Consider the following 51,120-nt stretch of genomic DNA (forward strand, 5'->3'; position numbering starts at 1 on the left):
GGGCCGTCCGGTGCCACCTGCGACCAGACGCGCGCCCTCATCAATGCCTTGCTGGATCAGGTCCTGAATTTTAGTCCATTGCACTTCGTTCACTACAGGACCGATATGGCGGCCTTCCTCAAGCGCGGGACCAACGGTGACTTTGTTGGCTACCTCTGCCGCAATCTCCACCGCCTGATCATAGATCGGGCGCTGGACCAGCATGCGGCTGGGCGCGTTGCAGCTTTGGCCGGTGTTGTTCATCATGTGCAGCACACCGCGTTTAACGGCCTTTTCATCGGCATCGGCAAAGATCACGTTCGCGCCTTTGCCGCCCAGTTCCAGATGCACTTTCTTCAGCGTTTCGGCCGCAGCCTTGGAAATCGCGGTTCCGGCACGGGTCGATCCGGTAAAGCTGACCATATCCACATCTGGGTGTGCCGAAAGTTGCGAGCCGACGCCCACCCCATCGCCATTCACCAGATTGAACACGCCGGGCGGAAAGCCTGCGGCGTCCATCATCTCGGCAAAGATCATCGCGTTCAGTGGGCTTTGCTCGGATGGCTTCAGCACCATTGTGCAACCCGCAATCGCCGCAGCACCGACTTTGAGCGTGATCTGGTTCATCGGCCAGTTCCACGGTGTGATCAGGGCCGCAACGCCGACGGCCTCGTGAATGATGCGGTCATTGGGGGCATGATCGCCCAACGGGCGTTCGAACGGGAATTCCTTTGCGGCGCGGATGAAGTTCTTGAGGTGATAGATGCCCGCACCCGCTTGCGAACTGCGTGACATATCCAGCGGCGCGCCCATCTCAAGCGACATAGCCTGCGCCAGATCTTCCGAGCGGGATTGATAGACCTCGACAAGTTTTTCAACCAGCGCGATCCGTTCCGCAACCGGAGTGGCCATCCAGCTGGGCAGAGCCGCCTTGGCCGCAGCGACGGCGGCATCCGTATCGGCCTGCGCGCCCAACGAGATCACCGCGCAGGGTTCCTCTGACGAGGGGTTGATCACGTGAAAGTCATTGGCCGCCGAGGGGGCGACCCACTGACCGTTGATATAGAAATCGCGTTTTTCGATCATGGCGCATCCTCCTGTGCCAACAGCCCGAAGTCGGGAATCGCGGCCACTCTGTCACCGGGGCAAGGGCACGGCAAGGAAAAATTTGATCAAATTATTTGACGCCCTTATGTGGTTTAACAATCGCGCAAAGTGTTTAGGTTTACGGCAACCGACTCGGGTTTTTCACAATAAAGGAGATTCGCCATGGGTTTGCGCATCAATGATACGGTTCCGAACTTCACTGCAGAGACGGATCAGGGCACCATTCAGTTCCATGATTGGATCGGTGACAGCTGGGCGATCCTGTTTTCGCACCCCAAAGATTTTACTCCTGTTTGCACCACCGAGTTTTCGGCTGTGGCGCAGCTGAATGACGAATGGGCGGCTCGCAATACCAAGGTTCTGGGCGTGTCGGTCGACGGGGTCGAGGATCACAAGAAGTGGAAAAAAGACATCGAGGCTTACGGCAACGCCAACCCCGGCTTTCCGATCATCGCCGATGACGGGCTGGCGGTGTCCAAGGCGTTCGACATGCTGCCAGCCGAGGCGTATCTGCCCGACGGTCGCACGCCTGCAGACAGCGCCACGGTGCGCTCGGCCTTTATAATCGGGCCGGACAAGCAGCTGAAACTTTCGATGACCTATCCGATGACCGTGGGCCGGAACTTTGCCGAGATTCTGCGCGCGCTGGACGGATTGCAGATGTCGGCCAAGGGCGTTGCGACGCCTGCCAACTGGGTGCCGGGTGAAGACGTGATCATCCCGCCTTCCGTGTCCAACGACGAAGCGAAAGAAAAGTTCGGCGAGTTCGAAACGATCTTTCCCTATCTGCGCAAGACCAAGGCACCGTCGTAAGGCGGCACCGGGTCCGGGGGGCTGTCTGCCCCCCTCGCGCCTAACGGCGTACTTCCCCCGAAGGTATCTTCAGCCAGATGAAGTACGTGGGCGCTGCGGGTGCAGGTGCAGCTTTGCCCGATAAGCTGCGCGTTTGAATTCGCGGGTCAGTTTATCCGACAGTGGCGGTTTGGTTTGGATGGTCGACCCACCGATTTCGCGCGCCACCTCTTGATTGCCACTGCCCAGCAGGGCGTGGATGGGTTGGCCGGTCAGCCAGTGCATTTGCATGAAGGTATCTACCGGGCGGTCAATCTGTTCGGTGGCGGCAAGCAATCGTTTGGCCGCGTGTCGACCCACCATCTGACAGACGCATTGCAACCCGATCACCTTGGGCAGGATCAGCCGAAGTCCGTTCTGTTCGGCCAGAGTCTGAACCGGGACCTCGCGCTGCTTTACCGGAATGCGGATATAATGGTCGGGTGTGGCGATCGGGGCCAGAACCTTGAGCGTCTCGGCCATGCGGGCGGGGTCGATACGCAGGTCATCTTCGGTGATGATGGCCAGATCAATTTCTTCATCGACCAGCTTGCGCCAGATGCGGCGATGGCTTTCGAACACGCCGATTTCAGCCGGACGGAGGGGAAAGGGGTAATGCGGGCGGTGCAGATTGCCGGGATGAAGCTGAACACCGGCGATCTGTTCAGGATCACGGCCATTCACGGCCTCGAACAGTTCGGCATTTGGCAGATCGGCGCACAGCTTGTCGGCATTGGGTCGCCGGGCGGTGCTAGAGGACATATGGATGATAAAAGATCGCATGATCCCGTGCATAGAACACGGGACCATGCGGGGGAAGAGGAACCGGATAGAAACTCTGCCCCCGTGCGCACTCAGAACCCGTAGCGCAGGCCGACATTGACGCTGAACGTGTCGATATCGTCCTCGACAGAGCCGGTAGAGGCTCCGTTGGGTGCCACGCGGTTGGTTGAGACGTCGAAGGCACGAGAATAGCGGGTATCGAGGGTTAATGCAGTGGTTTCGTTGACCTCATAAGCCACGCCGGCGATGACTTGGGCTGCAAAGTTCGTCTCACTGTCGTCCAGCCGCACGCCCGGCCCGTAAGAGATGTCGATATCGGAATAGGTTACGCCAAGACCCAGACCCACATAGGGTGTGAAAGCGCTGTTTTGCTTGATGTCGAATAGCACATTGCCAAACAGCGAGGTCTGCGTGATATCGCCCGATGTATTCCCCTCATTTCCGGGGCCGTTGCCCGAGAAGTTGACGCCGTCCACGTCGTTGTCGCGGTAGGACAATTCCAGTTCGACCCGGGTGCCGATGCGGTCATTAGACCATTGTGGAATTTCCTTGCCAACGGCGATACCCAACCCATAGCCCGCGTCAAAATCGGTGTCCACGGATTGTGGCGATCCGTGGACCGTGCCGCCGAAGTCGCTGTCTTGCAATTGGCTGTAGCCTGCGAAGCCCTGAATATAAAGGCCATCAGTCAGGCTTTGGGCAGCCAGTGCCGACGCGCCGACCGTCAGGGCCGCCGAGGCGAGAATGAGACGAGAAACCATAACCATGTCCTTTGTTCCGAATTGGGTACAAGGCACATGTGGGCAATTGAGACGCGAAAAGAAGGCGCGGGAGCTTCACGTTGAGTCACAGGTTATTTGCACGGAGTGAGTGAATAAATCCGCCTTGAATTTCAGATTTGATCTTTTCTGGGCTTGGGCGCTTTGGGCTCGTTCATCAGCGGAGCGGTCAAAAGCTCTTCGACAAAGAAACTGAGCAGTTGAAGCCGCCCCGTGACATCTGCCTTACGATAAATCGCTGCGCTTTGTGCCTTGATCGTCCCTTCTTTGGTCTGCCTGAGTTCAGCGATTTCTGCGATGGACAGCCCTTTGATGGACAGCAGCGCGACATCACGTTCAGCGTCGCTGAGTTGCCATTCGCTGAACTGGTTGTCGATGATTTGGGCAAAGGCACCCTGCGCCACACCAAGCTGACGCTGCATTTCGCGCACGCGTCGATTTTGCGTGCGTATCAGGGTAATGGTTGCGGCCAGTCCCCCCATCAGCGCCAGCGACAGAACCAGTTCAAACCCGTGCAGATGGCGGAACCCGGCACTTTCGCCTCCGGTCCAATCCAGGATCGCGTCGGTCAAGAAAAAGGCGGCGCAGAGGGCCTGCACCACCAGAAGAAGCCAGAGTAAAGACGTCTGTGAGAGCTTCATGGCGCTCCTTTGATTTCGCGCGGTCAGTCGTCGTCTTTTTCGATTTCGATGGCGGTCACCTCGCCATTCGTCTCGGTCAGGACCAGTTCAGTTTCCACGCCATCCTTGCTGAGTTCAACCTCGATCTCACCATCTTCGAACTCGATCTCCTCGATCTGGTATCCCTGCGCCTCTAGAGTCGCCCGGATTTCGGCCTCGCTGGTTCCCAGTTTGTCGCCAAGCCCTACGTTGGCCAGAGCCAGGGCCGGGGCAGTTACGATCAGGCCGGTCAGTGTCAGCATCTTGAAGGTTTCCATATCGCATCTCCTTTTGTGCATTGCGTCGATGCGATCGAACTGGGGATGGCCCCCGGCTGCTGCGATTGGATTTTGGTTGAAACTGGCGGGTTTAAACCAAGGTTTACGCCGCAATTTCAACGAAACAGGGGCATTTAGGCCTTACGGTTCTGAACGCAACCAATTTGTGGTAGGGTGTTGTCGGGGGAATAATCTACAGGCATGCGACCAACGACGTCGGGATTTTCAGACTGTGCATAACAGGAGAAGACGATGGGTTTTACTGATTGGTACATTGAAGGCGATGCTTTTGGGAACTGCAACTGCGGGTATGCATGCCCTTGCCAGTTCGAAGAATTGCCAACCCATGGCCATTGCCGCGGGTTTGAAGTGTTGGAAGTTTCAAAGGGGCATTTTGGCGACACGGATCTAAGTGGTACGAAGGCTGCTCTTATCTATGCCTGGCCGGGTCCCATTTTCGAGGGCGGCGGTGAGATGCAGGTGATCATCGATCCAAGTGCCTCGGACGCCCAACGCGCCGCATTGGAAAAGGTCTTTCACGGCGAAGAGACCGAGGAAATGGCGACCCACTGGCATGTTTTCCGTACGATGTGCGACAACGTTCATGAGACTCTGTATGTGCCGATTGATTTTGAGATGGACATGGACGGGCGTACGGCCCAGGTCACCATCGGGGATGTGCTGAAATCTACCGGCGAACCGATTCAGGCACCGCATGGCGGTGGCCCGCATCGCGTACGGATCGATATCCCCGGCGGTATCGAATTCACCCTGGCCGAGATCGGCAGCGCGTCGACCAAGGCAGACGCGGCGATCAAACTGGACCTGAACGACAGCTACGGCCAATGGCATATCATGAAGCACGGGCCGTCAGGGGTGGCGCACTGATTGTTGAGCAGCGCCGCATTTGTCCAAAACCCGAATTGCGGCGCAGTTCCCACTACATATCGAGTGTTCGAGCGCCTTTGAATGTCTCGAACCCGTTGGTTGTCTCGGTCAGTTCTGCCTCGTAATGGGCAATCATTGACATTGCGATGGGCTCGATCTGCTCGTGCCAGACTGGCCCTTCGTAGAAGTCATTCTTTAACCGCTCTCTTGCTTCCAAAGAGGGGAAAGCGCGCATCCAGTGTACTTTGTTGGCATCCTCCAGATCGCGGAGTGGCCCAAAAACAAGCATGCCTGCATCGCGCAGAGCAGAGCGGTTATGCTTTTCAAAAAACGCAATAAATTCCTCCCGGAGGCCGGGTTTCAGCGTGTAATGACGAATTTCCAGGATCATTGCATTGCCTCACAGAAGAACTCTTTAACTGTCGCCATGGTTCGAGGACGTTTCAAGGGCAGCCCAAACAAAAAAAGACCCCGGCTGAAACCGGGGTCTTTCCTGTTCGAAATAGAAAGGCAGATTACTCTGCGCTTTCCTCTTTCTTTTCTTTCTTCTCGGGAACGATCTCTTCACCGGTTTCCTGATCGACCACTTTCATCGACAGGCGCACCTTGCCGCGATCGTCAAAGCCCAGCAGCTTGACTTTCACTTCCTGACCTTCCTTCAGAACATCTGACGGATGGTTCAGGCGGCGGTTTTCGATTTGGGACACGTGGACCAGACCGTCGCGCTTGCCAAAGAAATTCACAAAGGCACCGAAGTCGACGATCTTGACCACTTTACCGGTATAGATCTGGCCCTCTTCGGGTTCTGCGACGATCGAGTGGATCATCTCATAGGCCTTCTTGATCGATTCACCGTCGGGCGAGGCGATCTTGATCACGCCGTCGTCGTTGATGTCGACCTTAGCACCCGACACTTCGACGATTTCGCGGATGACCTTACCGCCCGAGCCGATCACTTCACGGATCTTGTCGGTCGGGATGTTCATGGTCTCGATGCGCGGTGCGTGGACCGAGAATTCGTTGGTTTCGGACAGGGCTTTGCCCATCTCGCCCAGGATGTGCATCCGGCCGTCCTTGGCTTGCGCCAGGGCTTTTTCCATGATCTCGGGTGTGATGCCCGCAACCTTGATGTCCATCTGCAGCGAGGTGATGCCGTTTTCGGTACCCGCCACTTTGAAGTCCATGTCGCCCAGGTGGTCTTCGTCACCCAGAATGTCCGACAGGATGGCATAGTTGCCGTCATCTTCCAGGATCAGACCCATGGCCACACCGGCAACCGGTGCTTTCAGCGGAACGCCCGCATCCATCATCGACAGCGAGCCGCCGCAGACCGACGCCATCGAGCTGGAGCCGTTGGATTCGGTGATCTCCGACACGATGCGGATCGTGTAGGGGAAGTCGGTCGCCGCAGGCAGAACCGCCTGCAAAGCGCGCCATGCCAGCTTGCCGTGGCCAATCTCACGACGGCCGGGGCCACCAACGCGGCCAACTTCACCTACCGAATACGGAGGAAAGTTGTAGTGCAGCAGGAAGTTCGATTTGAAGTTGCCGTGCAGCGCGTCGATGAACTGTTCGTCGTCGCCGGTGCCCAGTGTGGTCACGGCCAGCGCCTGTGTTTCACCACGGGTGAACAGCGCGGAACCGTGCGTACGCGGCAGCATCGAGGTTTCTGCAACGATCGAGCGGATATCGGTGGTCGAGCGACCATCGATCCGCTTGCCGCCTTTGACGACGTCGCCGCGCAGAATACCTGCTTCCAGCTTTTTCATTGCCGAACCGAGGTTGCCGTCTTCCAACTGCTCTTCGGTCAACGCTTCCTTGATCGCTTCACGGGCAGCGGCAACAGCGGCGGTGCGCTCCTGCTTGTCGGTGATTGCGAAGGCGGCGCGCATCTGCTCTTCACCGGCGGCCTTAACGGCAGCTGACAGTTCGGAGTAATCCGGCGCCTGGAAATCGAACGGCTCTTTCGCGGCTTCTTCGGCCAGCGAGATGATCAGGTCGATGACCGGCTGAATCTGCTCATGCGCAAAGTTGACCGCGCCCAGCATTTCCGCCTCGGACAGCTCGTAGGCTTCCGATTCCACCATCATCACGGCGTCTTTGGTGCCAGCAACAACCAGATCCAGACGCTGTTCGGGGTTCAGGCGCAGGTCCTGCATATCGTCGACGGTCGGGTTCAGGACGTATTCGCCATCCTCAAACCCAACACGGGCACCGGCGATCGGGCCACGGAACGGCGCACCGGAAATGGTCAACGCAGCCGACGCAGCGATCATCGCGACGATGTCGGGGTCGTTGACGAGATCGTGGCTGAGGACGGTACACATCACCAGAACTTCGTTCTTGAAGCCGTCAACGAACAGCGGGCGGATCGGACGGTCGATCAGACGCGCGGTCAGCGTCTCTTTCTCGGTCGGGCGCGCCTCGCGCTTGAAGAAGCCACCCGGAACCTTACCGGCGGCATAGTATTTTTCCTGATAATGCACGGTCAGCGGGAAAAAGTCCTGACCGGGTTTTTGTGCCCGCGCAAAGGTCACGTTTGCCATGACGCTGGTTTCGCCCAGCGTGGCAATCACGCTGCCGTCCGCCTGACGGGCAACTTTGCCGGTTTCCAGTGTCAGCGTCTCTTCGCCCCACTGCATAGATTTCTTTGTTACATCAAACATATGCGTATCCTAGATGGGAGCGCTCCCGGCCCTCCGGGTCTCCCGTTTGCATGGCGGCCCCATTGCCGCCGACCCCATTTTAACTTTCGTCTGAGTGCCAGGGTCAGGGCACAACGTCTCAGATATCGCGCGCATACATGAGATTGCGCCCAAAGGAAAGCGAAACCGAACCGGGTTGGCGGTCTGCCGCCCTGCTGAATTCGTGATGATGCCGGCATGGACCTGGGGTGGTACAGGCCGCTAAGGTACGGGGGCATTTCGGGTTTCGGGCGGAGAATGCAGATGACGGCCTGGCTAAGGATTATACCGCTGGCATTGCTGGGTTTCATCGGCCCGGTTTCGGCCGCGCCAGGTGCTGCGTTAGATTGGGCCGCGCTGCCGGACCCGTCGGTCCAGACCTATGACGACCCTTTTCGCGCGCTTACCCCCGAGCAATTTGATGATCTGTTATTCGCGGTCCGCCTGCGCAGCAGATTGCAGCAAGACGTCGGCAGCGCGGAAGACCGCCAGAAATGGCAATCACTTCTGATGGAAACCGAAGATGCCCTTGCCGCCGACCAGATTGACGTCGACTGGCTGCTGTCCCAGCGCGAATACGTGTCCGAGCGCCGAAACAGGGCCAACACAAGCGGCAATCCCGGTCTTGACGGTCAGACGGTGACCCTGATGGGTTATGCCATTCCTGCGCCATCGGATGAAGATGGCCAATCGGTGGCTTATCTGGTGCCTATGCCCGGCATGTGCAGTCACCTGCCACCACCCGCGCCGAACCAGATGATCCGGTTGCAATTGCGCAACGGCTGGACACCGGCCTATACGCATGAGCCGGTGCGCCTGACTGGGCAACTGTTAATCGATCCTTCGGACCATGAGATGAACGTCGTTGACGGGCTAATGCCGATGCGTGCCACATTCCGAATGGATGTCGACCTTGTCGAGACGCTGGAAAATCAAGAGGGTCAATCCACCTGGACGCCATCCCTAAGGGACCGGTTGCGCGCGGCGGGCAGTCGTAAAACCCGTGGGGCGCCGTTACAGGATTAATTACCCGTTTTTCCGTTTTTGGCAGTAAAACCCCGAAAATTGCGCGGATTTTGCGAAATTTTGATGATCGTGTAAGCTCTTACCAGAAGACTCGCGGTCGACATGACGGGAAACGCGCCAAGGGAAAACCAGAAAACTTGCCGTCCACCGACCGAAGACCTTGGCGTTTGCACGCAGCAAACTGAGGGAAAGTCGAATGGCACAAACCAAGAAAATGCTGGATCCAGATCCACGGATCTATGATTTTGAGACCGAATATGAGCTGGGCCAGGATAATGTCAGGCCTTTCGGGCTGGATATCCACAACCCGGTCTTTCTGATCTCTAGTATCCTGATCTTTGCCTTTGTTCTGATCGCCTTAGCCAACCAAGAGGCCGCAGCGACGTTCTTTGGCTGGCTCCGGCCCTGGCTGACAAGCACGTTTGATTGGTTCCTGGTCCTGTCCGTGGATGCGATCACGCTGTTCTGCCTGGTGCTGATCATCCTGCCCGTGGGCAAGGTTCGGATTGGCGGCAAAGACGCCAAGCCCGATTATTCCTATGCAGGCTGGATCGCGATGATGTTCGCCGCCGGCATCGGCATCGGTCTGCTGTTCTTTGGAGTGATGGAGCCGGTCTATTACAACTTTGCCGAGGACGGTAATGCCGTGCCACTAGGCATTGATATCGCAGTGCCGGGCAACGAATATGCCGGTATCGTCGGCACCATCCACCACTGGGGCCTTGAAGGTTGGGCGGTGTACGCCGCGGTTGGCCTTAGCCTTGCAATCTTCAGTTACAATTTGGGCCTACCGTTGACCCTTCGGTCTGCGTTCTACCCGATCCTGGGTGAGCGAGTCTGGGGCTGGTGGGGCCATTTCATCGATACGTTGGCCGTCTTTGCCACCCTTTTCGGCCTGACCACATCATTGGGTCTGGGCGCGCAGCAGGTTGCGGCGGGGCTGTACGAAGTGTTCGGCATCGAATCCAGCCCGACCGTCGTTGTCCTGCTTATTATTGGCATCACCATGATTGCACTGGGCTCGGTCCTGATGGGTATGGATGCAGGCGTCAAACGGCTGAGTGAGATCAACATGATCATGGCCGTAGGGCTGTTCATTTTCGTCATTGTTGTCACCGGAATTGGCACAGCCATCTCACGGTATTTCAACGTGATGACGGATTATGTGCTGCACCTGCCAGCGCTGTCCAACCCATTCGGACGTGAGGATACCAGCTACTTCCATGGCTGGACCACCTTCTACTGGGCGTGGTGGATCGCATGGTCACCGTTTGTGGGCATGTTTATTGCCCGTATCTCGAAGGGCCGCACGGTACGTGAATTCGTCATCTGCGCCCTGCTTGCGCCGACAGCGGTTTGCGCCCTGTGGATGTCGACATTTGGCGGTGCAGCCATCGATATGTTGAATGCGGGCGGAGCGGAAGGTGTTCGCGCCACGGTGATCGACAGTTATGCCCCCGAAGGCGCGCTGTTCGGCTTCCTGAAAGAGCTGCCGCTGTATAGCATCGTGGCCCCAATTGCGCTGGTCCTGATCGTGGTGTTCTTTGTGACCTCGTCGGACTCGGGTTCGCTGGTGATCGACACGATCACGGCGGGCGGCAAGATGGACGCCCCCGTCATCCAGCGCGTGTTCTGGTGTACGCTCGAAGGTCTGGTCGCCATCGCATTGCTGCTGGGCGGTGGCCTTGCCGCCTTGCAAGGCGCAGCGGTGTCGACAGGTATCCCCTTCACGCTGGTGGTTCTGATCATGTGCTATTGCCTATGGCTGGCACTGAAATCAGAGAAGGCGAAGATGTGAGGTAATCCCTGACACAACGGAAGCGCTCGCCATCAGGCGGGCGTTTTTTTGTTGCGCCTTAGGTCGGTTCTCGGCCTAAAATCTGAAAGCTTTGTTTTGCTATCAAATAGAAGAATTCTAAGCGGGGAATTCGCCGAACAGAGGTTTTTGATTGCTCTGATGCCGCTGGACAAGCTTTCGCATTTGTTTGCCCTTTTGGGGAATATAGCGTGCCGACAGCGCCTGAACCTGTGGGTCGCCGCATCCGGGAAACAAATCCATTATCTCTTGCCGGGCCTCTTCCGAGACTGATTTTATGGCTTCTGGCCCTGTAAAAAGGCTTTCCGTTGGTGTGCCGTTGGACCAGATGATTTCATGCGTATCGAACAGAAGATGGAAATACACCACCCCGTCTGATGTGTTTTCCAGTGTCTCAACGCCGTCAAGCGGAAGAAGCTTGTTCGCCGGGATCAAGATATCCTTACAATCAAACATGCGCAGAGCGACCGTTGAGGAAACAAGAACACGATGCTGTGGTGAGACGACAAGATCCTGCTTGGGGTATCCTGCCCCCAAGGCACCGGCGCGGATCAGAATCGGTTTAAGTCTCGGCTGGGCCTCCAGTTCAGCGTTGCTGAGACAGCGTGACCCGATCCATCGGATAGGTTTATGGCCATGATCATAGGTCAGAACCTGATCTGACACTTGCAGGTCCTCGACCCGCCTTGGACCCTGAAGCGTTTCAATAAGGGTTCCGGACGCAAAGCATAGCACGTCCACAAACTCGCCGCTTGCGTTTGTTGGGCCCGTTTGTGACTGGTTGATGTCAATTTCGTTTTGCCCGCTATCATTCCAAGCCGCAGCAATTGCATCGGTGTTTACGGTCAATCCATTGAACAGCGCCAGCGGTTCCAGCGGCCCATTGTTCACCTTCACACCAAACAGCGCGATGGTTCCGTCCGGATTTACCTCTAACCGGACGACGGGTTCCCCATTCGTGTTTCCCAGCTGCCAAACGGCAGGTGTGTCGATCTCATACCTGTCACCGTCAGCAAACTGAACCGTTTGGCCCGCGGTTCCAGGTATCTGAAATTGAAGCTCATTTGGGGCTCCGGCAGGCCCGCCGACAAACAGATCGACGTCATTGATCTGAAGACTGAAACTGTTGTCCAGACTATCGAAGTCAATAACGAATCCGCCACCAGGGGACGTATCTGTAAAGTCGGTGGAGCCACCACCACTGATGCTGAAGTCTGTCATTTAATTTCTTCGGTCCCAAATCTTACGCGGACACAAAATCCATGTGCGGGGGTTCAATCAAGGCCGCAATGAGGTCATTTCGCGGCACCGGGAAAGTGTGTTCCGACGCTAAGGTTGGCGAAGTGTAAGGAAAAACTGTATCCGTTTCAGCACGTTCGCGATTCATGCGCTTTACCATCACTGGCGGGGTAAAACAAAAAAACGCCCGCCAAAAAGGCGGGCGTCTGAATTGTACCAGCTGTACAGTCCGATTTTAACGGCGGATGCCCAGCTTTTTGATCAGGTCCTGATAGCGTGCTTCTTCCTTGCCCTTCAGGTAGTCCAGCAGCTTACGGCGCTGGGCGACCATTTTCAGTAGACCGCGACGACCGTGGTTGTCTTTTTTGTGGGTCTTGAAGTGCTCGGTCAGGGTGGTGATGCGCGAGGTCAGGATGGCAACTTGGACTTCTGGCGAACCGGTGTCGCCGTCCTTGGTTGCGAATTCTTTCATAACGCGTGCTTTTTCAGCGGCAGTAATCGACATCGGGGTCTCCTTTAAAAGGTTAGAGTTGATGGCGCAGGCCGGGATGTCGTCCAGCACAGGCCCATGGAGAAGACCGCACCGATTCCGATGCGGATGCGCGCGTATAAGCGTAATTTTGGCGAATGGCAAAAGGATTCTTCGGGCTCAGCCCAATGCGACCAGCTGTGCCAGATCGATCTCAGAGATCAGCTGAATGTCGTCGGCCGTCAACCCTTCGGCCCCCAGCAGCTGCGCCACATCCTGCCCGTCGATCAGCACATGTGTGAGATTCTCGTTTTCAGCGTCAGTTTCGATCTGAATGTCGGGGTCTTCCTGACCATCCCATGATACAAACAGCTTGTCCTGACCGGGTTGGAAATCCATCACGGTCACCGCTTCATCCTCGGCTTCGGGGGTCAGGATAATCTCATCCGCGCCGTCGCCGCCGGTGACGATGTCGCCGCTATCGGCCAGAATCGTATCCTCGCCAGCGCCGCCGTTCAGGAAATCGACAGCGTCTACTTCTTCTTCGCCGTTCAATATGTCGTCGCCGTCGCCGCCAAAAAGAACATCCTCACCCGTGCCGCCGTCCAGTATGTCGTCGCCATACCCGCCGTGCAGTGCATCATCGCCTTCACCACCGTCCAACGTGTCATCGTCCTGCCCGCCATAGAGCGCATCTTCACCCTCGCCCCCCTCCAGCTGATCTGCGCCGGAATGACCATAAAGCATGTCATCGTCTTCACCCCCGGTCAGCAGGTCATCCTCATCCTCGCCATGCAGAATATCGTCGCCCGCGCCTCCTGACACGAAATCCGCCCCTTCACCGGCGAAAAGCACGTCATCGCCTTCACCACCGTCGATGGTGTCATCCCCACTATATCCATTGACTTGGTCGTCCCCGTCCTGACCGGTCAGCACATCCGCCTCTTCGGTTCCGGCAATGACCAGATCGCCTTCAAATTCGGACAGGATGGTTCCGGTCGATGGTTCCTGTTCTTCCGCGGTGTCTTGGGACGTGGTCGGGTCTTCGTCGGTTTCGTCGATCTCAAGGTACTTGCCGTCAGAGACCTCATCAGGCTGATCGTCAATGCTGTCATCATCTTCGGGCGTGTCTTCGGGGACAAACGCGTCGCTCATGGCAAAGGCTGCGCCACCGACAGCGGCCAGACTTAGAAATCCGATCAGAAACATGGGAACCCTCCGTAAACGTACTGCCCCGAGGGTAAATGTCTCATGCGGTCAAGCACTTGGTCAAAGCCAAGCTGATCTCGTGGTTAACCTTTTGTCACCACGGTTCGGGTTGTTGAGTATAGGCGATATAGAGCGGGTGTTTCGGGTGTCCGCCCTTGGTCAGCCCCAGGTGAAACAGTGGTTGGCCGGTGCCGCGCAGCAAGGTTTCCACCGCCGGGCCGCGATCCAGATGCGCACCATGGGTGCCCCAGGCGGCAATGACCTGATCGGCCCATTCGACGCCGTCCAGAATCGCCGCGTCATTCGCAGGCCCCACTGGATCGGTGGCGGCGCGCATCTTGCGCGGGTCGGTGTCGCGCCAGGCAAAGATGTTGGTCACCTGAAACGCCCCGAACCCCAACGCCCGCGCCCGCCGTTCACAGCGTTCGACGGTGGGGTCGTTCTGCACCTCGGTCGCGGTTGAGGGGTTCAGCATCACGAACAGCGCCTTGCATCCCTCCGGGTCCCAGATGCGGGTCAGGCTATAGCGATACTTCTCGCAATCGGAATAAATGGCGGTCGAGGGCGCATCGCCCTTGGTATGCGTTCGGGTGATCATGCCATTCGCCTAACACGCCGTTTAATCGACGAACACCCGGTTGGGATGCAATTCGCCGGATTTGTAGATACCTACAGCAACGGCCTTGCCGTCCAGCGAGGCCCAGGCCTCGTCGCCGTATTCCACGTCCGAGGCCAGCACCATGCCCGGGTTGCCGTTGCGCAGGCGAGTGGCCCCTTCAGGGGTACATTTCAGTTCGGGCAGATCCGACAGACCGGTTTCCAGCGGATGCAGATACTCGTCCAACGCGGTTGTCTTGGCCATTTCGTCGATCTGTTCGATGCTCAAACCGTCCTCGGCCTCAAACGGGCCGGACCAGATGCGGCGGAGGACCTTGACGTGACCGTGGCATCCCAGTGCCGCCCCCAGATCGCGGGCGATCGAGCGGACATAACCGCCTTTGCCACAGGTCATTTCCAGTACGACGTGATCTTCATCGGGGCGGTCGACGAGGATCAGTTCCTCAACCCATAGGGGGCGAGCGGTCAGTTCCACGTCCTCGCCATCGCGGGCCAGCTTGTAAGCGCGCTGGCCGTCAATTTTCACCGCCGAGAACTTGGGCGGAACCTGCATGATCTCACCCAAAAAAGGGGCCAATGCCTGTTTGATATCCTCATCCGAGGGGCGCGCATCGCTTTGTGCAATCACCTCACCTTCGGCATCGTCGGTATTGGTGGCCTGACCCAGACGCACGGTGAATGTGTAGGCTTTCAGCGCGTCGGTGATGTAGGGAACGGTCTTGGTTGCCTCCCCCAATGCCACGGCCAGAACACCGGTCGCTTCGGGGTCCAGCGTGCCTGCATGGCCCGCCTTTTTTGCGTCCATCGCCCAGCGTACCTTGTTGACCACCGCGGTCGAGGTCATGCCCGCGGGTTTGTCCACCACCAGCCAGCCGGAAATGTCTCGACCCTTGCGTTTACGTCCCATCTTGCACCTTGCCCTTTGCTGAGGCGCGCGACCTAACGGATCACCCGGGTCCTGTCAATTTCCCGGTGTGTCTTCGACCACACCCACGATTGGTCCCAGCGAAAAGCCAACATCCGAGCGGTTGCTGGCCCGGTCGTACATGCGTGAGATATTGCCATCGAAGAACAGCGCATTCGGCGTTTCCAGCACGTCGCGGAAAAGGCTGCCGAATTCATGAAAAGTGACGTAGTCATCCGAGATTGCGAACAACGCCCGCGTGCCATCGGCGCTGGTGCCCACCCCGTTGCGCACATAGAGCGAGGTCGAGTCAGGCAGAAAGCGCGGATGCAGCTCTCCGTCGATCACCAGCATCGGGCCGGATTGGGTGGCAAACCGGCAGTCGGGGGCCTGTTCGACGAAATCCAGCGTCTCGAATACATCGGCACGACCGTCGCGGATGCAGAACACGCCGTTGGGCAGCAGGCCGAAATTACCGGGGCCGGGATTCGGGATCACGCGCATGACCTCTTCGCCCTCTTCGACATAGTGGCCGACGGGCGAGCGGTCGTCGTGATACATACCGGCGTTCATCCCAAAGGCCAGACGCTTTCCAATGGGTTCAAGCGCCTCGTTCACCGATGAGAAATGCCCCAGCAGGTCGTCATTTTCGTCGTTCAGAAACAGGCGCAGGTCTTCGTTGGCGGCGTCCACCTCGCAAACGGTATACCGCTTATTCTCGTGGGTCAGCTTTTCGCAGGTGACCGCGCCGGCCTGCGCGGCCCAGAAAACCGCGCCCAACGTGACCAGTGTGCGGATCACTCGTCCAGATCGCGGCGCACCGCGTCCTGATTGAACATGCGGCGGGTGTCGTCCAGACGATCGAAAGTATCATCCAGACGGAACCGCAGATCGGGCGAAAACTTAAGGTTGAGCTTTTTGCCGATCACGCGCCGCAACTCGCCCTTGTTGCGAGCGAGCAGTTCGATCACATCTTCCTGCCCTTTGCCTCCAAGGGGCAGCACATAGGCGGTGGCGATCTTCAGATCGGGCGAGGTGCGCACCTCACCTACAGTGATCGACATGCGGTTCAGGTCGGGGTCGTGGACATCTCCGCGCGCCAGAACCTCGGACAGGGTGCGTCGGATCAGTTCGCCGACGCGCAGCTGTCGTTGGGAGGGGCCGGGGCCATCGTGGAATTTGTTCTTTGCCATATCCCCGATCTAAGCGCAAAGCTGGGCTTTGCCAAGCGGGCGCGAACCGGGTAGGAGGCTTTGAGCCGACTTTAGAAAGGACCAGCGCAATGACCCATATTCCGGGGATCGTCATCACAGGGGCTTCGGGCCGTATGGGGCAGATGCTGATCAAGACCGTCACCGACAGCGATCAGGCGCGTTTGGTCGGTGTGGTCGAGCGTACAGGCCATGATTGGATCGGTCAGGACGTGGGCACGGCCATGGGCGGTCAAGCGCTGGGCGTCACCGTGACCGATGACCCGCTTGAGGCATTTGCGCAGGCGCAGGCGGTGATCGATTTCACAGCACCCGAAGCGACGCTGGAATTCGCCGCGCTGGCGGCACAAGCGCGCTGCGTGCACGTGATTGGCACCACCGGCATGTCGGATGAGCAGATCGCAGCGCTGGAGCCAGCTTCGCGCCATGCCGTTATCGTGCGGGCCGGGAACATGAGCCTTGGGGTCAATTTGCTGGTGCAACTGACCAAGAAAGTTGCCGCCGCGCTGGATGAGGATTTCGACATCGAAGTGATTGAAGGGCACCATCACCACAAGGTCGATGCGCCCTCGGGCACTGCACTGATGCTGGGTGAGGCCGCCGCCGAAGGGCGCGGTGTCAATCTGGCCGACGTGTCCGACCGGGGCCGCGACGGGATCACCGGGGCCCGAAAACGCGGAGACATCGGATTCCACGCCATTCGCGGTGGCGATATCGTCGGCGAGCATGACGTGCTGTTCGCCGCCCCAGGAGAACGCATCGTTCTGCGCCATCTGGCCACCGACCGCGCCATCTTTGCGCGCGGTGCCCTAAAGGCGGCGCTATGGGGGCAGGGCAAGGCCCCCGGCCAGTATGACATGGTGGATGTGCTGGGGCTGTAACCCTGTTTAGCGGAATGCGGCCAGACCGGGCGGTTCTGCACCATCCTGTTCTACCGTTGCAAAGAGCAGCCCCAATCGTTGATCCCATGTCGGGTACCGGCCGGTCCGGGCATAGGTCAGGCGCTCGGCCCCGATGGAAATGCCAAGGGGCGCGGCCTCACCTCCGATCACGATTTCGCCGATCTCGGTCCAGTTGGCGGACGGGGGATAGGCCGTGGGGGCGAGTTCATCCGTATCACCGACGCGGTAATAGACGCCCATCGTCACGATGTAGGCATCGCCAAACGGATCAGGAAAGAAAAAGCCCGAGGCATCGCGGGCGGCCAGGGCCTCAACCTCATCGCGCAGCAGCACTTTTTCAGTAAAGGGCAGGGCCATCTCGTCCAGCACCGTGCGCATATCCTCGGACTGCGGCACGCTGACAAAGGCAATGCGGGCGGGGTCAAGATCGAAGGCTTCGGTCAGAATGCGCATCATCAGACGCGTCGTGGCTTGACCGTCTGCGTCTGCGGGATGGCAGCCGACCTCATGAAACAGCGGTAACACGTCCGCACGAGATTTCTCACTGACATCGGCAACCCGAGCCAACGGTTGAATGACAAAAGCGTTCGAGGGCAGCGCGGATTGGTCAAAATCGTGCCGCAGCCCCTCGTTATAGTCATCGCGCCCGGAAGCAACGGACAGTGGCGCTGCTTCGTTGAACCCAAGCCCCGAGAATGTTTTTCTCAGATGATCGAGCGTCGTGCTGAATTCCTGTTCGAACGCCGCATTTTGGTCTTCCGCTGCTGTTGCCATGCGCGGCAACAAGGTTCCGACCGTTGCTGCGGTTCCCAGTTGGACAACTTTGCGCCTGTTCCATCCCATCGGATACCTCCCGTGCCTGTTGGACGTGGCATCAGAGTATCACAGATGTTTCGGCTAAGGGTTAAGGGTTTCTGAAGACAGGCTTCCTGAGGTGCAGTTACAGATCCTTCACCTTTTCATCACGCAGCGGGCAGGCCAGATAAACGCCGAATTCTTTGCCAATATCGGCGCTGACACGGGCGTGGACCCGGCCCTGGCGGTCGAGGAACCGTTGATTGTCTTCGACGGGGAAAATCCCCTCATGCCAGATGCCGGGGTGGATATAGAGGCCTCGCGAGCCGTCACACCAGAACGCGACCACCTTTTCGGGGGTCAAATTGTCCCCGGGCAGCGCAGCGGGAACGATGAAGGGCTTGTTGTCCAACGGCCAGAACATCTGTCCGCCGTCTGGGTGATAGTTCATATGCCACAGCAGCACCTGATCACGCGGCGCGGTTTGCTGGTCGGTCTGTGCCTGTTGCGGGTCAGCGGACCAGCCCAGAACATAGTGGCCTTTAACCGCCTCGTTCTCACCATACAGCACGTCGCCCTGCCAGTCGCATTTGAACGTGCCCTCAACCCAGCCACCTTCATCGCCGGTGCCTTCGTCGATGGGGCGCCAGCCCTGTTGGGGCCAGCGAGAGATTTCGATCTCGAAGCCGTCCGGGTCATCGACCAGACAGCCATAGCCCTTGACCGACGCGTCTGTGGCCCGGATCAGGGGCACCTCATGCCAGGGCAGGGACGGCTTTGAACTGGCCTCAAAGATATATTCGGGGGCGTTCATGCCGCCCCCAGATGTTTGTCGACCATGCGTTGCACCATCGGCGCGAAATGGGTGAAATCCGGCGTCTTCATATCCGCACGCTTGCCTGCCTCGTCCAGATAGCGGACCTGAATGACTTCTTTCAGGTTCGGGTTGGCCTCGAATTCCGCGACTTCCTCGGCGCTCATCGGACCACCCTGCAGCTCCAAAGTGTGAACCGAAGCTGTGGATAGGCGGTTGAAATATTCAGGCTTGGTGGCACAGAGATACCGTTTGGCCGCCACATGATAGCGGCAGCAATCGGTGATGACTGACGGGAAGAACTGTTCCAGAACTTCGGCCCCCGCATCCTCGTGGTGGCGATCCTCGGTATCGTCGGGGTGATAGGTGCCGAACTCGGATGTGAAATGGCCGATATCGTGCAGCAGCGCGCCAACGATGATTTCCTCGGACTGGCCGTTCTGTTCGGCAATTGTGGCACCTTGCAGCATGTGTTCTGCCATCGTGACCGGTTCACCCAGATATTCCTCGCCACCACGACGGTCGAAGATATCCCCGATAAAGGCCACGATGTTGTCGCGGTTGAGGGTTGAGAAATCGGGTTTCATTCCGCTGCCTCCGGTTGCGCCATGTCCATCGCTGCGAGCGTCGACAGCAATCCATCCTTGTCGGCATAGCAGCCTTGTAGCCAACGCGATCCTGCGCCGGAATAGCCCAGCCGCGCGTGTAGGACGCGGGTGTTGTCGACGATGAAACTTTCACCCGGTTCCAGCTTGAACGACACGCCCATGGCCGGATCGTCGATGATCTCGCCAAGTTGGCGATAGGCAGCATAGTAGGCTTCCATCTGATCGAATGGCACGTCAACAAACGGGGCGGAAGACCGATTGTTGAAGCGGATGCCGACTAGCTCACCGTCCGGCGACAACTCGATCATTGGGCGGCGAGACCGCAGGCAGATGCCGTCCGAACCTTTGTATTCAAATCGCGCGGGATAGCCTGCCAGCAGGGCGAAGCCTTCGGGGTTCTGATCGCGCAGTTTTTCGGCGGCACGGAAACCATCGACTACAATGGAATCGCCACCTTCGGCGCTGTTTTCCAGACAATAGAGGATTTGCAGCGTCGGCACCGGGTCACGATAGGGGTTGTCGGTATGCGCCTGAAGACCAAGGCCAGTATAGGCTAGGTTGGTCGGGTTTACCTCGGTCCGAACCTCAAAATAGGGGCCATAGTTGGTTTCGCGGACGTAGCCGAACAGATCGGCCACCTTCAGCAGTGATTCCGGCTCAGTCGGGCCGCCGGTCAGCTTGGCAAAACCGAACTTAGCCACTGCAGCCAGCCAGCCGCGCTTGGCGGCGGGATTGGCGTGGACTTCACCCCAATCAGCACTTGGCGCTTCGATGCCGCGTTCCCACGTGGTGATGCCATGTGCGACACGGCCTGTTTCTAAGGACCGGGCGCAATCATAGACGTGATCGGCCAGCCAATCGGCGGGGAAGGTCACGGTCTTGTCTTCGGGCTGGAAAGTGACCGTTAGATCGCCATTGCTGATCTCGGCGGAGCTGACTGAAATATCGACGGGAATGTCGCTGATGGTGATCAGACGCTGACCGTTTCCGGGCGCGCGTGTCTCCGGATCCAGCGCATTATCGCGCAGCCAGATCGCATGGAAACGGGCCTGAGTTCCGGTGTCAAATTCAACAGTCACAACCGAAGTATCGTGATTGGCAGTGCGCAGCATGGGGGTCTCCTGTTCAGCGCGGGCTTTGATTGAGCAGATACGCCTCTTGTGGCATTAACACAATTAATCCTTCTTTCGGCTGAGGCTTGGAAAATCTTATGGCAAAGAAAAAAATCGGATTGCCGCCGCTGGATTGGCTGCGCGTGTTCGAGGCCGCCGGTCGGTTGGGTGGTTTTTCCGCCGCCGCCCGAGAGTTTGGGCTGACACAGGCAGCCGTCAGTCAGCGGATCGGTAACCTGGAGGCTTGGCTGGGCCGGTCCCTGTTCGTGCGCGAGGCACGAGGCGTGTCACTGACGGTTGAAGGCGAAAGCTATCTGCCGCTGGTGCAAGAGAGTTTGCAGGCGTTGGAGCGCAACACCGAAGATTTGTTCGGCAAATCCCCGCAAGAGCTGCGCGTCGCGGGCCTGTCTTCGAACATCCACGCTCTGGTTCTGCCTGGGCTTGCTCGGTTTCAGGAAACGCGACCCAATGTGCGGGTGATGACCGACTCGGTGGCGCGCCGGTCGTCCTTGGATGAGGAGCGGACCTGGTTGCAAATCCGCTATGGGCGTGGGGCCTGGCCCGGTCGGGATGCGGCCCTGATCGCCCGCGAGGTTCTGGTGCCGATGGCCGCGCCCGGTGTAAAATGGGGGGTGCCGCTGATTGAGCTGCGTGGCGAGCGCCCGGCGTGGCGGGACTGGGCGCGTAAGACGGGGCATGGCGAGATGCCGCCGTCACAGATCAGTTTCGATTCGATGGAACATGCCATTTCGGCGGCCCGGCAGGGGATTGGGGTGGTGCTGGGCTCGGTGCCTCTGGCCAGCGCGGATTTGCAGGCCGGTCGGCTGTGTCGGCTGGATCTGCCCGATTTGCAGACCAAAGACGGCTATTGGCTGACTTGGCCCGAAGAGCGGGTCAAATCGAAAAAGCAGCGTGCCCTGATTGCCGATTTTCTGCAGGCACTTCAGGGCTGATCAATCAGAAATCGACGGCGATGCCCTTTTTTTCCCAATCGCCATAGCGGGCCGGATCAGGGCCGTCGCGCCCGCCCAGTTCCTTGGGCATCTCTTTTGCTTCTGCCTCGGCCTTGCTGCGGCGTTCTTCCGCCTCGGCCAGGGCGCGCTGGGCGGCTGGGGGCAGGTCTTTGTGGTCGTCATTCGTGGTGTCGGGCATGACATCGGGTTCCTTTCCGGGCACGGGCTTGATATACGCCCCCGTCCGCCTTTGGCAATGCGGACGAGAGTCACATCAAAGGCGGTTTCATGTCCGACAACGCAACAGCGGCGCGACGCAGCGCGATCTATCTGTTGGATCAGATATTGGGTGAGGGGCGGCTGTTGTCCGAATGCCTGGCCGCAGGCGCGTTGGATCGACTGGCCCCCGAGGATCGCGCGCGGGCGCAGCGTTTGACCTTGCAAACCCTGCGCGGTTTGGAACGAGCTGACCGTCTTCTGGACAATCACCTTAACAGGACGCCTGCTCTGACCGTCCATAACGCGCTGCGCCTGGGCGCGGTTGAGTTGTGCCAGGGTGAGGCCGCGCATGGTGTCGTGAACTCGATGGTCGAAATTGTGGGGCGGTCGCGCAAACATGGCCGGCTCAAGGGGTTGGTCAACGCTGTGCTGCGCAAGGTTGCCGCCGAAGGGCCGGAAGCCTGGCCCAAAATGCGGGTGCCGCGCCTGCCGGACTGGCTGCGCGAGCCGCTGATCATGGCCTGGGGCACTGATGCCGTTGCAGGCATGGAGCAGGCGCATTTCACTGGCGCACCGCTGGACCTCTCACTGAAACCGGGGGCCAAGGGACCGGGTGAGGCACTGCCGACCGGGTCGATGCGTATGCAGGATGCGGGGCAGGTCTCAAACCTGCCGGGGTTTGATCAGGGCGACTGGTGGGTGCAGGACGCGGCGGCGGCTTTGCCGGTGTGTGTACTGGCACCAAAGCCCGGGGAAACCGTGCTGGATCTGTGTGCTGCACCGGGCGGCAAGACGCTGCAAATGGCGGCTGCCGGGGCCAAGGTGGCGGCTCTCGACATCTCAGAATCGCGGTTGGAACGAGTACGCGAGAACCTCAAACGCACTGGCTTACAAGCGCAAGTCATCGCTGGTGACGCGCTGGAGCATCAAGGCCAGTATGACGCGATCCTGCTGGACGCACCCTGTTCGGCCACCGGAACCATTCGGCGCCACCCGGACCTGCCCTTTGCCAAGGACGGCTCGGAATTCGGTGGGTTGATTGAATTGCAGGCGCAGATGCTGGCCCATGCCTGGACCCTGCTGAAACCCGGCGGACGGTTGGTCTATTGCACCTGCTCCCTGTTGCCTGACGAAGGCGAGGTGCAGATCGAAGAGGCGCTGGAACAATATCCTGACATGAGCATCGACCGCACCGCGCTGGACGTGACCGGGGTGGATCAAAGCTGGATCACCGAAGAAGGTGGCCTGCGTCTGCGGCCCGATTATTGGGCGGATCGCGGTGGCATGGACGGGTTCTATATCGCCTGCCTGAACAAATCCGCCTGATGGCACGCTTTTCGATGACTTGACGATCACACCGGTCTATCGTTGGGTCTCAGGCGCCAGCAGAGCGTGAGAGGCAGAGTAACGAGCGTCATGTCAAACTCAGATACCATGACAAACCGGTGGACGTGGTTTCAGAACCGTCTGTATGCGCGGCTCAGTCAGCGGCGCAAGGCCGCTGCCGGCTTCGTCACCGAGCCTGAACCGCGCACCGTAGGTTCATTTGCCCGGGGGCGGCAGCTGGTCGCCGGAAATCTGCTGTTTGCCGGGTATCTGGTCGAGGCACAGGATACCGGCCTGTGGGACGTGACCGCGCCCAGCACCGGCTTTGACAATGAGCGCCACGGGTTTGCCTGGCTGGATGATCTGGCCGCCGTCGGCGATATGCGGGCGCGGGAAAAGGCGCAGCGTTGGGTGTGGGGTTGGATCGACGCGCATGGCCGCGGGCAAGGGCCTGGCTGGGCACCCGATCTGACCGGCCGACGGGTGATGCGCTGGATCAACCACGCCGTCTTCCTTCTGCGTGGAATGGATGACAAGCAGAGCGCTGTGTTCTTTCGCGCGCTGGCGCAGCAAACCTGGTTCCTGTCCAAACGCTGGAAAGCGGCCACGCCGGGCCTGCCCCGGTTCGAGGCTCTGGCCGGTCTGGTTCAGGCCGGACTGGCGCTGAAAGGGTTGGAGCAGATGGCCGACCCGGCCCTGCGCGCCCTGGCAAGGGAATGCGAAAGGCAGATCGACGCGCAAGGTGGCATTTCCACCCGCAATCCAGAAGAATTGCTTGAGGTGTTTACCCTGCTGTCCTGGACCTCGGCCGCGCTGAGCGATCAGGGGCGAGGCACCCCCGGCGCGCAGGCCGATGCGATCAAACGCATGGCGCCGACGCTGCGCAGCCTGCGCCATTCAGACGGCGCATTGGCCCGCTTTCATGGCGGAGGGCGCGGGATCGAAGGGCGGCTGGATCAGGCGTTGGCTCAAAGCGGGGTTCGCCCGCAACACGCAACTGGGTTGGCGATGGGGTTTGCACGGCTTTACGCGGCCCGGACCAGCGTGATCGTCGATGCTAACGTGCCGCCCAAGGGGGCTGCATCTTATAATGCCCATGCCTCGACACTGGCGTTTGAGCTAACTTCGGGGCGGCGGCCACTGATTGTGAATTGCGGATCAGGCGAAAGTTTCGGAACGGAATGGCGGCGAGCCGGGCGCGCAACACCTTCGCATTCGACCCTGTGCCTGGATGGCTATTCTAGCGCGCGTTTGGCACCAGCGGGGAATGGAGGTGAACGAGAGGCTTTGGTCGATGCACCGCAAGACGTGCCGATTGATTTCGAAGAGGCATTCGAAGGCACCCGCTTTATGGTCGGGCATGACGGCTATACCAAAGTGTTCGGTCTGACCCATGCGCGTACGTTTGAGCTGCGATTTGATGGGCGAGAACTGACGGGCGAGGATATTTTGCTGACTGCTACCGACAAGGCCAAGCGGCAGTTTGACCGGGCGCTGGACGCTTCGGGCCTGAACGGGATCGGGTTTGATATCCGGTTTCACCTGCATCCAGACGTGGATGCGGCCATTGATTTGGGCGGCGCGGCGGTGTCGATGGCGCTCAAAAGCGGCGAAATTTGGATTTTCCGCCATGATGGCGTGGGAAAATTATCCGTTGAACCAAGCGTTTACCTTGAAAAAGGCCGTTTAAAGCCACGCGCGACAAAACAGATCGTTCTATCCGGGCGCGCAATGGAGTATGCGACCCGCACCCGGTGGACGCTGAGTAAGGCTCAGGATACAGCCTATGCCGTGCGCGATCTGCACCGGGACGAGCCCGAGTTTGACTGACGCCAAAAGGACCTTTGGACCCATGACTGATCTTCACCCCGTGCGCCGCGCGTTGCTTTCCGTTTCCGACAAGACCGGATTGATCGAGCTGGGAAAGGCGCTGGCCGAGCGCGGGGTCGAGCTGCTGTCGACCGGCGGTACAGCCAAGGCGCTGCGTGATGCAGGGCTTGAGGTGAAGGATGTCAGCGAGATCACCGGTTTCCCCGAAATGATGGATGGTCGGGTCAAGACTCTGCACCCGATGGTGCATGGCGGCCTGCTGGCGCTGCGCGACAACGACGGCCACGTGGCTGCGATGAATGAACATGGTATTGGCGCGATCGACTTGCTGGTTGTGAACCTCTATCCGTTCGAGGCGACGGTGGCCAAAGGCGCAGGTTATGACGAGTGCATCGAGAACATCGATATTGGCGGCCCTGCGATGATCCGTGCGGCCTCCAAGAACCATGCCTTTGTGAACGTAGTTGTGGATGTCGAGGATTACTCTTCGCTCCTGGATCAGTTGGAAGAGAATTACGGCAAGACATCCTACGGTTTCCGCCAGTGGCTGGCGCAAAAGGCTTACGCCCGGACCGCAGCGTACGACACCGCGGTTTCGAATTGGATGGCCGACGCACTGCAGCTTGATGCGCCCAAGCGCCGCGCCTTTGCCGGTGAGCTGAAACAGACCCTGCGTTATGGTGAGAACAGTCATCAACAGGCGGCTTTCTACACTGATGGAACCAACCGTCCGGGTGTGGCGACCGCCGTTCAGCACCAGGGCAAGGAGCTGAGCTATAACAACATCAACGACACCGACGCAGCGTTTGAACTGGTGGCCGAGTTCGATCCTGCAAAAGGTGCGGCCTGTGCGATCATCAAACACGCCAACCCTTGCGGCGTAGCTACAGGCGCGACCTTGCTGGACGCGTATAAGTCGGCATTCGACTGCGATCGTACTTCGGCCTTTGGTGGGATCGTGGCACTGAACCAACCGCTCGACGCGGAAACCGCACAGGAAATCACCGGGATTTTCACCGAAGTCGTGATCGCCCCCGGTGCATCGGATGAGGCCAAAGCGATCTTCGCGGCCAAGAAGAACCTGCGCCTTCTAACCACCGAAGCCCTGCCGGACGTGACCGCAGGCGGCAAGACCGTGCGTCAGGTAGCGGGCGGTCTGCTGGTGCAGGACAAGGACAATGGTTTTGTCGGCATGGACGATCTGAAGGTCGTCACCAAAAAGGCGCCGACCGAAGAGCAGATGCGCGACCTGCTGTTTGCCTGGAAAGTGGCGAAACACGTTAAATCCAACGCCATCGTTTACGTGAAAGATGGCGCGACTGTTGGCGTTGGTGCAGGCCAGATGAGCCGCTTGGACTCTGCCATGATTGCCGCCAAGAAGGCCGAACGCATGGCCGACGCGCTCGGCTTGCCGCAGCCGCTCACCATCGGCTCGGCCGTTGCGTCTGATGCATTTTTCCCCTTCCCTGACGGGCTGATGGAAGCCGCTGAGGCTGGTGCGACCTGTGTCATCCAGCCGGGCGGTTCAATGCGTGATGACGAGGTGATCGCGGCCGCGGATGAGGCCGGATTGGCCATGGTCTTCACCGGCATGCGCCACTTCCGCCACTGATGCGCTCTCGTATTCTGCTCTGGGCCGCGCTGGCTGCGTTTGCGATCGACCAGATCAGTAAGTATCTGGTCGTTCACGTGATGCGTGTGGCCGAGGGAAATATCGACGTGCTGCCGCCGCTCTTGGTGTTCAAATACGGTGAGAATCGGGGCATCAATTTCGGCCTGTTCCAAGGCGACAGCGACACCGCCCGTTGGGTGCTGATCGGCATCTCGCTGGCTGTTGCGATTGGCGTGCTGATCTGGCTGATGCGGACAACCCCGTCCAAGCTGATGTTGTTTTGCGGCGGGTTGCTGATTGGTGGCGCGCTTGGGAATGTGGTGGATCGGGTGCTGTACGGCTATGTTCTGGATTTCCTGAACATGTCCTGTTGCGGCCTCAACAATCCGTTTGTTTTCAACCTGGCCGATGTGTTCATCTTTGCGGGTGCTTTCGGACTTGTGTTGTTCGATGGCAAAAAGCCCTCGTGACGCGCCGGGTGATATGCGATAAAAGCGCCTGAAACTGGCTGGAGACTCTGATGCGGTTGCCGCGTTCCATTTTTGCTGTGACATTGGCCTTTGCGGTTGCCGGGTGCTCGGATATCGGTTTGCGCCATCTTGAGGCACCGGGGGACGGACCGGATGAGTTTTCGGTCATGCCGGTCAAACCGCTGACCCAGCCCAAGGACTATAAGTTCCTGCCTGCGCCCACACCGGGCGGTTCCAACCTGACCGACCCAAACCCCAAGGCGGATGCCGTGGTGGCGCTGGGCGGTAGCGAAGCGGCGTTGAACCCGAATGCCGCAATTCCTGCATCTGATGGCGCGCTGGTGACGGCCTCAAGCCGCTATGGCGTACCGTCCAACACGCGTCAGGTCGTCGACACCGAAGACGCCGAGTTTCGCAGAAAGCAGGGCCGCTTGACCCGTCTGCGCCTGTTCAAGATAGACCGCTATTCGCAGGTTTACAGTCGCGAGGCACTTGATGCCAATCGGCAGAACGAAGCAGCGCGTCAGGCCGGGATTGAGACGCCCTCGGCCCCACCGGCTGATGAATAAATCTTAACTTTCCGTCATCACCCTTGAACCTGCGCACCACAACCGTAGTTTGAACACCATCAAACGAAACGGAGGACGCCCCATGGTTCGGGCCCTGGCATTATCTGCCGCCCTGTTCGCCGCCACCCCTTTGCTTGCCAAGGAAGGGCACGAGGCGGTTACCACTTTCACGCTGGATAACGGCATGGATGTCGTTGTGATCGAAGATCACCGCGCCCCGGTCGTGCAGCACATGGTCTGGTATCGCGCCGGATCTGCGGATGAGCCTGTTGGTTCGTCCGGCGTGGCGCATTTCCTGGAGCATCTGCTGTTCAAGGGCACCGATACGCTGGCACCGGGCGAGTTCTCCGCTACCGTCGCCGCCAATGGTGGCAATGACAATGCTTTCACCTCCTATGACTACACTGCCTATTTTCAGCGCGTAGCTGCCGACCGGTTGGAGTTGATGATGCGGATGGAGGCGGACCGGATGCGCAATATCCGCCTGAGCGAAGAGGATATCGCAACCGAGCGTGACGTGATCCTTGAAGAACGCAACCAGCGTACCGAAAACAGCCCGCGGGCGCTTTTTGGCGAGCAGATGAGCGCGTCTCAGTACCTTAACCATCGTTACGGCGTGCCGATCATCGGCTGGAAGCACGAGATGGAGACGCTGGACATGGAGGATGCGCTGTCCTTCTATCAGACCCATTACGCGCCCAATAACGCCATTCTGGTGGTGACCGGCGATGTGGAGCCGGATGAGGTCAAAACTCTGGCCGAACAGTATTATGGCGTTATCCCCGCCAACCCGGACTTACCTGAACGCGTACGTTCCCAGGAACCGCCACAATCGGCCGAACGTCGCCTGACCTTCAAGGACGCGCGCGTTTCGCAGCCTTACGTCCAGCGCAGCTATCTCGCGCCCGAACGGGATGCCGGTGCGCAGGAAAAAGCCGCCGCGCTGTTCCTGCTGGCCGAACTGCTGGGGGGCAGCACCACGTCCTACCTGAACGAAAAACTGCAATTCGAACAGCAAAAGGTCGTTTATACGGGTGCCTTCTATCGCGGCGTCTCGCTGGACGACACGACCTTTGATCTGCTGGTCGTCCCGGCCCAGGGCGTGTCGCTGCAAGAAGCCGAAGAAGCCATGGATCAAGCCGTCGCCGACTTCATCGCTGAAGGTGTGAACGAAGAAGACCTTGACCGGATCAAGATGCAGCTGCGCGCCGCCCAGACTTTTGCGCGCGATAATGTGGACGGGATCGGCAACCGCTATGGCCGCGCCCTGACCAGCGGCTTGACGGTCGAGGATGTACAGGCGTGGCCCGATATCCTGCAGGCCGTGACCGGGGAAGAAATCATCGCCGCCGCCCGTGAGGTTCTGCAGCCCGAGGCGTCGGTCACTGGGTGGCTGATGCGCGACGATGAGGTGACGCAATGAAACGGATTTTTTCAACCCTGATCGCCTTTGTCATCGCGCTGCCTGCTTGGGCTGAGATCGAGATCGAAGAGGTCACCTCGCCCGGCGGTATCACCGCATGGCTGGTCGAGGATCACTCGATCCCCTTCACCGCGCTGGAACTACGTTTTCGCGGTGGCACGTCGCTGGATGAGCCCGGCAAACGCGGCGCCACCTATCTGATGAGCGGTCTGATCGAAGAAGGCGCAGGTGACATGGACGCCCGCACCTACGCGCGCGAGTTGGAATCACTGGCGGCCTCGTTCCGGTACAACGCGTCGGATGATTCCGTTTCGATTTCCGCGCAATTTCTGACTGAGAACCGGGGCGAAGTCATCGACTTGTTGCGCACCACGATCCACGAGCCTCGGTTCGATGAAGACGCGGTTGAGCGCGTGAAGGCGCAGATTCTGTCCGGGCTGCGCTCGGACCAGACTGACCCCAATGACATTGCCGGGCGCAATTTTGCACAGATGGCATATGGCGATCACCCCTATGGGTCTGAGGGCAAAGGCACGATGGAAAGCGTCAGCGCATTGAGCCGTGATGATGTGGTCACCGCCTATGACAATGTGTTCGCCAAGGACCGCCTCTATGTCGGTGCGGTGGGCGATATCACAGCCGATGAGCTGGGCGCGTTGCTGGACACGTTGCTGGCGGATCTGCCCGAGGCGGGCAAACCCATTCCGGGCCGTGCTGACGTGGACATCCCCGGTGGCGTCAGCGTGGTCGAGTTCGATACGCCGCAATCCGTGGCCCTGTTCGGCCACGCGGGGATCGACCGGGACGATCCGGATTTCTTTGCCGCTTTTGTTCTGAACCACATTCTGGGTGGCGGTGGTTTTGAGAGCCGCCTGATGCAGGAAGTGCGCGAAAAGCGTGGCCTGACCTATGGCGTCGCGACCTATCTGGTACCCAAGGATCTGGCTTCGGTCTATCTGGGCTCGGTGTCCTCGGCCAATGACCGCATCGCCGAAGCGGTCGAGGTGATCCGCGACCAGTGGGCGCGTGCCGCGACCGAAGGTGTGACTCAAAAAGAGTTGGACGACGCCAAGACCTATTTGACCGGAGCCTATCCGTTACGGTTTGATGGCAATGGCCCGATCGCCGGGATCATGGTCGGTATGCAGATGGAAAACCTGCCCATCGACTATATCGCCACCCGCAACGACAAGGTGAACGCGGTGACGTTGGACGAGGTGAACCGTGTGGCCAGTGAATTGCTGGACCCCGAGGGGCTGCATTTCACTGTTGTCGGCAAACCCGAAGGTTTGGAAACCACAAACTGATCAAAGGGGGCTGAGCAACGCTCAGCCCTTTTTCCCCGCTGCGCTGCGCAGCATCTGCCCCATCATCTGCCCGAACTTGCCGGACCCGCGCTGATACAGCGCGCCATCAACGGACAGAACTGTGCCACTGATATAGCTGGCCATGTCCGAGCTGAGGAACAGGCAGGCATTGGCTACATCCTGTGTATTTCCCCAACGCCCCAGCGGCACATCGCGGCGCAGTTCCTCGTGGGCGTTTTCCGTTGGTGCCAGACGCCGCGCGCCTTCAGTTCCTTCAATAAATCCTGGCACCACCGAGTTCACGCGGATGCCTTCGACCCCCCATTCCATCGACAGGGTGCGGGTGATCTGATCGACCCCGGCTTTGGCCGCGCAAACATGGGCTTGCCCTTCGTAGGGCAGAAACGCCTGTGGGGCCGAGATATTGATTATGCTGGCGCCGGGGCGTTTGAGGTAAGGATAGGCCCCCTTCATCACATGAACGGTGCCCATCAGGTCGATATCCACCACGGTCTTGAACGCATTGACCGACATTTCGGAGGTCAGCGCCGGGAAATTCCCCGCTGCGCCAGAGACCAGAACGTCGAAATCACCCAAGGCGTCATGGAATTGTTTCAGCCCGTCCGCCACTGCCTGCGCATCGCGCACATCAAAGGCTGCGCCAACTACTTCGGCTGCGCCGGCCTCTTTTAGCGCGGCAAGCGTGTCATCGACCTTGTCCTGCGACCGGCTGGCAACGGCCAGTTTGGCCCCCGAGGCCGCAAACGCCTCGGCAATGCCGCGGTTGATGCCGCTGGTGCCGCCAATGACGATGACGGTCTGTCCTGAAAAATCCATGTGGGCCTCCCTAAAACGGGAGCCCTACTCGCCGTAGGGCACCCAGATGTTTTTCACTTCGGTTGCAGCCTGCAGGAAGCGGCGCGAATGGTCCACGCCCCAATCAAATGCCGTCGCGTTATTGACCCAGGTCCGTTTCAAATTTCCGGCCGAAACGACCTCGATCTCTTGTGAAAGATCAGTGGACGAGAACGACCAGACCGCATCGACGTTCAGGTGTGAGGCCAGCGGTTTCGCCAGTTCCACGTGGCTGCCGGTCAGGATGTTGACCACACCTGCGGGCACGTCGGACGTCTCAAGAATCTGGTAGAAGTCGGTTGCTGTCAGCGGATAGGGCTCGGACGCGACCAGAACTGTCCGGTTACCCATAGCGATCGCCGGGGCCATGGCCGAGACCAGACCCAGCAAAGGTGCCTCATCCGCGCACAGCGCGCCGATGACGCCAACGGACTCTTTCATGGCAATGGCAACGCCCCGGATCGGAACGCCATGCACTTGACCGTCATATTTGTCCGCCCAGGCGGCAGCGGTGAACAGGCGCTGGATCGAGGCCTCGACCTCTTTTGCACCGTCCTTCTTACCGGTCATGGCATCGAGACGAGCCGCGAATTCATCAGCACGGGCCGACAGGTTTTCACCAATGTAATACAAGATCTGCGCCCGCAGATGGCCGGTGGTTTTAGACCAGCCCTTGGCGCCCGCCGCAGCCTCAACCGCGTTGCGGACGTCTTTGCGGTTGGCCAGGCCCACATGGCCCAACAGGCCGGATTTACCCCAGACAGGCTTGGAATAGCCACTATCGGGTCTTGCCTGCTTGCCGCCGACATACATCTTGGCGGTGCGGTCGATGGGATCAACCGGAGCACCTTCGCCCAGGGTCGCCTCAACCTTGGCCAGCGGTTTGACCTTGCCCTTGGGCTTGGTATAGGCCGCCAGACCTTCCCAACCGCCTTCACGGCCAAAGCCGCTTTCGCGTACACCGCCGAATCCGGCGGCAGCATCGAACAGGTTGGTGGCATTGACCCAGACCACGCCCGCGACCAGTTTGGGCGCAATATCCAGTGCAAGGTTCACATTCTCGGTCCAGACCGTCGCGGCCAGCCCGTAGCGGGTGTTGTTGGCCAGCTCGACCGCCTCATCCGGAGTGCGGAAAGTGGACGATACCAGTACCGGGCCAAAGATTTCTTCCTGCATCAGCGGGTCTGAGGTTTCGAGCCCCGAGATCAGCGTCGGTGGGTAATAGCACCCATTGGCGGGCAGGTCGCAGGCCGCCTGATGAACGTGACCGGCGGTGTTGCTTTCGACCATGCTCTTGATGGTCTGCAACTGAACCGGGTCCACCACCGCGCCCACGTCGATACATTTGTCTAGAGGGTCGCCAATGCGCAGCTTGTCCATCCGCGCGCGCAGTTTCTCGTGGAAGCGGTCGGCGATGCCTTCCTGCACCAACAGGCGCGAGCCTGCGCAGCAGACTTGGCCTTGGTTGAACCAGATCGCGTCGACCAGACCTTCAATGGCTGAATCGATATCGGCGTCGTCAAAGACGATGTAAGCAGACTTGCCACCCAGCTCCAGAGTCAGTTCTTTGCCTGAGCCCGCAGTGGCTTCGCGGATGCGACGGCCCACAACGGTCGAGCCGGTAAAGGCGATCTTGTCCACGTCTGCGGAAACGATCATTTCGCCCACGGCACCGTCGCCGGTGACGATGTTGACCACGCCTTTCGGCAAACCGGCCTGGGAGCAGATATCAGCGAACAGCAGCGCGGTCAGTGAGGTGTATTCAGCCGGTTTCAGAACCACGGTGTTGCCCATCGCGATCGCAGGGGCGATTTTCCATGCCAACATCAGAAGCGGGAAGTTCCACGGAATGATCTGCCCGCACACACCCAACGCCTGCACATCGGGCAGCTCGCTTTCCATCAGCTGCGCCATGCCCGCGTGGTAGTAGAAATGCCGCTGCGCCAACGGGATGTCGATGTCGCGCGATTCCCGGATCGGCTTGCCGTTGTCGAGGCTTTCCAGCACGGCAAACAGGCGCGCGTGTTTCTGCAACAGCCGCGCAATGGCATAGAGGTATCGCGCACGGCCCGCACCGCCCAGCTTTTCCCATTTCGGTTGCGCCTTGCGGGCGGCGGCAACGGCTGCGTCCACATCGGCCTGTTTGGCTTGGGTCAGCTTGGCCAGCACCTCTCCGGTCGCGGGGTTACGGCTGTCAAACCCTTTGCCGGGCTTGGTAAAGGCGCCGTCGATATAGTGACCGAACTTGTCGCCCTGATCGACCAGCCAGGCCAGCGCCTCGGCTGCGCTTTCCGGTGCGGGGCCGTAATCCATGGTTTCGAAGATTTCTTTGACTGTCATTGTTCTGCCCTCAGCCCATGGAGTGACGGTAACCGGCGGAATACGCGCCCGTCACATAGTGTTCCAACTGCCGTTCAATATCGCCCAGCAGCGACGACGCACCAAAGCGGAACAGGTCCGGCTCCAGCCAGCGGTCACCCAGCTCATCCTTGATCAGCGACAGGTAAACCAGCGCGTCCTTTGCTTTCGAGATGCCACCCGCAGGCTTATAGCCAACGCGATACCCGGTGCGGTCATAATAGTCGCGGATCGCGCGGATCATCACCAGCGACACGGGCAGGGTGGCGTTGACGCTTTCCTTGCCGGTCGAGGTCTTGATGAAGTCCGCCCCGGCCATCATGCAGACCAGCGAGGCGCGCGCGACGTTGCGCAGGCTGCCCAGCTCTCCGGTGGCAAGGATGGCCTTTACATGCGCATCACCGCAAGCCACGCGAAAGGCTTTCATCTCATCATACAGCGCCTGCCAATCTCCGGACAGCACGTGGCGGCGCGAGATGACGATGTCGATCTCTTCGGCGCCAGCTTTTACGCTTTCTTCGATTTCGGCTACACGCAGGTGGAACGGCGAAAGGCCCGCCGGGAAACCGGTTGACACAGCCGCAACCGGAATGCCGGTGCCTTTCAGCGCCTCAACCGCCGTGCCGATCATGTCGTGGTAGACGCAGACAGCCCCGGTGGTGATCGGCGGCATGTCCAGCGCCTGCAATACCGAAGGTGCCACCGGTTGACGCGCCTTGGCGCACAGGCGCCGCACCCGGCCCACGGTGTCATCGCCGGACAAGGTGGTCAGGTCGATCATGGTGATCGCCTTCAACAGCCACGCGGCCTGATACTCTTTTTTAACCGAGCGGCGACCGGGCAGCGTCGCGGCCCGGCGTTCGATGGCCGAGGTATTGGCCTGCACGGCGCGTACCCAATCCAGATCAAGATCCATGCCGGGGTTTCTGGGTTCGGTCACTTGCGGCAGATGCGCGGTGCGCACGGGGCTTTCTGAGCTCTGCGTATCCATAGTCACGTCCTTTGGGAGGTTTGCGCCAAAATCGCACGAGCCGCACGTAAAGGGAAGGTGCAGCAAGGTTCGATCTGCAAATTTTTTGACCAAATGGACAAAAATAGGCATTTTCTTGCGAATAATTCGCAATAGCGTTGACTTAGTTGCGAATGGTTCGCATATTCATTCTCAACAGGACACCAAATCGGGATCTGACTATGATTCGTCGCAGCTTTCTTGCAGCGCTGGCATTTGCGGCTGCTTTGCCTCTGACGGCTTGGGCCGAGACACCACTGAAAGTGGTCGCAACCACCGGTATGATTGCTGACGCCGCGCGTCAGGTGGGCGGGGACCAGGTCGAGGTGAAGGGCCTGATGGGTCCAGGAGTCGATCCGCATGCCTATCGCCAGACCCGCAGCGATATCGTTGCGATGACCCGTGCGGACCTGATCCTGTGGCACGGTCTGTATCTGGAAGCGCAGATGGAAGATTTCTTCCATGACCTCGGCCGCAAACGCACTGTGGTGGCCGTGGCTGAAGGGATCGACAAGTCCAAACTGCGTGGGCATGACGATTATGCCGACAAATACGACCCGCATGTGTGGATGAGCCCGACCCTGTGGCGTGATGTGGTGATTGAGGTGCAAGAGGCCCTGACCGCAGCGCGCCCCGAAGCGGCGGATATTTTTGCCGCTAATGCGGAAGCGCATTTGGCCGAGCTTGATACGCTGACCACCTATGCCAATCAGGCGCTTGCAGCTGTTCCCGAAAACAACCGCGTGCTGGTCACCGCGCATGACGCCTTTGGCTATTTCGGCGCGGCTTACGGCTATGAGGTGATGGGCATTCAGGGCATCTCGACCCAATCTGAGGCCGGGCTGAACCGGATCGGAGAGCTGGTGGATACGTTGGTCGATCAGCAGCTGACAGCGGTGTTCGTTGAAAGCTCGGTCTCTGACCGGTCGATGCGGGCGCTGATCGAAGGAGCTGCTGCCAAAGGTCACGACGTGGGTGTGGGCGGCGAGCTGTATTCCGACGCCATGGGAGAGCCTGGCACGTATGAAGGCACTTATGTTGGCATGTTGGATCACAACATCACTGTCATCGCCGGGGCGCTGGGCGCGGATGTGCCTGATCGGGGTATGAACGGCAAACTATCGGCGGGGTTTTGAATGATGCTGGAACTGGCCGCTGATCAGGGTGTTTCAATTACCGGGCACAGTTTGGACGAGAGCCCTCTGGCCATTCGCGGATTGACCGTTTCCTATGGCCAGAAACCTGCGGTGTTCTCGGTGGATATGACCGTGCAGACCGGTGCGATGACGGCGATCATCGGACCTAATGGCGCGGGGAAATCGACCCTTCTCAAAGCCGCATTGGGGATCGTATCGCCGCTCTCCGGGCAGGTCACTGTCTTTGGCAAACCGCTGGAGCAGCAGCGTGCCCGCATCGCCTATGTCCCGCAGCGCGCCAGTGTGGACTGGGATTTCCCGACTCGCGTGATCGACGTGGTTCTGATGGGCCTGTCGCGGCAGTTGGGCCTGTTGGGCCGCATTCGAGCCCGACATATGTCGCAGGCCATGGATTGCCTGAACCGGGTTGGCATGCGCGACTTCGCGGATCGTCAGATTGGCCAGCTTTCCGGCGGTCAGCAGCAACGGGTTTTTCTAGCCCGCGCATTGGCGCAAGAGGCTGATCTTTACCTGTTGGACGAACCTTTTGCCGGGGTCGATGCGGCCACAGAAAAGGCCATCATCGCGGTTTTGAAATCGCTGAAAGAGGCGGGCAAGACCGTCGTTGTCGTGCATCACGATCTGGCCACCGTTACCGATTATTTCGACCACGTCTTCCTGATCAACACCCGTAAGGTGGCCGAGGGAACAGTGGCCGAGGCCTTTACCGCCGAAACCCTGCAATCGGCCTATGGGGGCCGTCTGGCCACCGCGCAGATCGACCAGATCTCACGCGCGCTGGGGTAAATCATGCTTTGGGATGCTCTGAGCCTGCAGCTTGGCTATAACGCCACGCTGGTTGCTATTGGTGCGACCTTGCTGGGCGTATCCGCCGGGGTGACCGGCACTTTCCTGTTTCTGCGCAAACGCGCGCTGGTCAGCGATGCGATCAGCCATGCGACCCTGCCCGGCGTGTGCCTGGCCTTCATGGTGCTGGTCGCTTTTGGCGGCGATGGACGCAATCTGATCGGTCTGCTTGCCGGATCGGCGATCTCGGCCTGGATTGGTCTGCTGTGTATGAACTGGCTGACCCGGTGCACGCGGCTGGCCGAAGATGCTGCCATCGGCGCGGTGCTGTCAGTTTTCTTCGGATTTGGCATCGTACTGCTGACCGTGATTCAAACCATGGGCGTTGGTCGTCAGGCGGGGCTCGAAGGGTTCTTACTGGGCTCCACTGCCGGGATGTTGTGGGCGGATGCGCTGATCATTGCGATTGGCGGGGCAGCGACGCTTGTTCTGGTGATGATCATCCGCCGTCCGATGACCATGGTGGCGTTTGACCCGGAATATGCCGCCGCACGGGGTCTGCCGGTGCATCGGATTGATCTGGCGATGATGGGATTGGTGATGGCCGTCACCGTTGTCGGGTTGAAGATCGTCGGGCTGATCCTGATTGTGGCATTGCTGATCATACCGCCCGTGACCGCGCGGTTCTGGACCGACCGCTCGGACCGAGTTGTTTTGCTCGCTGGTTTGGCGGGTGGGTTGGCCGGGTATCTGGGCGCGGCCCTGTCAGCCTCGGCGCCGAACTTGCCAACCGGTCCGATCATTGTGCTGGTCAGTTTTGGCTTTTTCGCGCTGTCCCTACTGTTTGCACCTGTTCGCGGTGTTCTGGCGGCGGTGTTGCAACATCTGAGATTCCAGCGTCGGGTGCATATCCGCCAAGGATTGCTGGCGCTGGCGCAAGGTCAGAAAATCTATGAACCGCTGACCCTGCGCCTGCTGAAACGCGCTGGCTTGGCCCGCGCCGATGGTGTTGCCACGGAGGCTGGCAAGGCCCGTGCCGCCAAGGCGCTGCGCGACGAAAAACGGTGGGAAATCGTACGCGCGGATCAGGCGCATGAGGCGACGGCGGCGCTTTATGACGGGCTGCGCGATATCGAAACGGTGCTGACCCGCGATCAGATCGCGGATATCGACCGCCTGATCGGTGGCCCGCAGGAGGTCCGGCCATGAGCGGTGAAGAATTTGTCCCCCTGTCCCTGACGCCTCTGTTGATCGGGATCTTCGCCGCCATCGCCTGCGCCCTGCCGGGGAATTTTCTTGTACTTCGCAAACAAGCCCTAATTGGGGACGCAATCAGCCACGTGGTGCTGCCCGGCATCGTTGTGGCCTTTCTGCTGACCGGAGCGATCTCGACCTGGCCCATGATGCTGGGCGCGGCGGGTGCGGCCATTGTTGCCGTTGTGATGATCGAGGCGATCCGGCGGCTGGGCCAGATTGAACCCGGTGCTGCGATGGGCGTGGTGTTCACCACCATGTTCGCAGGCGGTGTGCTGCTGCTGGAGCAGACCGATACCTCGACCGTGCATCTGGACGTGGAACATGCGCTATATGGCAATCTGGAAAGTCTGATCTGGCTGGATGCCGTGGGTTGGTCATCGCTGTTGGACCTGACGGCTTTGGCCGGGCTGCCGCCGGAGCTGCCGCGGATTGCGCTGACGCTGGTCGGGGTGGTCCTGTTCATCTGGCTGTTCTGGCGCCCGCTGAAGATTTCGACCTTCGACGAAGGCTTCGCACGCACCATCGGCATTCGCACCGGCGCGCTGGGTATGGCGTTGGTGATCGTGGCTGCAATATCGGCCGTGGCCGCGTTTGATGCAGTGGGGTCAATTATCGTGATCGCCATGTTCATTTGCCCCCCGGCGGCGGCGCGGATGATGACAAATCGGCTGGAAACCCAAATCGCCTGGAGCGTCATTTTCGCCAGCGTGTCGGCAATATCGGGCTATGTGCTGGCGGGCTACGGGCCGCTTTGGTTGGGCAGTACGGATGCGGTCAGCGCGGCGGGGATGATCGCAACCATGTCCGGCCTGATCCTGGCCTGCGCCGCATTGTGGGGCCCGTGCCGCTCCCGCGCCGGAGCGCCCCAAGCCACTTGACACGGCGCTTTCCCGCTGTTGGTCAATGCGAGGGGTCGGCTGAAATTCGCCCAGACGCCCAGCGAGGACAGAGTTAATGATTGTCGCGCCACGTTTCGTGTTAGGCCCGCCGCAATAAATTTCTGAATGACCACCACTCACTTGGATCGTTCGGACAATCGTGGCAAGGTTTGCCGTCTGTTGACATCGGCACAGCGCGATTGTTCGAACGCCCCCTCCCTCCTAAAAATAGGATTGCCAAATCAGTGGCAGAATCGTGTGCGCATATGCTAGGTCTGGTGGTATGGTGCAGGCAAACCCCAATATCAGCGAAATCCGCCCCGTAATCCGTCAACTTGACGATGCCGCAATCAACCGCATCGCTGCGGGTGAGGTGGTGGAACGTCCCGCCTCGGCTGTCAAAGAACTGGTGGAAAACGCCATCGACGCCGGATCAACCCGGATCGCCATCGATATCGCTGATGGTGGCAAGACGTTGATTCGCGTCACGGATGATGGGTGCGGGATTTCGGCGGACGATCTGCCACTGGCCCTTTCGCGCCACGCGACATCCAAGATCGACGGGTCGGACCTGCTGAACATTCACACGTTCGGCTTCCGGGGCGAGGCGCTGCCATCGCTGGGTGCGGTTGGGCGGCTGAACATCACCAGTCGGGTGCCGGGGTCAGATGCGGCCCAGATATATGTATCTGGTGGCAAGATGGAGGCGGTGAAACCCGCCGCCTTGCGTACAGGCACGGTGGTCGAGCTGAGGGATCTGTTCTTTGCCACGCCCGCTCGGCTGAAATTCATGCGCACCGACCGGGCCGAGGCGCAGGCGATCACTGATACGGTCAAACGTCTGGCCATGGCCGAGCCCGCCATCACTTTTACGCTGCGCGATGTCTCGGGCGGGGGTGAAGGTCGCGTGACCTTTCGCGCCGATCGCGAAAATGGCGATCTGTTCGATGCGTTGCACGCCCGTCTGGCCCGCGTGATCGGGCGCGAGTTTGCCGAGAACGCATTGCAGATCGATGCCACGCGCGAAGGCATTCGCCTGTATGGCTATGCTGCCTTGCCGACCTATTCGCGTGGCGCAGCAGTGGCGCAGTATCTCTTCGTCAACGGCCGTCCCGTGCGCGACAAGATGTTGACCGGTGCGTTGCGGGCGGCCTATTTCGACTTTCTCAGCCGCGACCGGCATCCGGCGGCGGCGCTGTTCATCGATTGCGACCCGATGCTGGTGGATGTAAATGTTCACCCGGCAAAGTCTGAGGTTCGGTTCCGCGATCCCGGCGTGGCGCGGGGGCTAATCGTCTCGGCCTTGCGGCATGCGTTGGCCGAGGCGGGGCACCGAGCGTCCTCGACCGTGGCAAATGCAACGCTGGGCGCGATGCGGCCCGAACCGGCACAGCCCACTCCCGCCCGGGTGTATCAGATGGATCGTCCTTCGCCCGCAGCCCGGCAGGCCGCGTTTCACGCGCAGGCGCCGGGTTTTGCCGAACTGTCCCGCGATTATAGCGGTAGCATCGTGGAGGCGGCTCCGCCAGTTTCGACCACAGCAGAAGAGCCCCCGATGCAGGACCTGCCCTTGGGTGCGGCGCGCGGGCAAGTACATGAGAACTACATCATTGCCCAGACCGCTGATGGTATGGTGATCGTCGATCAGCACGCCGCGCATGAGCGTCTGGTTTATGAAAAACTAAAAACCCAGATGGCCGAGAACGGCGTCGCGGCGCAGGCACTGCTGATCCCAGAAATTGTCGAGCTGTCCGAAGGCGACTGCGCGCGTCTGATGGCAGTTGCAGATGACCTGTCGCACCTTGGGTTAACGCTGGAACCCTTTGGCGGCGGCGCCATCGCCGTGCGCGAAACGCCTGCCATTCTGGGCGAGGTCGACGCCCGCGCGATGATCCTGGATATTCTTGATGAACTGGCCGATCAGGGCGAAAGCCAAACGGTGCAGGCGCGGATCGAAGCGATCCTGAGCCGGGTGGCCTGTCATGGCTCGGTCCGGTCTGGCCGCCGGATGCGAGCCGAGGAAATGAATGCCCTGCTGCGGGAGATGGAGGCGACGCCCCATTCCGGCCAGTGCAATCACGGGCGACCCACTTATGTGGAACTGAAGCTGAGCGACATCGAACGCCTGTTCGGGCGCAGTTGATCCCGGCGCTTCGCCGGGTTATGAAGAATAAAACAAGAACATCCGAGGCGACATGATCGAGATTGCTGGCACAGAAATGGCTTTGAACGACCCTGTGGTGCTGATCGCGGGTGGAGTGGTGGCATTGATTCTGCTGCTGCTATTCCTTTCCTTGCGGGCAGCCAACCGTTCCGCCCGAATGGCAGAACCGCTGGTGCGGCAGATGGCGCATTTGGGTCAACACGTGCAGCAACTGGGGCAGGGCCAGGAACAGTTGCGCGGTGGTTTGCAGCATGTGTCGGATACACAGGCCAATGCGCAGGTGCAGGTGATCCAGACGGTTGAATCGCGCCTGTCCTCGGTGCAGCAGCAGATGAATGACCGGTTGGCAGACAATGCGATGAAATCCGCTCGGGCTTTGGCCGAGATGCAGGAGCGAATGAAGGAATCGCTGCATGGCTCGTCGAAACAGACCGCGACGTCTCTGACACAATTGCAGGAACGTCTGGCCGCCATCGACAAAGCGCAGGACAATATCACCAAGCTGTCGGGCGATGTGCTGTCGCTGCAGGATATCTTGTCGAACAAGCAGACACGCGGCGCGTTTGGGGAGATTCAGCTGAACGATATCGTCTCCAAGGCTTTGCCGTCAGACAGTTTCCAATTGCAGGCGACCCTGTCGAATGGTCGCCGCGCAGATTGTCTGATCCACTTGCCGAACCCGCCGGGACCGATTGTAATCGACAGCAAGTTTCCATTGGAGGCGTATGAGGCACTGATCGGCTCGACCAATGATGCCGAGTTGAAAGCGGCGGTTCAGATGTTCCGCAGCACCGTGCGCAAGCACATCAACGATATTGCCGAGAAGTACATTCTGGACGGCGAAACCGCCGACGGCGCGCTTATGTTTCTTCCGTCCGAGGCGGTATATGCCGAGTTGCACGCCAAATTCCCGGAACTGGTGCAGGAGAGTTTCAGCAAGCGAGTCTGGATCGTTTCCCCCACCACCTGCATGGCGACGCTGAACACGATGAGAGCGATCTTGAAAGACGCGCGTATGCGAGAACAGGCGGGGGCAATCCGCAAGGAACTGGGCCTGTTGCACAAGGATGTGGAGCGTCTGGGGGACCGTGTTTCGAACCTTGATCGCCATTTCGGACAGGCAGCCAAGGATATCTCGGAAATCAAGATCAGCGCCGAAAAAGCCGGGCGTCGGGCACAGCGGTTGGACAACTTCGATTTCGAAGAGCTTGCCCCGGACGACCACAATAATGTGGTACCGCTGGGCAAATCCGAAGGCTAGGCTTTACTGGATCGACAGATCCAGATTGTAGCCGACTGTCTTATCAGTATCCCGATCATTGCCCATCAGATAGACGCGGATCGTATAATCTCCGTCTTCGGGCAGGTCGATGCGGGCGGTGTTGCCATCGAAAGAGCCGTTGTAGATCGCAACGCCGTCACTGCCGGGTGGCAGGATGTTGAAGTAAATCACGCCATTGCCATTGGTGTCGCTGACCTTGAGATCGGCGAACATTTCCTGACCAGCCTGCGCGCCCAACATGTAATCGAAATACTCGTTGCCGGTAATTGCCCCATTCACCATCGTGCCGAAATTGCCGGGCTCGAATTTTACTTCTGCTGCACGCTGCGCCCAGGCCGTGCTGGTAAGGCTTGCGATCAATGCAGTCAGTATCAGATGATTTCTCATGAAACGTCTCCCGAACCTATTGAAGGGTCAGTGTAGCACGAGCCACCCCAGTGTTTCAGATTCGCAAGAATGGTTGGAACAGGCGCGGCATCAACTTGGTAAACTTCAAAGGCGCGTCAGTCACGGCCAGACAGATGCAATCCTCTGAGATATCGGCCGTCGGCGTGTGGTGCAGGCTTTCATCCGCAATCTCAACATCTCCACGACCGAAATGGTCGACCTCATCCGAGAACGCACCTTGCAGAACCATCGTCAGTTCCATGCCGTTATGGCTGTGATCGGGCACGGCCGCACCGGCCGGAATGAATAGCAGGCGGGCGGTGGCCTCGCTCGTGGTGGGTAGGATCGCCTGTTTTACACCCATGCCGATGGATCGCCATTTGATGTCATTCACATCGCCACCGACATAATCCTGCAAGGGCGCGGGCAGAACCGTGCATCCCGGACGTGCGGGTTTTGCAATCGGGGCTCCCTGAGCGATCAGCGCCATGGTTGCGGCTAGAGACCCATCGCTCATGCTGGTAGGGCTGTCCTGCTCTTGCAGAACACATCCGCCCACAGCGTCAAAGCTTTCGGCCCGGGCGCGGCAGTGGTCACACAGGGACAGGTGTGTTGCCACCATCAGGTCGAACGCTTCGGGCAGGTTGCCCGCGGCGTAGGCCATCAACAGATCGTCTGTCAGGTGATGTTTGATATCGTTGCTCATCTTCGTCATCTCAATTCATCGCATGGCGCAAGCGGTCCAGCGCCAGCCGTATCCGTGATTTGATCGTACCCAACGGCAACCCGGTCTGAGATGCGATTTCTCGATGGCTCAGATCACCAAAATAGGCCTGTTCGATCAGTTGTCTTTGCGCCTCGGGCAACGCCGCCATGGCGTCGCGCAGCTGCGCGGTTTCCTGTTGCAGCGCGACCACGTCGTCCTGATCTGGTTCCGCCTCAGGCCCCCACCACAGATCCTCGGGTTCGGGTCGGCGTTGTTTGCGCAGAACGTCGATGCGCTTGTTTCTTGCAATCGTGAACACCCAAGTGGCCACGGTCGCACGAGTGGGATCGAACAGATGCGCCTTGTGCCACAAGGTCGCCATCACCTCTTGCGCGCATTCCTCGGCCAGCGCGGCGTCGGACCCTGACTTAATCAGAAACGCCTTGATGCGTGGCGCGAAGTGTTGGAAAAGCTCGGCAAAGGCCGCCTGATCCTTCGCGTCCCGAATGCGCCTGACGTGGCTCACCCACTCAGTTCTGGTTTCGCAACTGCCATCCGCTTTGTTCACCGGCTTGCCCCTGATGCGTTTGCTTGCGCGCCGAGGTTTCAGTGTTGGCCTTTCGGCCGCCGGTTCATCCAAGGTCACGGTATCGATCTCGGTAAACATAACCACATTACGCAGCCCAGCCCAAGACGGATCACTTTATTTGCTGTTTTTGATCCGGGCCGCGTCAAATATCGTACTATCTGATAGAAACACATGAGGAAAAGAATGCCGCCGGAACGGTTTACACGAAGATCGGAGAAAACTGCGTGAACACGGTCGACCATATTGCAGGCCATACCTTTCACGGGCGCAAGGGCGCGATCCAGAACGCTTTTCGTTATTCCGTCGACTACATTTTGCTGGATCCGGAAAGCCACCCGGCCACTCCGGCGCTGTTTTCCCTGAACCGGACTAATGTCACCAACTGGCGGGAGCGCGACCATGGGGGTGAGCCAGGGCAGGGGCGCGGTGCGGCCTGGCTGCGGGAGCAGTTTGACCAGATGGGCGTGACCCAACCGGATCACGTGACATTGCTGACCCAGCCGCGAGTGTTCGGCCATGTGTTCAATCCGGTCAGCTTCTGGTTTTGCTTTGATGTTGACGGCCAGCTTTACGCCGTGGTGGCCGAGGTCACAAACACCTATGGCACGCGCCACAGCTATCTGTGCCACACCCCCAACTTTGCCCCGATCCGACCCTCGGACCGGATCGTGGCGGACAAGCTGATGCATGTCTCGCCGTTTCAAAAGGTCGAAGGGTCTTATACCTTCCGGTTTGACTATCGCCCGGACCGAGTGGGTGTCTGGATCGATTACGGGCGCGACGATGGTGGGCTGATTGCAACCCTGACCGGACGGCGGGCTCCGCTGACCAATCGCACGATCCTGTGGTCTTTGCTGCGCCGACCTTTTGGTGCGCGCCGCGCGTTTTTCCTGATCCTGTGGCAGGCGGTGAAGTTGAAGGCGAAAAAGGCCCGGTTCCGCCCGTTTCGTACAGCCCCCATTCCCGACCACCCGGTTTCCCGCATTCGCGAGCCTTAAGCTGGCATAGTTTGCGTAAGATCAAAGACTCAGGCGCCGTGGGGTGGTTGTGCTAGGATGAAACCGCGAACACGAGGAGTTGGGTCATGTTGGAAATCTCGGCAAGAAAAATCGCTCAGGTCGCCATGATGGGGCGTGAATTGAACCGCGCCGAGGGCGAACTGCGCGCCTTTATCGACCGTATGGGTGAGGACGAGCAGGCCGAGCTGGTTGCTGTCATGTGGATCGGACGCGAAAGCTTTTTCGCCGAGGATCTGGCCGAAGCCATCGCAACCGCAAAATCCGAGGCCTCGACCCCCTGCGCCGATTATCTGATCGGCACACCACACCTGTCGGATCACCTAGAAAACGGTCTGGATGCGCTGGGGATTTCAGCCGAGGACGTGGAAAACGATCTGATGTAGGCCGGTTTGAACGAAGCGCCTTTTCCCCATGCCTGGCGGTCATCAAATCCGACCGCCAATTCGGCGACGCAAAGAACAGTTGCAGCAGGGCCGTAAACCGGTGGATGCTCGAACCATGCGACTCGATTGGCGTATTCTAGTGGGACTTGTGTTTGCCGTGGCCAGCATGGCCGCTCCGCGCGTTTCGAACGCCTGTTCGGTTTGTACAACATTGCCGGAATACTCTCTTGCAGACCGTATTCTGTCCGCGCGTGTGATTGTTCTGGCTGCGCCGTCGCCGACCAATCCCTTTAAGTACGCCTCGGTTTCCGTGCTGAAAGGCGCGCCCGCGCAGCTAGAGACCCTGCCGGATATCCCATTCCTGGTTGACAGCGTGACGCGATCAGCCTTCCGCGTCGACCCTGAAAGAGCTGTTTTGATGATCTACGGCAGCGGATCTGTGGACAAGTCAGGCCGCAGCTTCGCAAGCGCCTGGTCCAAAGGTTTCCTGATGACGCAAGAGCGGGCAGCTTTTCTGGAAGCGGTGCGTTTTCAGGGTAAACACTGGATCGTCGGAAAGACGGCTAACCCTTCACGCGTCACTTTTTTTAGCCAATATCTGACGCATGAAGACAGGCTGTTGCGCAATGCCGCGCTTGCAGAGGTTCATCGCGCACCGTATCCGATTGCCCGACAGGTGCGGGACGTTGTGTCAACCGCGTCTTTGTTGCAGGAGTTGCGCGATGTAAATCGCCTTGCATATGCGCCGGCTGTCATTCGGTTGTTAGGTATGCAATCCGATCCTGCCGCGCAGGCATTCGTCCGACAGCGGTATAAGCCTGCGTTGCGTGCCGGTGACCGGAACATAACGGATTGGGCGCTGGCCGGGATCGAGGTGGACGGCGCAGACGCAGTAGAAGCGATTGGGCAGGCGTTAGCGCAGGCGAACTGGTCGCCAGAAGATAAGCCGAAGCTAATTCAGGTTCTTGCCGTTGGCGGTTCCACATGGCCGGAATTGCAAGAACAAATACTGGAGATTTACAAGCTTGAGCTTGAACGCAGCGCGGAACTGGCAGGCTGGATCGCCTTGTCTGTACGGACATGGGAAACGGATGCATTGACGGCGTCGTTCAAACAAGTTTTGGCGCGTGAAGACCTTGATGCCGCGGTTTTGTTTCTGGTTCAAAACGCGCTGGATATTAGTGATTTTGATTAAATTATTTTATTTCAGCTGATTACACCTGACCGTGCCATGTTGTCGGCGTCTGGTCCTGCGAAGATTAAGCGGATTTAATCCAACCCTCCGACGCTTTTAACCCCGAACCCTTTTCTCTGTTTCAACGACAAACGCAATTCAGAGTTAAAGGAGAAAGTCATGGGATACGCACAAACAGTTACCCCGCAAAAGGGGCTCTTCTTCGGTCTGTTCTCGAATTACGCCGAAGCACGGGTCGAACATTTTCGCCGCGATATCTTTGCCAAATCCGTTCGGGCACTGGAAAACCTCAGTGATCGTCAATTGGCAGACATCGGCATCCCACGCAGTGAGATCAAGCAACGCGCCTATGAGAGCGTTTATCACAAGAAGCCTTACTCGGGCACCGCACACTGATCCACTGGCCGCGCCGAATATCGTAAATTACTTGGAGGAGAAAATGTTTGATTTTAACCCAAATCGCGACCAGTCGATAAATGCCAGTTCCGTGTTGTTGTTCGACCGGGCGATGCGGTTGCAGGCGATCAGTTCCAGCATCGTACGCGCCGCACAAGATCTGAACCGCTTGAACGATTCCGAACTCGCCGAACTGGGCATCAACCGCAGTGATATCGAAACCGTAATCGATCGCTATATCTAACGGATCACCTAGCAAGACAAACCAAAAGCCATTCCGATATTTCGGGATGGCTTTTTTTAACCTTTAAGCGGCCCATTCTCGAACGGGCGGTGTCAGCCGTTCATTTCAACTGGTCTACGATCTGAAGATGCTGAGCCAGCGTGTCGACTTCGGCCATCCAGTCCTGTACCAGTTTCGGGTCACTGGGGGCGGCGTGGACGCCGGCTGGGATGGCGCGGTTCAGGACCGCCTCGACCGCAAGCGACACCGGGATCGACACCAGTCGCGCCATGGCGGTGCCACGCGCGTCACCCCAGGCGTCCATCACATAGGTCTTGTGCCAGATCGGGATGCCGTCTTTTTCCGCCTTCAGCCCGACGCACAGGACCACGCGGTCGGGTTCGCCCTCATCATAGGCGTTTTCTTCCCAGAACTGGTCTGACATCTCTTTCAAGCGCGCGTCACCTTCGGGGCCGGACAGGGTTTCGATTTCGCGGAATACATCAGACCACGCATCGGCCCAGCCGTTCAGGCGCAGGGTGCCGCGGACAAATTCCTTGACGGGCCAGTGCTTTTCAAAGTGGTACTGCTCCATGAACGGGATCGAGTCGCGGTTGGGGTAGACCTCAAAGCTTTCGGGCGTCGGCAGCGGCGCGATATAGCTGGTGATTGCGTCCCAGGGGCGGGCCACGTCCAGCGGGGCGTAATCGCGGATCGACTTGGACGGCGAACGCAGCGCCTTGAGTACCCCCAGCGGCGACCAGCTGAATTTATAACGGAACGGGTTGGGATTCTTCGGAATGCCACCGCAATACGAAATGAAGCTCAGGTGGTTCTGGGCATCGAACGCATCCGAGGCGCGGTAGTCATCGACCAGTGCATGCGCCATCAGGTGGTCTATGCCTGGGTCCAGCCCGACCTCGTTCACCAGTGCCACACCGGCTTCGCGGGCCTTGTCGTCCAGCGCACGCATCTCGGGCGCGATATAAGAGGACGAGACGAAATTGGCCTGTTTCGCGATGGCCAGTTCGGCCAGCGGCACGTGCCAGTCACCCGGCAGCATCGAGACGATCACGTCGCCTTTTTTCAGCACCGCACCCAGCGCATCGATGTCAAAGGCGTGGATGTCGTCGGTCAGGTCACCGACCTCGGCATTGGCTTTTTCGATGGTCCGGTTCCAGACGGTGACCTTGTGCCCGCCTTCAATAAGGCGGCGCAGGCCGGGGATGGCCGACAGGCCGGTGCCACACCAATGAATCGTCATCGCTCAGAATCCTTCGATATGAGTGTTATAGGTCGCCGCCGCCCGGCCCCAGACACCGGCGTTCAGATTGGTCAGGGTCAGCAACGAAGGCAGCAATTGCGTGGCATAATCTTGCGAGCTTTCGACCGGCAGCATTGACGGAAGGTTGTCGATGGCCATCACGTCCATCACCGGATCAGTCGCCACACGCAGGGCAGGGGCGTCCCAGGAGGTTGCACGGTCATAAACGGGCACCGGATTGTAATCGCTATCGGGGTCGCAGGCCACATCGCCAATAGCGGTCAGCTTGCGCGGCGCGGTCAAAGCCTCACGCGGTACAAAGACCGGGGTGCCGGGGCGCGCAAAGATGCAGTTCAGGAACAGATTGTGGTCAAGGATTTCCGGGAACGGTCCGCCGCTAGACGTTTCGGCCATGTCCCATTTGGCAACGCTGACCCCCATGGCCTCGCATAAGTCTGCAGCCCCGGTGCCCACTCGGCCCAGAGCGCCAATGACAATGGCGCGGGGGCGAGTTGCGCCCGTTGCATCCAATTCAGTCAGCAACTCCGCGTTCAGCGCGTCTTTGCTGGCATACACACCGACCGGCGGGCATTGCTGACCTCGTTGCTGCGCTGCCCAGGTCTTAAGCGTCACAGCAGCGCCCGCATATCCAGCCCAATAGCCGAAGGCGGCGACGCGGAGGCCGGCTTCGTCCACCAGATATTCCAGATCATAGAGCGTTCCGCCGCCGGCCTTGAACCGCGCAAGCAGCGCACGACCTGAATGCTGGCCTTTGTAGGCGTGGCCGAACATGATGTGGCGGTGGGGCAGGGGCGTACCGTCTTCGGGCAGTTCCTTGAGGCCAAAGATGATCGCATCCAGTGGTGCCCGGGGCCAGGAGTTTTCGGGCGCGATCTCGCATCCGACCTCTCTGTAGCCATCAATCGGGATTGCGCGCACGGAACTTTCCTCAACCGTCACGCGGATGCCGGCTGCGATCAGATCAGCAGCGCCTTCGGAGGTCAGCCCGACCCGTTCTTCATTCGGGCGTTGTTCTGCCCGGACCCAAAGATGTGTCATGCGTTATCCTTTTGTCAGAGCATTCCGGCGGCGCGCACCGCCTGAACCGAAGAACGTGCCTCCATCGCCGCGCGGAAGGTCAGAATTTTGGGAAAGGCCGAGACGTCGACGCCGTCGACTTCCAGCCAACTGCAAACCACATAGAGATAAGCATCTGCCAGCGAGACGGCCTCGCCCAATACAAACGGCCCTCGCAACCCGTTGGAAGAGATATAGTCGCAGGACGCGGTCATGTTCTGTGGAACCTTGTCCGTCATGTCTTTCCAGCTGGATTTCTTGTCGGCCCAGCGGGCGCCGCGCAATTTGTGCGCGTGGTTCACATGCATGGTCGAGGCCAGGTAATACATCACCTCGCGCATCCGGGCGGCCATGACCGGATCGGTGGGCACCAATTCGGCTTCGGGCGCCTTGGCCGCGACATATTCCAGCAGAGCGCCGGTTTCGGTCAGGATACCGCCATCAACCACCAGTGCCGGAACCCGGCCCTTGGGGTTGATTTGTTTATAAGCTGGTTTCGTTTGTTCTCCCCCAGCGAAATCCAGTTGGATCGCTTCATACTCTAGCCCGGCCTCTTCCAACGCAATGGCAACAGCGACCGAGATTGTGCGGGGGGCATAGTATAGCTGCATCATAATGGCCTCCGAGGTCAAAGGTGAGTTTGCGCGTATTGCCTGTCGGGCGAGTCCAGGTGCGGCACCGCATTGAACAGAACCGGGCTTAGCTGCGCGCCGATCGGGTGCAGGCGATGCAGCGACGTGTTCATGATGGCCAGCGCCACCCGTGCCATCGCCGGGATATCCAGACCCATCGCTTGCCGTACCACCATTGAAATCAACCCGCCCGAAGTCACAACGATGGCCGGCCCGCCCTCGGTTCCAATCTCGCGCAAAGCGTCCGAGACACGGGTTTCGAACTCGGCAAAGGTTTCGGGCGTATCCGTGATCTCACCCCGGGCCCAGGCGGCAAAGGTGCGGGGCAGATGTTCGACAAAGCCCTCTCGGTCGGTGGGGATCGCCACGCCGTGCTGCTGTTCATATAGTTGCGCGATGGTGAAATACTCGATCTCATTCAGGCGTGCGTCCCGGATTGGGTCAGGCAAGCCCATGCTGGCCGCAGTTTCCACATGTCGCTGCAACGTGCCGCAATAGACCCGCGGGTAATGGGCGCGCGTATCCTGCAGGTGCGCTCCCAGCCAGCGGGCCTGCTGATGGCCCAGATCGCTGAGCCTGTCGTAGCTTTCTTCATCCCGTGCGGTGGTGTTGGCCTGTCCGTGACGCACCAGTGTAATATGTGACATTGCAATTCCTCTTGGGCGAAGTCTTAGGGCAGGATTTGGATAGGGGCCAGAGGCGTTTGTCAGGGGGCGGGCAAAAACCGACCCTCGTCAAAGGTTTTGCGTGTTCGTTTTCAGACCCGCGATTTCGCGATGTGATTGTTGCCCAACGGAAAATAGTTTCCTATACGATACAAGGCCGCTGCATGCGGCTGTATACGCTTTGTATCGGCTATCATGGCAAATCCTGTTGACTCGCAATAGCGTCCCGGGAACCTTGGTGTTGATTGTAAAAGGGTTGCCATTGCAGACCGCACGGTGATCTTTCAAAACGGCATTCGAAAGGCCCGGATTATGAGCACCGAACCGAAACGCACTCCTCTCTACGATCTCCATGTTGAGTTGGGAGGCAAGCTGGTTGATTTTGCTGGGTGGGAGATGCCTGTTCAGTATCCGCTGG

Annotated in this window: 53 protein-coding genes (1 of these 53 running past the window's edge); 24 read left to right on the plus strand and 29 right to left on the minus strand. The window is 59.2% G+C overall.

Going from position 1 to position 51,120, the window contains the following annotated elements:
- Positions 1–1,065, minus strand: the 5' portion of a protein-coding gene (locus tag ACR0B0_RS10890; RefSeq protein WP_480647749.1) for an aldehyde dehydrogenase family protein. The gene continues 375 nt to the left of window position 1, outside the view; the window shows 1,065 of its 1,440 coding nt (coding positions 1–1,065); the start codon lies at positions 1,063–1,065; the stop codon falls past the left edge of the window.
- 183 nt (positions 1,066–1,248) lie between these two features.
- Here ACR0B0_RS10890 and ACR0B0_RS10895 point away from each other — a divergent pair, with 183 nt between their 5' ends.
- On the plus strand, positions 1,249–1,899 hold the full coding sequence (locus tag ACR0B0_RS10895) for a peroxiredoxin (protein ID WP_480647751.1): 651 nt from the start codon (positions 1,249–1,251) through the stop codon (positions 1,897–1,899).
- A gap of 69 nt (positions 1,900–1,968) precedes the next feature.
- Here ACR0B0_RS10895 and ACR0B0_RS10900 read toward each other — a convergent pair whose 3' ends face one another.
- The 4 genes from ACR0B0_RS10900 to ACR0B0_RS10915 form a co-directional block, all read right to left on the minus strand.
- On the minus strand, positions 1,969–2,700 hold the full coding sequence (locus ACR0B0_RS10900) for a glycosyltransferase family 25 protein (protein ID WP_170360746.1): 732 nt from the start codon (positions 2,698–2,700) through the stop codon (positions 1,969–1,971).
- Between the two features lie 71 nt (positions 2,701–2,771).
- Complete coding sequence (locus ACR0B0_RS10905) at positions 2,772–3,461, minus strand: outer membrane protein (RefSeq protein ID WP_480647753.1); 690 nt, start codon at positions 3,459–3,461, stop codon at positions 2,772–2,774.
- A gap of 131 nt (positions 3,462–3,592) precedes the next feature.
- A complete protein-coding gene (locus tag ACR0B0_RS10910) occupies positions 3,593–4,120 on the minus strand; it encodes a helix-turn-helix transcriptional regulator (protein WP_170360743.1) in 528 nt (175 codons plus the stop codon).
- Positions 4,121–4,143: 23 nt separating this feature from the next.
- On the minus strand, positions 4,144–4,416 hold the full coding sequence (locus ACR0B0_RS10915; RefSeq protein ID WP_170360740.1) for a PepSY domain-containing protein: 273 nt from the start codon (positions 4,414–4,416) through the stop codon (positions 4,144–4,146).
- 252 nt (positions 4,417–4,668) lie between these two features.
- On the opposite strand from ACR0B0_RS10915, the gene ACR0B0_RS10920 reads away from it, so the two are divergent.
- A complete protein-coding gene (locus tag ACR0B0_RS10920; RefSeq protein ID WP_170349795.1) occupies positions 4,669–5,304 on the plus strand; it encodes a DUF1326 domain-containing protein in 636 nt (211 codons plus the stop codon).
- A 52-nt stretch (positions 5,305–5,356) separates the two neighbouring features.
- Here ACR0B0_RS10920 and ACR0B0_RS10925 read toward each other — a convergent pair whose 3' ends face one another.
- A complete protein-coding gene (locus ACR0B0_RS10925; protein WP_170349796.1) occupies positions 5,357–5,695 on the minus strand; it encodes an NIPSNAP family protein in 339 nt (112 codons plus the stop codon).
- A 124-nt stretch (positions 5,696–5,819) separates the two neighbouring features.
- Positions 5,820–7,970 (minus strand): polyribonucleotide nucleotidyltransferase, encoded by a 2,151-nt coding sequence (gene pnp / locus ACR0B0_RS10930; RefSeq protein ID WP_170349797.1) that lies wholly within the window; start codon positions 7,968–7,970, stop codon positions 5,820–5,822.
- 282 nt (positions 7,971–8,252) lie between these two features.
- Between pnp and ACR0B0_RS10935 the strand changes: the two genes are divergently transcribed.
- Both ACR0B0_RS10935 and ACR0B0_RS10940 read left to right on the plus strand, forming a co-directional pair.
- Entirely contained in the window at positions 8,253–9,014 is a 762-nt protein-coding gene (locus ACR0B0_RS10935) for a DUF3299 domain-containing protein (protein WP_480647756.1), read from the plus strand.
- A gap of 196 nt (positions 9,015–9,210) precedes the next feature.
- Positions 9,211–10,812, plus strand: coding sequence for a BCCT family transporter (locus tag ACR0B0_RS10940; protein WP_170349799.1), 1,602 nt, complete (start codon positions 9,211–9,213; stop codon positions 10,810–10,812).
- Positions 10,813–10,929: 117 nt separating this feature from the next.
- On the opposite strand, the gene ACR0B0_RS10945 is transcribed toward ACR0B0_RS10940, so the two are convergent.
- From ACR0B0_RS10945 to rbfA, 7 genes are all read right to left on the minus strand, one after another.
- On the minus strand, positions 10,930–12,051 hold the full coding sequence (locus tag ACR0B0_RS10945; RefSeq protein WP_170349800.1) for a Hint domain-containing protein: 1,122 nt from the start codon (positions 12,049–12,051) through the stop codon (positions 10,930–10,932).
- A gap of 253 nt (positions 12,052–12,304) precedes the next feature.
- A complete protein-coding gene (gene rpsO / locus ACR0B0_RS10950; RefSeq protein WP_008757925.1) occupies positions 12,305–12,574 on the minus strand; it encodes a 30S ribosomal protein S15 in 270 nt (89 codons plus the stop codon).
- Between the two features lie 144 nt (positions 12,575–12,718).
- Positions 12,719–13,747 carry a calcium-binding protein gene (locus ACR0B0_RS10955; protein ID WP_480647758.1) on the minus strand — a complete coding sequence of 343 codons (1,029 nt, stop codon included), beginning with the start codon at positions 13,745–13,747 and terminating at the stop codon, positions 12,719–12,721.
- A 94-nt stretch (positions 13,748–13,841) separates the two neighbouring features.
- Complete coding sequence (locus ACR0B0_RS10960) at positions 13,842–14,345, minus strand: DUF1643 domain-containing protein (protein WP_170360724.1); 504 nt, start codon at positions 14,343–14,345, stop codon at positions 13,842–13,844.
- 21 nt (positions 14,346–14,366) lie between these two features.
- Entirely contained in the window at positions 14,367–15,272 is a 906-nt protein-coding gene (truB, locus tag ACR0B0_RS10965) for a tRNA pseudouridine(55) synthase TruB (RefSeq protein ID WP_170349803.1), read from the minus strand.
- 54 nt (positions 15,273–15,326) lie between these two features.
- Positions 15,327–16,070: a phosphodiester glycosidase family protein gene (locus ACR0B0_RS10970; RefSeq protein WP_480647760.1), complete on the minus strand. Its 744-nt coding sequence runs from the start codon at positions 16,068–16,070 to the stop codon at positions 15,327–15,329.
- Positions 16,067–16,462: a 30S ribosome-binding factor RbfA gene (gene rbfA, locus ACR0B0_RS10975; RefSeq protein ID WP_170349805.1), complete on the minus strand. Its 396-nt coding sequence runs from the start codon at positions 16,460–16,462 to the stop codon at positions 16,067–16,069. Before rbfA ends, ACR0B0_RS10970 begins: the two co-directional genes overlap by 4 nt.
- 89 nt (positions 16,463–16,551) lie before the next feature.
- Between rbfA and dapB the strand changes: the two genes are divergently transcribed.
- A complete protein-coding gene (dapB, locus tag ACR0B0_RS10980; protein WP_170376179.1) occupies positions 16,552–17,361 on the plus strand; it encodes a 4-hydroxy-tetrahydrodipicolinate reductase in 810 nt (269 codons plus the stop codon).
- 6 nt (positions 17,362–17,367) lie between these two features.
- Here the strand turns inward: dapB and ACR0B0_RS10985 are convergent, their stop codons facing one another.
- The 4 genes from ACR0B0_RS10985 to tmpA all read right to left on the minus strand — a co-directional run bounded on the left by ACR0B0_RS10985 (position 17,368) and on the right by tmpA (position 20,711).
- The gene (locus ACR0B0_RS10985; protein ID WP_425081377.1) at positions 17,368–18,225 is read right to left on the minus strand and encodes a hypothetical protein; all 858 of its coding nucleotides are present in this window, start codon (positions 18,223–18,225) and stop codon (positions 17,368–17,370) included.
- A gap of 97 nt (positions 18,226–18,322) precedes the next feature.
- On the minus strand, positions 18,323–18,991 hold the full coding sequence (locus ACR0B0_RS10990; RefSeq protein ID WP_480647762.1) for an ureidoglycolate lyase: 669 nt from the start codon (positions 18,989–18,991) through the stop codon (positions 18,323–18,325).
- Complete coding sequence (gene tmpB, locus ACR0B0_RS10995) at positions 18,988–19,578, minus strand: (R)-1-hydroxy-2-trimethylaminoethylphosphonate oxygenase (protein WP_480647764.1); 591 nt, start codon at positions 19,576–19,578, stop codon at positions 18,988–18,990. The genes ACR0B0_RS10990 and tmpB overlap by 4 nt, the downstream gene beginning before the upstream one ends.
- Positions 19,575–20,711 (minus strand): 2-trimethylaminoethylphosphonate dioxygenase, encoded by a 1,137-nt coding sequence (tmpA, locus tag ACR0B0_RS11000; RefSeq protein ID WP_170349810.1) that lies wholly within the window; start codon positions 20,709–20,711, stop codon positions 19,575–19,577. The genes tmpB and tmpA overlap by 4 nt, the downstream gene beginning before the upstream one ends.
- 98 nt (positions 20,712–20,809) lie before the next feature.
- Between tmpA and ACR0B0_RS11005 the strand changes: the two genes are divergently transcribed.
- Positions 20,810–21,664, plus strand: a complete 855-nt coding sequence (locus tag ACR0B0_RS11005) for a LysR family transcriptional regulator (protein ID WP_170410700.1) — start codon at positions 20,810–20,812, stop codon at positions 21,662–21,664.
- A gap of 4 nt (positions 21,665–21,668) precedes the next feature.
- Here ACR0B0_RS11005 and ACR0B0_RS11010 read toward each other — a convergent pair whose 3' ends face one another.
- Positions 21,669–21,863 carry a DUF1674 domain-containing protein gene (locus tag ACR0B0_RS11010; RefSeq protein ID WP_170349812.1) on the minus strand — a complete coding sequence of 65 codons (195 nt, stop codon included), beginning with the start codon at positions 21,861–21,863 and terminating at the stop codon, positions 21,669–21,671.
- A gap of 89 nt (positions 21,864–21,952) precedes the next feature.
- On the opposite strand from ACR0B0_RS11010, the gene ACR0B0_RS11015 reads away from it, so the two are divergent.
- The 7 genes from ACR0B0_RS11015 (at position 21,953) to ACR0B0_RS11045 (ending at position 30,420) form a co-directional block, all read left to right on the plus strand.
- Positions 21,953–23,209 carry an RsmB/NOP family class I SAM-dependent RNA methyltransferase gene (locus ACR0B0_RS11015; RefSeq protein WP_480647767.1) on the plus strand — a complete coding sequence of 419 codons (1,257 nt, stop codon included), beginning with the start codon at positions 21,953–21,955 and terminating at the stop codon, positions 23,207–23,209.
- Between the two features lie 90 nt (positions 23,210–23,299).
- Entirely contained in the window at positions 23,300–25,039 is a 1,740-nt protein-coding gene (locus ACR0B0_RS11020; RefSeq protein ID WP_480647769.1) for a heparinase II/III family protein, read from the plus strand.
- Positions 25,040–25,061: 22 nt separating this feature from the next.
- Complete coding sequence (gene purH / locus ACR0B0_RS11025) at positions 25,062–26,651, plus strand: bifunctional phosphoribosylaminoimidazolecarboxamide formyltransferase/IMP cyclohydrolase (RefSeq protein ID WP_480638237.1); 1,590 nt, start codon at positions 25,062–25,064, stop codon at positions 26,649–26,651.
- Positions 26,651–27,121, plus strand: a complete 471-nt coding sequence (gene lspA / locus ACR0B0_RS11030; protein WP_170349816.1) for a signal peptidase II — start codon at positions 26,651–26,653, stop codon at positions 27,119–27,121. The genes purH and lspA overlap by 1 nt, the downstream gene beginning before the upstream one ends.
- Positions 27,122–27,171: 50 nt before the next feature.
- A complete protein-coding gene (locus ACR0B0_RS11035; protein WP_170349817.1) occupies positions 27,172–27,690 on the plus strand; it encodes a DUF3035 domain-containing protein in 519 nt (172 codons plus the stop codon).
- Between the two features lie 82 nt (positions 27,691–27,772).
- On the plus strand, positions 27,773–29,113 hold the full coding sequence (locus ACR0B0_RS11040) for a M16 family metallopeptidase (protein ID WP_480647771.1): 1,341 nt from the start codon (positions 27,773–27,775) through the stop codon (positions 29,111–29,113).
- On the plus strand, positions 29,110–30,420 hold the full coding sequence (locus ACR0B0_RS11045; RefSeq protein WP_480647773.1) for a M16 family metallopeptidase: 1,311 nt from the start codon (positions 29,110–29,112) through the stop codon (positions 30,418–30,420). The genes ACR0B0_RS11040 and ACR0B0_RS11045 overlap by 4 nt, the downstream gene beginning before the upstream one ends.
- Positions 30,421–30,441: 21 nt before the next feature.
- Here the strand turns inward: ACR0B0_RS11045 and ACR0B0_RS11050 are convergent, their stop codons facing one another.
- Genes ACR0B0_RS11050 through deoC form a run of 3 tightly spaced genes read right to left on the minus strand, consistent with a single transcriptional unit; the run spans position 30,442 to position 34,624 of the window.
- The gene (locus ACR0B0_RS11050; protein WP_170515957.1) at positions 30,442–31,257 is read right to left on the minus strand and encodes an SDR family oxidoreductase; all 816 of its coding nucleotides are present in this window, start codon (positions 31,255–31,257) and stop codon (positions 30,442–30,444) included.
- Between the two features lie 24 nt (positions 31,258–31,281).
- A complete protein-coding gene (locus ACR0B0_RS11055) occupies positions 31,282–33,615 on the minus strand; it encodes an aldehyde dehydrogenase family protein (RefSeq protein WP_480647775.1) in 2,334 nt (777 codons plus the stop codon).
- A 10-nt stretch (positions 33,616–33,625) separates the two neighbouring features.
- Positions 33,626–34,624, minus strand: a complete 999-nt coding sequence (gene deoC, locus ACR0B0_RS11060; protein WP_480647777.1) for a deoxyribose-phosphate aldolase — start codon at positions 34,622–34,624, stop codon at positions 33,626–33,628.
- A gap of 200 nt (positions 34,625–34,824) precedes the next feature.
- On the opposite strand from deoC, the gene ACR0B0_RS11065 reads away from it, so the two are divergent.
- The 6 genes from ACR0B0_RS11065 (at position 34,825) to ACR0B0_RS11090 (ending at position 42,145) form a co-directional block, all read left to right on the plus strand.
- Positions 34,825–35,778: a metal ABC transporter solute-binding protein, Zn/Mn family gene (locus tag ACR0B0_RS11065; RefSeq protein WP_170349823.1), complete on the plus strand. Its 954-nt coding sequence runs from the start codon at positions 34,825–34,827 to the stop codon at positions 35,776–35,778.
- Between the two features lie 3 nt (positions 35,779–35,781).
- Positions 35,782–36,585 carry a metal ABC transporter ATP-binding protein gene (locus tag ACR0B0_RS11070; RefSeq protein ID WP_170349852.1) on the plus strand — a complete coding sequence of 268 codons (804 nt, stop codon included), beginning with the start codon at positions 35,782–35,784 and terminating at the stop codon, positions 36,583–36,585.
- A gap of 3 nt (positions 36,586–36,588) precedes the next feature.
- Positions 36,589–37,794, plus strand: coding sequence for a metal ABC transporter permease (locus tag ACR0B0_RS11075; protein ID WP_480647779.1), 1,206 nt, complete (start codon positions 36,589–36,591; stop codon positions 37,792–37,794).
- Positions 37,791–38,720: a metal ABC transporter permease gene (locus ACR0B0_RS11080; protein ID WP_170349825.1), complete on the plus strand. Its 930-nt coding sequence runs from the start codon at positions 37,791–37,793 to the stop codon at positions 38,718–38,720. Before ACR0B0_RS11075 ends, ACR0B0_RS11080 begins: the two co-directional genes overlap by 4 nt.
- Before the next feature lie 283 nt (positions 38,721–39,003).
- Positions 39,004–40,863, plus strand: coding sequence for a DNA mismatch repair endonuclease MutL (mutL, locus tag ACR0B0_RS11085; protein WP_480647781.1), 1,860 nt, complete (start codon positions 39,004–39,006; stop codon positions 40,861–40,863).
- Positions 40,864–40,915: 52 nt separating this feature from the next.
- Entirely contained in the window at positions 40,916–42,145 is a 1,230-nt protein-coding gene (locus tag ACR0B0_RS11090; RefSeq protein WP_170396503.1) for a DNA recombination protein RmuC, read from the plus strand.
- Positions 42,146–42,148: 3 nt separating this feature from the next.
- Here ACR0B0_RS11090 and ACR0B0_RS11095 read toward each other — a convergent pair whose 3' ends face one another.
- From ACR0B0_RS11095 to ACR0B0_RS11105, 3 genes are read right to left on the minus strand one after another with little or no spacing between them, the layout of a single operon-like run.
- Positions 42,149–42,553, minus strand: coding sequence for a hypothetical protein (locus tag ACR0B0_RS11095; RefSeq protein ID WP_480647783.1), 405 nt, complete (start codon positions 42,551–42,553; stop codon positions 42,149–42,151).
- Positions 42,554–42,608: 55 nt separating this feature from the next.
- The gene (locus ACR0B0_RS11100; protein ID WP_170376149.1) at positions 42,609–43,259 is read right to left on the minus strand and encodes a ChrR family anti-sigma-E factor; all 651 of its coding nucleotides are present in this window, start codon (positions 43,257–43,259) and stop codon (positions 42,609–42,611) included.
- Positions 43,260–43,269: 10 nt separating this feature from the next.
- Entirely contained in the window at positions 43,270–43,926 is a 657-nt protein-coding gene (locus ACR0B0_RS11105) for a sigma-70 family RNA polymerase sigma factor (RefSeq protein WP_480647785.1), read from the minus strand.
- 146 nt (positions 43,927–44,072) lie between these two features.
- Between ACR0B0_RS11105 and ACR0B0_RS11110 the strand changes: the two genes are divergently transcribed.
- From ACR0B0_RS11110 to ACR0B0_RS11130, 5 genes are all read left to right on the plus strand, one after another.
- Positions 44,073–44,846, plus strand: coding sequence for a DUF1365 domain-containing protein (locus tag ACR0B0_RS11110; protein ID WP_170360677.1), 774 nt, complete (start codon positions 44,073–44,075; stop codon positions 44,844–44,846).
- 86 nt (positions 44,847–44,932) lie between these two features.
- A complete protein-coding gene (locus ACR0B0_RS11115; RefSeq protein ID WP_170326413.1) occupies positions 44,933–45,250 on the plus strand; it encodes a DUF3775 domain-containing protein in 318 nt (105 codons plus the stop codon).
- Positions 45,251–45,365: 115 nt separating this feature from the next.
- Complete coding sequence (locus ACR0B0_RS11120) at positions 45,366–46,445, plus strand: hypothetical protein (RefSeq protein ID WP_480647787.1); 1,080 nt, start codon at positions 45,366–45,368, stop codon at positions 46,443–46,445.
- A gap of 159 nt (positions 46,446–46,604) precedes the next feature.
- Positions 46,605–46,841 carry a DUF1127 domain-containing protein gene (locus tag ACR0B0_RS11125; protein ID WP_170349833.1) on the plus strand — a complete coding sequence of 79 codons (237 nt, stop codon included), beginning with the start codon at positions 46,605–46,607 and terminating at the stop codon, positions 46,839–46,841.
- Positions 46,842–46,884: 43 nt separating this feature from the next.
- Positions 46,885–47,085, plus strand: a complete 201-nt coding sequence (locus ACR0B0_RS11130; protein ID WP_170360670.1) for a DUF1127 domain-containing protein — start codon at positions 46,885–46,887, stop codon at positions 47,083–47,085.
- Positions 47,086–47,185: 100 nt separating this feature from the next.
- Here the strand turns inward: ACR0B0_RS11130 and ACR0B0_RS11135 are convergent, their stop codons facing one another.
- Genes ACR0B0_RS11135 through ACR0B0_RS11150 form a run of 4 tightly spaced genes read right to left on the minus strand, consistent with a single transcriptional unit; the run spans position 47,186 to position 50,684 of the window.
- Positions 47,186–48,328 (minus strand): saccharopine dehydrogenase family protein, encoded by a 1,143-nt coding sequence (locus ACR0B0_RS11135; protein ID WP_480647789.1) that lies wholly within the window; start codon positions 48,326–48,328, stop codon positions 47,186–47,188.
- Positions 48,329–48,331: 3 nt separating this feature from the next.
- Positions 48,332–49,387: a saccharopine dehydrogenase gene (locus ACR0B0_RS11140; protein WP_480647791.1), complete on the minus strand. Its 1,056-nt coding sequence runs from the start codon at positions 49,385–49,387 to the stop codon at positions 48,332–48,334.
- A gap of 14 nt (positions 49,388–49,401) precedes the next feature.
- Positions 49,402–50,016 carry a glutathione S-transferase family protein gene (locus tag ACR0B0_RS11145; protein ID WP_170349853.1) on the minus strand — a complete coding sequence of 205 codons (615 nt, stop codon included), beginning with the start codon at positions 50,014–50,016 and terminating at the stop codon, positions 49,402–49,404.
- A gap of 17 nt (positions 50,017–50,033) precedes the next feature.
- Complete coding sequence (locus ACR0B0_RS11150) at positions 50,034–50,684, minus strand: histidine phosphatase family protein (RefSeq protein ID WP_170360664.1); 651 nt, start codon at positions 50,682–50,684, stop codon at positions 50,034–50,036.
- Positions 50,685–51,120: the final 436 nt, after the last annotated feature.

The organism is Ruegeria sp. BA12 (genome assembly GCF_056539625.1).

Coding starts and splice junctions, on each gene's coding strand:
- ACR0B0_RS11130 (WP_170360670.1), top strand. CDS start 46,885: ATGTTTGATTTTAACCCAAATCGCGACCAGTCGATAAATGCCAGTTCC.
- ACR0B0_RS11040 (WP_480647771.1), top strand. CDS start 27,773: ATGGTTCGGGCCCTGGCATTATCTGCCGCCCTGTTCGCCGCCACCCCT.
- ACR0B0_RS11075 (WP_480647779.1), top strand. CDS start 36,589: ATGCTTTGGGATGCTCTGAGCCTGCAGCTTGGCTATAACGCCACGCTG.
- ACR0B0_RS10985 (WP_425081377.1), bottom strand. CDS start 18,225: ATGGGATGGAACAGGCGCAAAGTTGTCCAACTGGGAACCGCAGCAACG.
- dapB (WP_170376179.1), top strand. CDS start 16,552: ATGACCCATATTCCGGGGATCGTCATCACAGGGGCTTCGGGCCGTATG.
- ACR0B0_RS10955 (WP_480647758.1), bottom strand. CDS start 13,747: ATGTTTCTGATCGGATTTCTAAGTCTGGCCGCTGTCGGTGGCGCAGCC.
- ACR0B0_RS11035 (WP_170349817.1), top strand. CDS start 27,172: ATGCGGTTGCCGCGTTCCATTTTTGCTGTGACATTGGCCTTTGCGGTT.
- pnp (WP_170349797.1), bottom strand. CDS start 7,970: ATGTTTGATGTAACAAAGAAATCTATGCAGTGGGGCGAAGAGACGCTG.
- ACR0B0_RS11120 (WP_480647787.1), top strand. CDS start 45,366: ATGCGACTCGATTGGCGTATTCTAGTGGGACTTGTGTTTGCCGTGGCC.
- ACR0B0_RS11090 (WP_170396503.1), top strand. CDS start 40,916: ATGATCGAGATTGCTGGCACAGAAATGGCTTTGAACGACCCTGTGGTG.
- lspA (WP_170349816.1), top strand. CDS start 26,651: ATGCGCTCTCGTATTCTGCTCTGGGCCGCGCTGGCTGCGTTTGCGATC.
- mutL (WP_480647781.1), top strand. CDS start 39,004: ATGGTGCAGGCAAACCCCAATATCAGCGAAATCCGCCCCGTAATCCGT.
- ACR0B0_RS10960 (WP_170360724.1), bottom strand. CDS start 14,345: ATGATCACCCGAACGCATACCAAGGGCGATGCGCCCTCGACCGCCATT.
- ACR0B0_RS11015 (WP_480647767.1), top strand. CDS start 21,953: ATGTCCGACAACGCAACAGCGGCGCGACGCAGCGCGATCTATCTGTTG.
- truB (WP_170349803.1), bottom strand. CDS start 15,272: ATGGGACGTAAACGCAAGGGTCGAGACATTTCCGGCTGGCTGGTGGTG.
- tmpA (WP_170349810.1), bottom strand. CDS start 20,711: ATGCTGCGCACTGCCAATCACGATACTTCGGTTGTGACTGTTGAATTT.
- ACR0B0_RS11140 (WP_480647791.1), bottom strand. CDS start 49,387: ATGACACATCTTTGGGTCCGGGCAGAACAACGCCCGAATGAAGAACGG.
- ACR0B0_RS10905 (WP_480647753.1), bottom strand. CDS start 3,461: ATGGTTTCTCGTCTCATTCTCGCCTCGGCGGCCCTGACGGTCGGCGCG.
- ACR0B0_RS11080 (WP_170349825.1), top strand. CDS start 37,791: ATGAGCGGTGAAGAATTTGTCCCCCTGTCCCTGACGCCTCTGTTGATC.
- ACR0B0_RS11145 (WP_170349853.1), bottom strand. CDS start 50,016: ATGCAGCTATACTATGCCCCCCGCACAATCTCGGTCGCTGTTGCCATT.
- ACR0B0_RS10895 (WP_480647751.1), top strand. CDS start 1,249: ATGGGTTTGCGCATCAATGATACGGTTCCGAACTTCACTGCAGAGACG.
- ACR0B0_RS10920 (WP_170349795.1), top strand. CDS start 4,669: ATGGGTTTTACTGATTGGTACATTGAAGGCGATGCTTTTGGGAACTGC.
- ACR0B0_RS10915 (WP_170360740.1), bottom strand. CDS start 4,416: ATGGAAACCTTCAAGATGCTGACACTGACCGGCCTGATCGTAACTGCC.
- ACR0B0_RS11005 (WP_170410700.1), top strand. CDS start 20,810: ATGGCAAAGAAAAAAATCGGATTGCCGCCGCTGGATTGGCTGCGCGTG.
- ACR0B0_RS11045 (WP_480647773.1), top strand. CDS start 29,110: ATGAAACGGATTTTTTCAACCCTGATCGCCTTTGTCATCGCGCTGCCT.
- ACR0B0_RS11050 (WP_170515957.1), bottom strand. CDS start 31,257: ATGGATTTTTCAGGACAGACCGTCATCGTCATTGGCGGCACCAGCGGC.
- ACR0B0_RS10945 (WP_170349800.1), bottom strand. CDS start 12,051: ATGACAGACTTCAGCATCAGTGGTGGTGGCTCCACCGACTTTACAGAT.
- ACR0B0_RS11100 (WP_170376149.1), bottom strand. CDS start 43,259: ATGAGCAACGATATCAAACATCACCTGACAGACGATCTGTTGATGGCC.
- rbfA (WP_170349805.1), bottom strand. CDS start 16,462: ATGGCAAAGAACAAATTCCACGATGGCCCCGGCCCCTCCCAACGACAG.
- ACR0B0_RS11125 (WP_170349833.1), top strand. CDS start 46,605: ATGGGATACGCACAAACAGTTACCCCGCAAAAGGGGCTCTTCTTCGGT.
- ACR0B0_RS10925 (WP_170349796.1), bottom strand. CDS start 5,695: ATGATCCTGGAAATTCGTCATTACACGCTGAAACCCGGCCTCCGGGAG.
- ACR0B0_RS11150 (WP_170360664.1), bottom strand. CDS start 50,684: ATGTCACATATTACACTGGTGCGTCACGGACAGGCCAACACCACCGCA.
- ACR0B0_RS11070 (WP_170349852.1), top strand. CDS start 35,782: ATGCTGGAACTGGCCGCTGATCAGGGTGTTTCAATTACCGGGCACAGT.
- ACR0B0_RS11105 (WP_480647785.1), bottom strand. CDS start 43,926: ATGTTTACCGAGATCGATACCGTGACCTTGGATGAACCGGCGGCCGAA.
- ACR0B0_RS11115 (WP_170326413.1), top strand. CDS start 44,933: ATGTTGGAAATCTCGGCAAGAAAAATCGCTCAGGTCGCCATGATGGGG.
- ACR0B0_RS10935 (WP_480647756.1), top strand. CDS start 8,253: ATGACGGCCTGGCTAAGGATTATACCGCTGGCATTGCTGGGTTTCATC.
- ACR0B0_RS11095 (WP_480647783.1), bottom strand. CDS start 42,553: ATGAGAAATCATCTGATACTGACTGCATTGATCGCAAGCCTTACCAGC.
- ACR0B0_RS11065 (WP_170349823.1), top strand. CDS start 34,825: ATGATTCGTCGCAGCTTTCTTGCAGCGCTGGCATTTGCGGCTGCTTTG.
- ACR0B0_RS10910 (WP_170360743.1), bottom strand. CDS start 4,120: ATGAAGCTCTCACAGACGTCTTTACTCTGGCTTCTTCTGGTGGTGCAG.
- ACR0B0_RS10900 (WP_170360746.1), bottom strand. CDS start 2,700: ATGCGATCTTTTATCATCCATATGTCCTCTAGCACCGCCCGGCGACCC.
- ACR0B0_RS11135 (WP_480647789.1), bottom strand. CDS start 48,328: ATGACGATTCATTGGTGTGGCACCGGCCTGTCGGCCATCCCCGGCCTG.
- ACR0B0_RS10940 (WP_170349799.1), top strand. CDS start 9,211: ATGGCACAAACCAAGAAAATGCTGGATCCAGATCCACGGATCTATGAT.
- ACR0B0_RS11020 (WP_480647769.1), top strand. CDS start 23,300: ATGTCAAACTCAGATACCATGACAAACCGGTGGACGTGGTTTCAGAAC.
- ACR0B0_RS11055 (WP_480647775.1), bottom strand. CDS start 33,615: ATGACAGTCAAAGAAATCTTCGAAACCATGGATTACGGCCCCGCACCG.
- rpsO (WP_008757925.1), bottom strand. CDS start 12,574: ATGTCGATTACTGCCGCTGAAAAAGCACGCGTTATGAAAGAATTCGCA.
- ACR0B0_RS10990 (WP_480647762.1), bottom strand. CDS start 18,991: ATGAACGCCCCCGAATATATCTTTGAGGCCAGTTCAAAGCCGTCCCTG.
- purH (WP_480638237.1), top strand. CDS start 25,062: ATGACTGATCTTCACCCCGTGCGCCGCGCGTTGCTTTCCGTTTCCGAC.
- deoC (WP_480647777.1), bottom strand. CDS start 34,624: ATGGATACGCAGAGCTCAGAAAGCCCCGTGCGCACCGCGCATCTGCCG.
- ACR0B0_RS11010 (WP_170349812.1), bottom strand. CDS start 21,863: ATGCCCGACACCACGAATGACGACCACAAAGACCTGCCCCCAGCCGCC.
- tmpB (WP_480647764.1), bottom strand. CDS start 19,578: ATGAAACCCGATTTCTCAACCCTCAACCGCGACAACATCGTGGCCTTT.